The organism is Pseudoalteromonas sp. BDTF-M6 (assembly GCF_018334135.1).
Classification (GTDB): domain Bacteria; phylum Pseudomonadota; class Gammaproteobacteria; order Enterobacterales; family Alteromonadaceae; genus Pseudoalteromonas.
This window is the reverse complement of sequence record NZ_JAGXTQ010000009.1, coordinates 1-57,671: the sequence shown is the minus strand read 5'-3', so window position 1 is coordinate 57,671 and position 57,671 is coordinate 1. Positions and strand designations below refer to the sequence as shown.

53 protein-coding genes and 3 tRNA genes (1 of these 56 running past the window's edge) are annotated in these 57,671 nt (G+C 50.6%); 25 read left to right on the top strand and 31 right to left on the bottom strand.

Features of this window, described 5'->3' with window-relative positions:
- On the bottom strand, positions 1–734 hold the 5' portion of the coding sequence (locus KD147_RS16105; protein ID WP_249319402.1) for a substrate-binding periplasmic protein. 43 nt of this gene lie to the left of the window's left edge; 734 of the gene's 777 nt are visible here — the first part of the coding sequence; its start codon is at positions 732–734; the stop codon falls past the left edge of the window.
- 82 nt (positions 735–816) lie between these two features.
- Between KD147_RS16105 and chrA the strand changes: the two genes are divergently transcribed.
- Positions 817–1,971, top strand: a complete 1,155-nt coding sequence (gene chrA / locus KD147_RS16100) for a chromate efflux transporter (protein WP_212548518.1) — start codon at positions 817–819, stop codon at positions 1,969–1,971.
- Between the two features lie 77 nt (positions 1,972–2,048).
- Here chrA and KD147_RS16095 read toward each other — a convergent pair whose 3' ends face one another.
- The 4 genes from KD147_RS16095 to speA form a co-directional block, all read right to left on the bottom strand.
- Positions 2,049–3,242, bottom strand: a complete 1,194-nt coding sequence (locus tag KD147_RS16095) for a mechanosensitive ion channel family protein (RefSeq protein ID WP_105253501.1) — start codon at positions 3,240–3,242, stop codon at positions 2,049–2,051.
- A gap of 19 nt (positions 3,243–3,261) precedes the next feature.
- Complete coding sequence (gene yihG / locus KD147_RS16090) at positions 3,262–4,185, bottom strand: 1-acylglycerol-3-phosphate O-acyltransferase, YihG family (RefSeq protein WP_212548517.1); 924 nt, start codon at positions 4,183–4,185, stop codon at positions 3,262–3,264.
- Positions 4,186–4,187: 2 nt separating this feature from the next.
- The gene (yihG, locus tag KD147_RS16085) at positions 4,188–5,081 is read right to left on the bottom strand and encodes a 1-acylglycerol-3-phosphate O-acyltransferase, YihG family (RefSeq protein ID WP_234399075.1); all 894 of its coding nucleotides are present in this window, start codon (positions 5,079–5,081) and stop codon (positions 4,188–4,190) included.
- Positions 5,082–5,179: 98 nt separating this feature from the next.
- Positions 5,180–7,084, bottom strand: coding sequence for a biosynthetic arginine decarboxylase (gene speA, locus KD147_RS16080; RefSeq protein WP_212548516.1), 1,905 nt, complete (start codon positions 7,082–7,084; stop codon positions 5,180–5,182).
- Between the two features lie 160 nt (positions 7,085–7,244).
- On the opposite strand from speA, the gene speE reads away from it, so the two are divergent.
- Positions 7,245–8,108 carry a polyamine aminopropyltransferase gene (speE, locus tag KD147_RS16075; RefSeq protein WP_212548515.1) on the top strand — a complete coding sequence of 288 codons (864 nt, stop codon included), beginning with the start codon at positions 7,245–7,247 and terminating at the stop codon, positions 8,106–8,108.
- Between the two features lie 145 nt (positions 8,109–8,253).
- Positions 8,254–10,287, top strand: coding sequence for a glycoside hydrolase family 97 protein (locus KD147_RS16070; RefSeq protein ID WP_212548514.1), 2,034 nt, complete (start codon positions 8,254–8,256; stop codon positions 10,285–10,287).
- A 19-nt stretch (positions 10,288–10,306) separates the two neighbouring features.
- Here KD147_RS16070 and KD147_RS16065 read toward each other — a convergent pair whose 3' ends face one another.
- Together KD147_RS16065 and KD147_RS16060 are read right to left on the bottom strand one after the other, a co-directional pair.
- The gene (locus KD147_RS16065; protein WP_212548513.1) at positions 10,307–10,684 is read right to left on the bottom strand and encodes a DUF6768 family protein; all 378 of its coding nucleotides are present in this window, start codon (positions 10,682–10,684) and stop codon (positions 10,307–10,309) included.
- Entirely contained in the window at positions 10,662–11,213 is a 552-nt protein-coding gene (locus KD147_RS16060) for an RNA polymerase sigma factor (RefSeq protein ID WP_212548512.1), read from the bottom strand. Before KD147_RS16060 ends, KD147_RS16065 begins: the two co-directional genes overlap by 23 nt.
- A gap of 153 nt (positions 11,214–11,366) precedes the next feature.
- Here KD147_RS16060 and KD147_RS16055 point away from each other — a divergent pair, with 153 nt between their 5' ends.
- Positions 11,367–12,194, top strand: coding sequence for an alpha/beta hydrolase (locus tag KD147_RS16055; RefSeq protein ID WP_212548511.1), 828 nt, complete (start codon positions 11,367–11,369; stop codon positions 12,192–12,194).
- A 6-nt stretch (positions 12,195–12,200) separates the two neighbouring features.
- Here the strand turns inward: KD147_RS16055 and KD147_RS16050 are convergent, their stop codons facing one another.
- Complete coding sequence (locus KD147_RS16050; RefSeq protein ID WP_212548510.1) at positions 12,201–13,256, bottom strand: potassium channel family protein; 1,056 nt, start codon at positions 13,254–13,256, stop codon at positions 12,201–12,203.
- A gap of 65 nt (positions 13,257–13,321) precedes the next feature.
- Positions 13,322–15,100, bottom strand: coding sequence for a DUF885 domain-containing protein (locus KD147_RS16045; RefSeq protein ID WP_212548509.1), 1,779 nt, complete (start codon positions 15,098–15,100; stop codon positions 13,322–13,324).
- Between the two features lie 232 nt (positions 15,101–15,332).
- Here KD147_RS16045 and ubiE point away from each other — a divergent pair, with 232 nt between their 5' ends.
- The 10 genes from ubiE to KD147_RS15995 all read left to right on the top strand — a co-directional run bounded on the left by ubiE (position 15,333) and on the right by KD147_RS15995 (position 25,169).
- Positions 15,333–16,088, top strand: a complete 756-nt coding sequence (gene ubiE, locus KD147_RS16040) for a bifunctional demethylmenaquinone methyltransferase/2-methoxy-6-polyprenyl-1,4-benzoquinol methylase UbiE (protein ID WP_105189476.1) — start codon at positions 15,333–15,335, stop codon at positions 16,086–16,088.
- A 9-nt stretch (positions 16,089–16,097) separates the two neighbouring features.
- Positions 16,098–16,730 (top strand): ubiquinone biosynthesis accessory factor UbiJ, encoded by a 633-nt coding sequence (locus tag KD147_RS16035; RefSeq protein ID WP_105253511.1) that lies wholly within the window; start codon positions 16,098–16,100, stop codon positions 16,728–16,730.
- Between the two features lie 2 nt (positions 16,731–16,732).
- Positions 16,733–18,331 carry a ubiquinone biosynthesis regulatory protein kinase UbiB gene (gene ubiB / locus KD147_RS16030; RefSeq protein WP_212548508.1) on the top strand — a complete coding sequence of 533 codons (1,599 nt, stop codon included), beginning with the start codon at positions 16,733–16,735 and terminating at the stop codon, positions 18,329–18,331.
- Between the two features lie 124 nt (positions 18,332–18,455).
- On the top strand, positions 18,456–18,701 hold the full coding sequence (tatA, locus tag KD147_RS16025) for a Sec-independent protein translocase subunit TatA (protein ID WP_212548507.1): 246 nt from the start codon (positions 18,456–18,458) through the stop codon (positions 18,699–18,701).
- A 6-nt stretch (positions 18,702–18,707) separates the two neighbouring features.
- A complete protein-coding gene (gene tatB, locus KD147_RS16020; RefSeq protein WP_105189480.1) occupies positions 18,708–19,103 on the top strand; it encodes a Sec-independent protein translocase protein TatB in 396 nt (131 codons plus the stop codon).
- Complete coding sequence (tatC, locus tag KD147_RS16015) at positions 19,096–19,848, top strand: twin-arginine translocase subunit TatC (RefSeq protein WP_105189481.1); 753 nt, start codon at positions 19,096–19,098, stop codon at positions 19,846–19,848. The genes tatB and tatC overlap by 8 nt, the downstream gene beginning before the upstream one ends.
- Positions 19,845–20,438: a hypothetical protein gene (locus KD147_RS16010; protein ID WP_212548506.1), complete on the top strand. Its 594-nt coding sequence runs from the start codon at positions 19,845–19,847 to the stop codon at positions 20,436–20,438. The genes tatC and KD147_RS16010 overlap by 4 nt, the downstream gene beginning before the upstream one ends.
- A 4-nt stretch (positions 20,439–20,442) precedes the next feature.
- Complete coding sequence (locus KD147_RS16005) at positions 20,443–21,213, top strand: TatD family hydrolase (protein WP_212548505.1); 771 nt, start codon at positions 20,443–20,445, stop codon at positions 21,211–21,213.
- Between the two features lie 145 nt (positions 21,214–21,358).
- Positions 21,359–22,369, top strand: coding sequence for a porphobilinogen synthase (gene hemB, locus KD147_RS16000; protein WP_212548504.1), 1,011 nt, complete (start codon positions 21,359–21,361; stop codon positions 22,367–22,369).
- A 148-nt stretch (positions 22,370–22,517) separates the two neighbouring features.
- Positions 22,518–25,169, top strand: a complete 2,652-nt coding sequence (locus tag KD147_RS15995) for an ExeM/NucH family extracellular endonuclease (protein WP_502710238.1) — start codon at positions 22,518–22,520, stop codon at positions 25,167–25,169.
- A gap of 215 nt (positions 25,170–25,384) precedes the next feature.
- On the opposite strand, the gene KD147_RS15990 is transcribed toward KD147_RS15995, so the two are convergent.
- From KD147_RS15990 to nudE, 13 genes are all read right to left on the bottom strand, one after another.
- On the bottom strand, positions 25,385–26,107 hold the full coding sequence (locus tag KD147_RS15990; protein ID WP_212548502.1) for a sterol desaturase family protein: 723 nt from the start codon (positions 26,105–26,107) through the stop codon (positions 25,385–25,387).
- Between the two features lie 91 nt (positions 26,108–26,198).
- Entirely contained in the window at positions 26,199–26,705 is a 507-nt protein-coding gene (locus KD147_RS15985) for a hypothetical protein (RefSeq protein WP_212548501.1), read from the bottom strand.
- Positions 26,699–27,064, bottom strand: coding sequence for a hypothetical protein (locus KD147_RS15980; protein WP_212548500.1), 366 nt, complete (start codon positions 27,062–27,064; stop codon positions 26,699–26,701). The genes KD147_RS15985 and KD147_RS15980 overlap by 7 nt, the downstream gene beginning before the upstream one ends.
- Positions 27,065–27,176: 112 nt before the next feature.
- Positions 27,177–27,560: a hypothetical protein gene (locus KD147_RS15975; protein WP_212548499.1), complete on the bottom strand. Its 384-nt coding sequence runs from the start codon at positions 27,558–27,560 to the stop codon at positions 27,177–27,179.
- Between the two features lie 1,281 nt (positions 27,561–28,841).
- The gene (locus KD147_RS15970) at positions 28,842–29,579 is read right to left on the bottom strand and encodes a hypothetical protein (protein ID WP_249319400.1); all 738 of its coding nucleotides are present in this window, start codon (positions 29,577–29,579) and stop codon (positions 28,842–28,844) included.
- Positions 29,580–29,789: 210 nt separating this feature from the next.
- On the bottom strand, positions 29,790–31,577 hold the full coding sequence (locus tag KD147_RS15965; RefSeq protein ID WP_212548497.1) for an alkaline phosphatase: 1,788 nt from the start codon (positions 31,575–31,577) through the stop codon (positions 29,790–29,792).
- 12 nt (positions 31,578–31,589) lie between these two features.
- Positions 31,590–33,179 (bottom strand): alkaline phosphatase, encoded by a 1,590-nt coding sequence (locus KD147_RS15960; protein ID WP_212548496.1) that lies wholly within the window; start codon positions 33,177–33,179, stop codon positions 31,590–31,592.
- Between the two features lie 255 nt (positions 33,180–33,434).
- Complete coding sequence (gene fusA, locus KD147_RS15955) at positions 33,435–35,522, bottom strand: elongation factor G (protein ID WP_105253877.1); 2,088 nt, start codon at positions 35,520–35,522, stop codon at positions 33,435–33,437.
- Positions 35,523–36,139: 617 nt separating this feature from the next.
- Positions 36,140–36,216, bottom strand: a tRNA-Met gene (locus KD147_RS15950).
- Positions 36,217–36,381: 165 nt separating this feature from the next.
- Positions 36,382–36,458 (bottom strand) — tRNA-Met (locus KD147_RS15945).
- 49 nt (positions 36,459–36,507) lie between these two features.
- A tRNA-Met gene (locus KD147_RS15940) sits at positions 36,508–36,584 on the bottom strand.
- Between the two features lie 267 nt (positions 36,585–36,851).
- Entirely contained in the window at positions 36,852–37,655 is an 804-nt protein-coding gene (cysQ, locus tag KD147_RS15935) for a 3'(2'),5'-bisphosphate nucleotidase CysQ (protein ID WP_212548495.1), read from the bottom strand.
- 34 nt (positions 37,656–37,689) lie between these two features.
- The gene (nudE, locus tag KD147_RS15930; RefSeq protein ID WP_212548536.1) at positions 37,690–38,241 is read right to left on the bottom strand and encodes an ADP compounds hydrolase NudE; all 552 of its coding nucleotides are present in this window, start codon (positions 38,239–38,241) and stop codon (positions 37,690–37,692) included.
- Positions 38,242–38,303: 62 nt separating this feature from the next.
- On the opposite strand from nudE, the gene yrfG reads away from it, so the two are divergent.
- Positions 38,304–38,957, top strand: a complete 654-nt coding sequence (gene yrfG / locus KD147_RS15925; protein WP_212548494.1) for a GMP/IMP nucleotidase — start codon at positions 38,304–38,306, stop codon at positions 38,955–38,957.
- 6 nt (positions 38,958–38,963) lie between these two features.
- Here yrfG and KD147_RS15920 read toward each other — a convergent pair whose 3' ends face one another.
- Positions 38,964–39,584, bottom strand: a complete 621-nt coding sequence (locus tag KD147_RS15920) for a dUTP diphosphatase (protein WP_212548493.1) — start codon at positions 39,582–39,584, stop codon at positions 38,964–38,966.
- A 120-nt stretch (positions 39,585–39,704) separates the two neighbouring features.
- Here KD147_RS15920 and KD147_RS15915 point away from each other — a divergent pair, with 120 nt between their 5' ends.
- Positions 39,705–40,343, top strand: a complete 639-nt coding sequence (locus KD147_RS15915; RefSeq protein WP_212548492.1) for a peroxiredoxin-like family protein — start codon at positions 39,705–39,707, stop codon at positions 40,341–40,343.
- Positions 40,344–40,398: 55 nt separating this feature from the next.
- Here KD147_RS15915 and KD147_RS15910 read toward each other — a convergent pair whose 3' ends face one another.
- From KD147_RS15910 to KD147_RS15900, 3 genes are all read right to left on the bottom strand, one after another.
- A complete protein-coding gene (locus KD147_RS15910; RefSeq protein ID WP_105253891.1) occupies positions 40,399–40,902 on the bottom strand; it encodes a hypothetical protein in 504 nt (167 codons plus the stop codon).
- 98 nt (positions 40,903–41,000) lie between these two features.
- Complete coding sequence (locus KD147_RS15905; protein WP_212548491.1) at positions 41,001–43,331, bottom strand: fatty acid cis/trans isomerase; 2,331 nt, start codon at positions 43,329–43,331, stop codon at positions 41,001–41,003.
- Positions 43,324–43,677, bottom strand: coding sequence for a hypothetical protein (locus tag KD147_RS15900; RefSeq protein WP_212548490.1), 354 nt, complete (start codon positions 43,675–43,677; stop codon positions 43,324–43,326). Before KD147_RS15900 ends, KD147_RS15905 begins: the two co-directional genes overlap by 8 nt.
- A gap of 118 nt (positions 43,678–43,795) precedes the next feature.
- Here KD147_RS15900 and KD147_RS15895 point away from each other — a divergent pair, with 118 nt between their 5' ends.
- Together KD147_RS15895 and KD147_RS15890 are read left to right on the top strand one after the other, a co-directional pair.
- Complete coding sequence (locus KD147_RS15895) at positions 43,796–44,383, top strand: LemA family protein (protein ID WP_105200374.1); 588 nt, start codon at positions 43,796–43,798, stop codon at positions 44,381–44,383.
- A 2-nt stretch (positions 44,384–44,385) separates the two neighbouring features.
- A complete protein-coding gene (locus KD147_RS15890) occupies positions 44,386–46,254 on the top strand; it encodes a M48 family metalloprotease (protein ID WP_212548489.1) in 1,869 nt (622 codons plus the stop codon).
- Here the strand turns inward: KD147_RS15890 and KD147_RS15885 are convergent.
- The 4 genes from KD147_RS15885 to norR form a co-directional block, all read right to left on the bottom strand.
- On the bottom strand, positions 46,243–46,908 hold the full coding sequence (locus tag KD147_RS15885; protein ID WP_105258475.1) for an SDR family oxidoreductase: 666 nt from the start codon (positions 46,906–46,908) through the stop codon (positions 46,243–46,245). The two genes, KD147_RS15890 and KD147_RS15885, sit on opposite strands and share 12 nt — an antisense overlap.
- A gap of 4 nt (positions 46,909–46,912) precedes the next feature.
- Positions 46,913–47,695 (bottom strand): VOC family protein, encoded by a 783-nt coding sequence (locus KD147_RS15880; protein WP_212548488.1) that lies wholly within the window; start codon positions 47,693–47,695, stop codon positions 46,913–46,915.
- Between the two features lie 427 nt (positions 47,696–48,122).
- Entirely contained in the window at positions 48,123–49,076 is a 954-nt protein-coding gene (gene ylqF / locus KD147_RS15875) for a ribosome biogenesis GTPase YlqF (protein WP_212548487.1), read from the bottom strand.
- A gap of 172 nt (positions 49,077–49,248) precedes the next feature.
- Positions 49,249–50,850: a nitric oxide reductase transcriptional regulator NorR gene (norR, locus tag KD147_RS15870; protein WP_212548486.1), complete on the bottom strand. Its 1,602-nt coding sequence runs from the start codon at positions 50,848–50,850 to the stop codon at positions 49,249–49,251.
- 174 nt (positions 50,851–51,024) lie between these two features.
- On the opposite strand from norR, the gene KD147_RS15865 reads away from it, so the two are divergent.
- The 4 genes from KD147_RS15865 to KD147_RS15850 all read left to right on the top strand — a co-directional run bounded on the left by KD147_RS15865 (position 51,025) and on the right by KD147_RS15850 (position 54,027).
- Positions 51,025–51,297: a hypothetical protein gene (locus KD147_RS15865; RefSeq protein WP_105253884.1), complete on the top strand. Its 273-nt coding sequence runs from the start codon at positions 51,025–51,027 to the stop codon at positions 51,295–51,297.
- 232 nt (positions 51,298–51,529) lie between these two features.
- Positions 51,530–52,711, top strand: a complete 1,182-nt coding sequence (hmpA, locus tag KD147_RS15860; RefSeq protein ID WP_212548485.1) for an NO-inducible flavohemoprotein — start codon at positions 51,530–51,532, stop codon at positions 52,709–52,711.
- A gap of 107 nt (positions 52,712–52,818) precedes the next feature.
- The gene (locus tag KD147_RS15855; protein ID WP_212548484.1) at positions 52,819–53,364 is read left to right on the top strand and encodes a YaeQ family protein; all 546 of its coding nucleotides are present in this window, start codon (positions 52,819–52,821) and stop codon (positions 53,362–53,364) included.
- A 63-nt stretch (positions 53,365–53,427) separates the two neighbouring features.
- Positions 53,428–54,027: a PGAP1-like alpha/beta domain-containing protein gene (locus KD147_RS15850; RefSeq protein WP_212548483.1), complete on the top strand. Its 600-nt coding sequence runs from the start codon at positions 53,428–53,430 to the stop codon at positions 54,025–54,027.
- Here the strand turns inward: KD147_RS15850 and KD147_RS15845 are convergent.
- Positions 54,024–54,221, bottom strand: a complete 198-nt coding sequence (locus KD147_RS15845) for a hypothetical protein (protein WP_105189514.1) — start codon at positions 54,219–54,221, stop codon at positions 54,024–54,026. The two genes, KD147_RS15850 and KD147_RS15845, sit on opposite strands and share 4 nt — an antisense overlap.
- 284 nt (positions 54,222–54,505) lie before the next feature.
- Here KD147_RS15845 and KD147_RS15840 point away from each other — a divergent pair, with 284 nt between their 5' ends.
- From KD147_RS15840 to KD147_RS15830, 3 genes are all read left to right on the top strand, one after another.
- The gene (locus KD147_RS15840) at positions 54,506–54,979 is read left to right on the top strand and encodes a Dps family protein (RefSeq protein ID WP_105253880.1); all 474 of its coding nucleotides are present in this window, start codon (positions 54,506–54,508) and stop codon (positions 54,977–54,979) included.
- 72 nt (positions 54,980–55,051) lie between these two features.
- Entirely contained in the window at positions 55,052–56,437 is a 1,386-nt protein-coding gene (locus tag KD147_RS15835) for a class II fumarate hydratase (protein WP_212548482.1), read from the top strand.
- Positions 56,438–56,529: 92 nt separating this feature from the next.
- On the top strand, positions 56,530–57,045 hold the full coding sequence (locus KD147_RS15830) for a hypothetical protein (RefSeq protein ID WP_105253878.1): 516 nt from the start codon (positions 56,530–56,532) through the stop codon (positions 57,043–57,045).
- Positions 57,046–57,671 lie beyond the last annotated feature (626 nt).

The following is a 57,671-nucleotide window of genomic DNA, read 5'->3' as shown; positions in this document are numbered from 1 at the left end:
TTAACCAACTCAGTGAGCCGACCTTGTTCAGCCATAGAACGATAAAGGGAAGTTATTTGTTTCGCCCTGATGCTGCTGGCAAAGTCTCTGCTGTAGGCCATATGCCCAAAAATAGAGTCTTGAAAGTGATAGGGCTGCTTGATCAGTTGGTGCACGGGCTGCTGCAAGATACTCATGGCGTGATCGGCGGTCTCTTCAACACCGATAAATAAATCCACCCGCTTCTTCAACAACATTTGCACCGCCACCTGCTCCGAGGTCACCGGTACCTTGATGATGTCCGAATCTTTGTCGAAACGGGCAAAGTGCGCCGCCCCGCGCATCACGGCGATGCGTTTGCCATGGAGATCTTCGTAGTAGGTGATGTCGAGATCACTGGCGCGCAACGAGTAAAAGCGAAAGGACGAGTGCAGTGCCATGTAGGCGGGCGTGACAAAGGTCAACCCTTGCTCGCGCTGTTTGGTGCGAATAAGGCCGCCCATGATATCGACCTCATTTTGCTCCAGCATATGCACACAGCGTGAAAAGGGACAAGGGACCACCCGCACTTCAAGCCCAAGCTCAGCGGCGATAGGAGCCAGGATATCAAGCAGCAGACCGCGAGGCTCCGGGCCATCGGTGTCACTGTATGGGGGAGCATGATCTATGGCGACGGTAATGGTGCTCACTTGCGCACCGGCCATGGGGGTAGAAAGTAATAATATTAATGGCACCCAGAACCATGCGCGCATCATAACAACCTCAATGCTGTTGCAACCAAGTAGAACACCTCTATAGTGTCACATAATCTACATAAGCTCTAAATATAATGAAACAATGAAATTGTTATCCATCTTTTATCAGTTCCTCTTGCTAGGCTGCACCAGCTTCGGCGGCCCTGCGGCACACCTGGGCTACTTCCAACGTCACTTTGTGGAAAATAAAAAGTGGCTGACGCAACAGCAGTATGGGCATTTTATTTCCCTGAGCCAATTACTGCCCGGACCGGGCAGCTCGCAGGTGGGCTTTGCCATCGGCGTTGAACGTGCCGGATTAGCCGGGGGTATTGCCGCCTTTATCGGTTTTACCCTGCCCTCCATGTTGATCATGGTGCTCCTGGCACTGGGAGCACAACAATTACCCTGGGCCACCGGAGGCCTTATCACCGGGCTGAAACTGTTCGCCGTGGTGATCGTCGCCGATGCGGTGTTTAGCATGAGCAAGAGCTTCTGCCGCACCTGGCATACGCGAGCGCTGGCGTTACTCAGCGCCGGTGCCTTGATTCTGTTACCCAGCCTCTATACCCAACTGCTGATCTTGGTGCTGGCGGCAAGCTGGGGAGCGTGGCGGTTACAACCCTTTAGCGCCGACGCAAATGCCCAGGCACCAAAACAAGCGGGCGGCCTGAGCAAACTACCGCTGCTGCTTTTTGCCCTGCTGTTTGTCGTGAGCTTTGCCGCCAGCGGAGAACTATGGCAGTTAAGTGCCCAGTTTTATCAAGCCGGATCCCTGGTGTTTGGCGGCGGTCATGTGGTGCTGCCCTTACTCGATACCATTTTGACCGATGTCGATGCCGATAGCTTTTTAACCGGCTATGCGGCGGCGCAGGCCATTCCTGGCCCCATGTTTACCTTTGCGACTTATCTCGGTGCGGTCCTGACGCCATCCACTCCCTTATTAGGCGCCTTGATAGCCACACTGGCCATTTTTCTCCCGGGCTTTTTGTTGGTGCTGGGCTGTGCCCGCCATTGGCAAGCGCTGATGAGCAACCCAGTGCTGGCCGGCGTTAGCACCGCGATCAATGCGACCGTGGTCGGTTTTATCTTGGCGGCACTCTATAACCCCATTATTCCCGCCGGTGTAACCCAGTGGTGGTATATCGCCTTTGTTGCCTTGGGATGGTGGCTGCTACAACGCTTTAAGCCGCCGGTGCTGATGCTTATCGCCGCGTTTGCGGCACTAGGGCTGCTGTTAGAACAATTGCCGTACTGATGAGGCAGAGTTTTTGAAATGCGCAACTAAAAAGCCCGGCGAGCCGGGCTTTTTGGTTTAATGCTTAAGACAATCGCTTAGCTGGAGCCATTCATTTGTCCGCTCACACTCTGATAAGGCTTGAGTGCGAAGATGGGCAATACCGCCAACAGGTGGTCCATAATTTCCGCCTGAATATGCTCATAGGAAATCCACCGTTTGTCGGCACTAAAGCAATAAAACTCGATGGGCAGACCATGATTCAGGGGCTGTAATTCACGCACCATCAGGGTGAGGTCCTTATTGATACGGTCGTGCTGTTTCAAATAGCCCTCGGCATAGCGGCGGAATAAGCCCAGGTTAGTGACCTTATCGGGCAAGGACGAGGTATTGATATAGTCGGGCAATTGCAATGTGTCATTGATGCTTTGCTGCAACTCCTCATCGGCAATGCGGATGCTGTTCATATCAATGTTTAACGAGCGCTTGATACGACGACCACCGGACTCCTGCATGCCGCGCCAGTTTTTAAACGAGCCGGAGACCAGGGTGTAGGTGGGTAAGGTGGTGATGGTGTTATCCCAGTTGCGCACCTTCACGGTATTCAAACCCAGGTCGATCACCTCACCGTCGGCGCCATAGCTATCCACCTGGATCCAGTCACCATAGGTAACCAAGCGGTTAGCCGCTATCTGAATACTGGCCACAAAGCCCAAAATGGTGTCCTTAAACACCAACATGGTTACCGCGGCAATGGCACCGAAGCCGGAAATAATATAGGTAGGCGAGCGCTCCAGCAGCAGGGCAAAAATTAAAATGGCACAGATGATAAAGGTGATCAGCTTCACCAGCTGGATTAGACCCTGAATCGGTACCTCGCGAGAGAATTCGAATTGGTTGTAAATAGCGCCGCCAATACTCACCAGGCTGCTGACAATAAAGCCACCGTAAACAATCAGCAGAATCTTCACGCAGCTGTGCACTATGTCCAGGTAAAGCTCGGGGATTTGAACCACGGTTTGGAAGGAAGCCAAAAAGGCGACACAGCAAATAAATCCGGCCAAACGACGGTTCAATTTAATCAATAGCGGCTTCAAGGCCGAGGTGCGCTGTGGCGCTATGCGCATCATCACGCTTTGCAGCGCCGGCAGCATTAAACTACTGAGAAAGAAGTACAACAGGATAATGGCCAACAGACCAATCCCCGCCGCTGAAATCGTACTTAATAGCTCCGCACGCTCGGTGTCGGCGAATAAGGGCTTAAGCAATTTTTGTAAATGACTTTGGGTCATACCTGAGTTACACCTTAGGCTATACCTTTCCTGCGTTATCGACTACTTTGGCGCAGTCGGCCGTGGCTATGGGTGCTTGTTGCTGGGCGATAAGCGCATCCTTGGCCTGCCAAATCTCGTTTAATTGTTGTTGAAACTCCACGCGAAACGCTTTGTCTTGCTGATAGTCACCGATCAGCTGAGGAGCTATGTCGCGCACATTGACCAATAAATCTATCTGCGTCAGACGCCCCAGCATAAAATCACGACAGATATGGGTTCCCTGTGATTGATAGCATAGTGTGGCATCCAGCAAGCCGTCAAACTGCTCCCCTAAAACCTGCAAGGCAAAGGCGATACCGCCGGCCTTGGGTTTTAGCAAATACTCAAACGGACTAAGTTGGCGCTGCTTCTTACCCGGGGTAAAGCGTGAGCCCTCAACAAAATTAACGATACAGGACGGGTATTGCTTGAAATTATGACAACTGCGCTTGGTGCGCTCCACATCCATGCCTTTTAACTTGGGGTTCTTGGCGATCTGCTCCTTGCTGGCCCGTTTCATAAAGGGCATGCCCATGGCCCAGGCACCGCTGCCGATAAAGGGCACGTATTTTAGTTCGTCCTTAAGGAAAAACTTCGGCGCCGGCAGCTCGGTCACGGCGCTGAGCACAACAATATCGAGCCAGCTCAGATGATTGGCAATAAGCAGATACCAGGCCTTGGGGTCGACCTCACCATCGAAGCGCACATTAAAGCGCTCGCAGCCCAGTTGCAACGCCAGACGATTGCCTAGGCGCCAACCTGTGTAAGCCCAATGCAGCACCACAGTGGTGGCATAAAACGGCAGGATAAATTTAATCAGCCCCAGGACCGAGACGATCACTCCCCAAACCAAGGTATTGAGCAACAATAAACAGGTGGCCAGACTCCCTACTAACCATTTGGGTAATAATCGTTTCAGCATAATTAGTTCCTATTCTGCTGCACTAACTGCTTCAGGGTCGAGTCTTTTTCTTGCCAGATGGCGTTAAGATGTTGCTGAAACTCTACGCGAAATGCACTGTCGTTGCTATAGTCGCCGATCAGTTGCGTGTCCAGCGGGCGCACCTCAACATGCACCACCACCTCTTTCACCTTACCCCCGGCAAAATCCATAAAGGTAGGAATACCGCCCGGGTAATGAATGGTGACATTCACTATTTTACTGATCTGCTCACCCATGGCCTGCAACACAAAAGCGATACCACCAGCCTTGGGCTTAAGCAAATGATTGAATGGGCTGTTTTGGCGCTGATGCTTGGCGTCTGTGTAGCGAGTCCCCTCAACAAAGTTGACGATGGACACCGGCATTTCCTTAAACTTTTCACAGGCCTTGCGTGTGGTTTCTATGTCTTTGCCACGCAATTTAGGGTTTTTCTTCAACTGCGACTTGCTGGTTCGTTTCATAAAGGGAAAATCCAGCGCCCACCAGGCCAGGCCCAAAAATGGCACATACAGCAGTTCTTTTTTCAAAAAGAAGTTCAAAAATGGGATTCGGCCCCGAAAAATGCGCTGCATGACCAGGATATCGACCCAGCTTTGGTGATTGGCAACCAGCAGGTACCAGTCTTTTTTGCGTAACTGTTCAAGCCCGGTCACCGTCAGTTTATAGGGAGTGATGAGCTTTTGGTTTATGGAATTACAGGCAACCCAGAAGCTGGCCAGGGTTTTCGCTAAGGCACTCATGGCCTTTTGCCAGGGCTTAATGGGGATCAGTTTTAGCACACCACACAGAACTATGGGGAGAAACCAAAATAAGGTGTTCAGGGTATATAAGCCAATACTCAAAATTTGCCGAACTAAAGCAACCACTGCACGCAAAACAACTTTCCTATTGGGTATAAAAAACAAGCGCTAATGATAGCGCTTTTTGTCTTTAACGGAAAAGGGTTCTGTTGCCTCTTGGCAACAAACCCAGGCTAGTCTTCAAAGTAGGTATAGCCGCTTAATCCATGATTAAGCTCATCAAGATAGCTTTGCTTAAGCGCCGCGTCTATCTCCAAGGCAGCCACTCGCTGCTGATAACGTGCCGCCAATGCCTTACTATCGTAATGGACGAATTTTAATACGTCCTGAACGCTGTCACCCTTGATTTCATTGGTCAGGCGGTACTCATCACCGTGCAATTCCACATGCACCGAGTCGGTGTCACCAAAGAGGTTATGCAGGTCACCGAGGATCTCCTGATAAGCGCCAACCATAAACATAGCCAAGTGATATTGCTGACCAAACTCGTAGCGCGGAATGGGCAGGCTAGCCTCGATGCCAGCACCGTCGACATACTCACGAATTTGTCCGTCCGAATCACAGGTAATATCCTGAATAATCACGCGCTGCTCCAGCGGCTGGTCTAAATGTTCGATAGGCAGCACGGGGAACAACTGGCCGATACCCCACACATCCGGTAGCGACTGGAACAGTGAGAAGTTCACAAACAGCTTATCTGCCAGCTTTTCGTTCAGCTCGTCGATCACCTCACGATGGGCACGGGCCGACTCGCTTAAGCAGCCACGCACCTTATGCAGGGTACGGAAATACAACTGCTCTACCAAGGCCCACTGCTCTATGCCCAGCATGCCATGAACATATTGGGCATGAGCCTCGCTGAACAGATGCATGGCATCGTGGTAGCTCTCAATGGCCATTCTGGCATTGACCCCGGCGCAGGTTTGCTGCATTTCCAATACTACCTTGGGCAGCTCTGCATCGTCGGCGATCGTCACCTCGTTATTGGGCGCTTTTTCCACGTCCACCACATCGGTGATCAACACCGCATGGTGCGCCGTTAAAGCCCGGCCCGATTCGGTAATAATGGCCGGATGGGCCAGCCCATTGGCGTCACTCACCTCGGCAAAGGCGGCCACCACGTTTTTGGCATACTCTTCAACCGTGTAGTTCATCGAACAACTGCTGCGCGAGCCGGAACCTTCATAGTCGACGCCCAGGCCGCCACCCACATCCACGGTTTTCAACGGCACACCCATTTGGCACAGCTGCGCATAGTGGCGGGCACATTCGGTGAGCGCCCGTTGGATATCGCGAATATTGGCGATTTGCGAACCGATATGGAAATGCACCAGCTCCATTAAATGCAGCTTCTTGTGTTGCTTTAAGGTGTCTACGGCCTGCAGCACCTGGGAGGCGGTTAAACCAAATTTACCGCGTTCACCACCGGTATTTTGCCACTTGCCCTTACCCACTGAATTAAGGCGAATACGAATGCCGATTGGCGCTTCCAGAGCCATGGCGTCCATTTCGCGGATCAGTGCATCAAGTTCGGACAGCTTCTCGATGACAATATTGACCTTGTGACCGGTAGCCTGGCCGATCAAGGCCAGGCGCATAAACTCGCTGTCTTTGTAGCCATTACAGACTATGGTGATGTCTTTTTCGGCCAAACCGAGAATGGCCATTAGCTCGGGCTTGGAACCGGCCTCTAAGCCAACCTGGCCACTGTTGTGCGCCAACAACTTGGAGACAACCGAACGCTGCTGGTTTACTTTAATGGGGTACACACAGGTATAGTCACCCTGATAGTCCTTGGCGGTTTTGGCCTGACTAAAGGCAGAAATCAAACGCGATGCACGATGCTGCAAGATATCGGTAAAACGCACCAATACGGGCAAGGTCAGGCCTTGCTCTTTAAAACGTTCGACTAAGGCATTTAACGCCAAACCGGGTTTGCTTTTGTCACCATCGGGATAAGCAACCAGCTCGCCTTGCGCGTTAATATCAAAGTAGCCATCGCTCCAATGACTGACGTTATAAACGGACTGAGCGACCTGATAACCCTCGGGTTGATCTGCCAGGGGACCCCTTTCCATACTGTACTCTCAATATTGAACCAACAATTTGCCGCTAGTTTAATATCTCTTATTGCCACTAGCGAATAGAAAATCACATAAATGCAGCTAAAATTTGATTGAGCATTGCCCTGCGCACTGGCAAAATTGCGCTTCTCATTTATTGGTGATTATTTAACACATGACAAGTTTAGATAAAAACCACTGGTTTACCGAAATCAGTGACCGTGATGGCAGTGCTTTTTCACTGCGCATCAACAAATTACTTGAAGAAAAACAGTCTCCCTTTCAGCATGTTGCCATGTATGAAACCACCGACTTTGGCAACCTGATGATCATTGACGGCTGCACCATGGTGAGTACTCGCGAGAATTTCTTTTACCATGAAATGATCGCCCACCCAGCGCTGTTCAGCCACCCGAATCCGAAAAACGTGGTGATCATCGGCGGCGGCGACTGCGGTACCCTGCGCGAAGTACTTAAGCACGACAGTGTAGAGTCGGTCACGCAAATCGATATCGATGAAGTGGTCACCGAGATGTCGCTGAAGTATTTCCCTGAACTGTGCAGCTCGAACCAGGACCCACGCGCCACCCTGTTATTTGATGACGGCATCAAGTACATGCGCGAAGCCGCGCCCGAGTCTATCGATGTGGTCATTGTTGACGGCACGGATCCGGTCGGCCCGGGTGAAGGCCTGTTCAACCACGCCTTCTACCAAAGCTGTTTGAAAGCCTTGCGCCCCGGCGGTGTGCTGGTACAGCAAAGCGAGAGCCCGCTGATGCATATGCCATTGCTGTTAGAAATGCGCGGTGCGATGAAGGAAGTCGGCTTTGGTGCCTTGCAGACCTTGCCATTCCCGCAGCCTATTTACCCGTCGGGTTTGTGGTCGGTAACCCTTGCTCGCAAAGGCATGGGTTTCGACGGCTTCCGCGCCTGTGATCCACAAGCACTACAAACCGAATACTACACCCCGGGTATCCATCAGGGCGCCCTAAGCGAGCCGCCATTTATGGCCAAAGCCTTCGCAGGCGAAGCGAAATAAAAGAAAAAGGCGAGCTCGACTCGCCTTTTTTAATGTCATCCTAGGCGCCCGCCTTTGAATACGTATGCAACTTCTATGTGATCGCCCCCCGTTCACCTTACTCTAAGATTTCTCTTTAGGCGTTATGTATTACCAGGACAAGTCAATGCGAGTAATTCTCCCTTTGCTTTTGGCATCGCCATTAGCGCTGGCAAAAACCGTGAGCGTCAGCTCTCCCGACGGCCAGATCCAAATTTCTTTAAGCGATGAAGGTGCCCCAAGTTATCAGGTCACCTTTGCCGGTAAGCCGGTGATTAACTCATCCAAGCTGGGTTTTTACTTTAAGGACGCAGCGCCGCTGCGCGACGACCTAGTGATCAGCGACACGCAAACCCAAAGCGTCGACCAAAGCTGGCAACAGCCCTGGGGCGAGCAACGCCTTATTCGCGATAATCACAATGAACTGGCGGTCACCTTTAGCGATGAAAACGATGCCAGCCGCAGCTATACGGTGCGTGTACGTGCCTTTAACACCGGCCTGGGCTTTCGTTATGAATTAGAGGGCAAAGATCGTCCCGACTACCAGATCACCGATGAACTTACCGAATTTGCCCTGGCCGGACAAAATAACGAAGCGCTGTGGATCCCGGCCCGTGGCTGGAACCGTTACGAGTACGTCTATAAACGCACCGACGCCAGCGAGGCGGCCCATGTGCATACGCCCTTTACCCTGAAAATGGGCAATGGCGTCCATATCAGTATTCATGAGGCTGCCCTGGTCGATTATGCCGGCATGACCCTAAATCAGCGTCGTCCGGGTATTTTTAAAGCCGACTTAACGCCCTGGTCAGACGGCATTGCGGTGAAAACCGAAAACGGTTTCACCACCCCCTGGCGTACCATTCAAATTGCCGAGCAGGCCACCGGGCTACTCAACTCGCACCTGATCCTCAACCTCAATGAACCGAATAAACTCGGCGATGTATCCTGGGTTAAGCCGGGTAAATACGTGGGTATCTGGTGGGGCATGCATATCAATGAAAACACCTGGGGCAGCGGTGAAAAACACGGCGCCACCACAGAAAACACCATTGAATACCTGGACTTTGCCGCCAAATATGGCTTCGATGGCGTGCTCGTTGAAGGCTGGAACGAAGGCTGGGACGGCGACTGGTTCTTTAATGGCGATGTCTTTAGCTTTACCAAAAGCTATGATGATTTCGACCTGGCCGCCATTGCCAAACACGGTAAAAAGGTCGGTGCCAAACTGATCGGTCATCACGAAACCTCGGGCAATGTCAGCAACTATCGTAACCAGATGGAAGACGCCTTTAAGCTCTATCAGAAACATGGCGTAAGCCAGATCAAAACCGGTTATGTTGCCGACGGCGGCAATATCAAACGCATCGATGAGCAGGGTATCGCCCGCTACGAGTGGCACGACGGCCAGTTTATGGCCAACGAGTACCTCTATAACATCGAGCTGGCGGCCAAGTATCAGCTCAGCATCAATACCCATGAGCCGATTAAAGACACCGGCCTGCGTCGCACCTACCCGAACTGGATCACCCGTGAAGGGTCACGCGGTCAGGAATTCAACGCCTGGGGCACGCCACCCAATCCACCGGCGCATACGCCCATGCTGGCCTATACCCGCATGCTGGCGGGGCCAATGGACTTCACGCCGGGGATCTTCGATATGGGCTTTAACGGCTTAGGTGCCGATACCAACCGCCCGCAAACCACCCTGGCGAAACAACTGGCCCTGTATGTGGTGCTCTACAGCCCGGTGCAAATGGCAGCGGATTTACCCCGTAACTATCTGGCTAAGCCGGATGCCTTCCAGTTTATTCAGGATGTGCCCACCGATTGGGAGCAAAGCCAGGCCATTGCCGGTGAAATGGGCGAATACGTAGTTTTTGCCCGCAAGGAGCGCAAACGCGATCACTACAGTGGTAAGGACTGGTACCTGGGGGCCATAACCGATGGCGAGGCCCGCAAAGTCGATATTAAGCTTGACTTCTTAGAGCCGGGTAAACGCTTTGAGGCACAGATCTATGCCGATGGTGAGGATGCCGAATGGGTGAATAACCCCTACAGCATGGCTATCAGCAAGCAGGTGGTCACCCGCAAGGACCAGCTTACCTTGAAACTGGCACCCAGCGGCGGTACGGCGATTCGCTTTAAGGCCCTTGACTAACAACGAACGAAAAAGCCACCTACTCGGTGGCTTTTTTATGGCTGCGCTCAAGCAATAAATACTCGGTGCGTTTAATCTCGCGAATAATAGAGTTGCGGTTCATTTCCATAAAGATCCACAACTTCACCGCAATCTGCACCATAAGACCGACGATAAACCACACCGCCCAAAAAATCTGGGCGCTGACCTCGGTGGCGATGTAAAAGCGATAGCCACAATAGATAAAGGCCACCGTAGCAATAAAGGCCAGTAAGGTTGAAAGCCATACCCAACGGCGCATGGAACCCTGGTAGGTTTGCCCCAAGCGGGCAAATAAGCCCTCATCCCGACTTAAAATACCATCTAATTGCTGGCGCTCCTGCGCCAGCTCCGATTTAATTTGCTGCTCTAGATTCATGCTCGTTTCCTCTTTCATCTCGGGCCCACTGGCTTAATTTCTGTCTGGCACTGTGTAAGCGCGATTTAATTGTGCCTATAGGCGTATCGAGTACCGTGGCGATATCCGCTATGGGCAACTCTTCTAAATAAAACAAATACACACTATGGCGCTCCACGTCTGGCAGTTGGGCGATCAGGGCGAGTAAGTCTAAATGCCGCTCTACCTTGGCCGTATCCCCGCATTGTTGCGGCGGTGGCTCGGCCATCAGCAGCTCTTTTTGCCGACGTCGCGTTAGGTCGATAAAACGTCGATACACGGCGCGAAACAACCAGGCTTTAAAGGCACTGGGTTCAAGCAAAACGCGAATATCTTTGGCCACCTTGCTCCACACATCCTGAGTGATATCCGCCGCCTCCTGCTCACATTGGCTGAGCTTAAAGGCAAAGCGATAACTGCCCTGATAGTGGCGCTCACACAAGGCCGAGAAGGCGCTCGCATCCCCTTTTTGTGCGGCCAGAACCAATAAGGCGGTGGTTGTTTCTGTCATAGTGAAAATCAAATCTTTATTACAAGACGCAGTAGCAAGCAGAAAGGTTGGCAGCCAAGGTAATTAATTTATGGTTGCCGTCAAAGTATAGCTGCTAGATAGCTGCTAGTATGGTGCAAAATTGAAGCAAATTAATTGATTTTAGGTGTGTTTATGCGGTTATTCTCGCTGATATTATTACTCTTTTGCGAACTTGCCTATGGCCAACAAGGCGCGTATTCCATCCCCCGCAGCCAGGTCATCGAATTAATGGATCGCCATAGCGGGCACACCTACCCCCTGTATATTAAGCTGCCAGCTTCCTATGCTAAACACCCTAGTAAACACTACCCGGTTATTTACCTCACCGACGGCCATTACAGTTTTCAACTGGTCTCCGGGGCCACTCGCTTCCCGATGAATTCAGGGGCCATGCCCGAGGCCATTTTAGTTGCCATTGGTTACGCTCAAGGCGACAAGGGCCAGAGCAGCCGCGTTCGTGATTACACCCCAACCAAAGAATCGAGCTGGAAGCTGACCACCGGCGAAGCAGCGAAACATGCGCGCTTTATTCGCGAACAGGTATTTACCCATATACAAAAAAATTACCGCGCTCTGGCAACGCAGCGCACCTATATGGGAAATTCTTTAGGTGGACTGTTCGGCGCCTTTTTACTGCTGCAAGAACCGGATATGTTCAGCAACTATATTCTGGGCAGTCCATCGGTGTGGTTTGATAACCAGTCTATTCTGACTTTTGAGCTAAAGCCCAGTAAGGCAGCGCCCAAGATCTATATAGGTGTCGGTAGTTTAGAAACCCCAGCGCATGGCGAGGGGCAAGATATGGTGGCAGGCGCACAGGCCCTGTTTGATAAGCTGCGTAGCCTGCCGGCGAGTCACAGCCAAATCAAGCTTAGGATCATAGAGGAGGCTCGTCATGCCACCGCCTTCCCAAGCACCTCAATCCAAGGGTTGGATTGGCTGCTCAGGGAAGGTGGGTAATACCAATTACGGCCACTTTACCTCGGCGGCAAGAACGCGCTCCGGGGCAATATAGTGAATAATATCACCACCTTGGATGGCGTAATCAAGCGGTGGATTAAGATCCATATCCAGGGCGCTGCGATTATGGGCAATGCCTAAGATGGTGGCATCGTATTGGCGCTTAAAGAGCTCAAAAATATCGCCATAGGTGAAGCGGCTGACTTCGTTAGGGATCACCATGGAGAAATGAGTGTCGCCGTGCAGGCTCGACATAATTTCCTGCTGCACTCGGCTGGCACCCGGATCTTCCATGGAACGCACCAGCACCTCGGCGGTGCGGTTAGAGCTGCATTCAACGTTGGCGCAGTGTTCGCTAAGCATTTGCGCCTTACTTTCATCATCGAAGTAGGCGCAGATATGGGCGTTTTCCTTCACCAACTTGCTGATCTTCAGTGCCGTGGTAAAGCTTTGGTTATCGTCGGCCCCTTCCACTATGATGCGATCGGCGGTACCGATACCGACACGATTAAGCTGCTCTTCATCGGTATAGCTGCTCAGTTTTACAAAGCTGACATGAGGCTCGGAAAAGAACGGATGCTCAATATCATCGGTCACCGCCAGCACTATCTCTCTGCGAACCCGTTTGTCATCGGCAAGAATGTAGCGCACCATTTTGCGGGTGCGCACTGGGTGCCAACCAAAGATAATAATGTGATTGGCAAAATGCGTTACGTCTTTTTCACCTGTCATAGCACGCCTTATTATATGTGTAATGGTTTGCCCGGCCTTACCCAGCAACATGCCAAATAACGCCAAACCGAAAGGAATTTGAACCAGGGCCACCAGCAGACGGCCAAGATCGGAGGTGGGACTTAAATCGCCATACCCCACCGTTGAGGTGGTGACCACGTAATAGTAAAAAAACGTGTTCGGCGCCAGCAAGGCGTGTTCACCGGCGGCGGCCAGTAGCAACCAGGTTAACCCCATGTGCACTAAAATTGCGATCACCACCGCCTGCCAACTGAGTTGGTCGATATGATTGCGAATGGTGAGCAAGATGCGCTTAATCAATATCGGCATAATTCGCCTTATCCCTAACTATTTGGGCGCCGTAGGCGCCCAATTTTTATAATTATTTCAGCATTCTAACTCTTCTTGGTCGCTAATGCCTCAGCAATATATTGGTCGATTTGCTGTTCTAGTACATTAAGTGGAATAGAACCATGACGCAAGACCTGATAGTGGAACTCACGCACATCAAAATCATGACCCAGGGCTTTTTCCGCCTTGGCGCGCAAACGCTTAATGGTGAGCTCGCCGATTTTGTACGACAGTGCCTGAGCCGGCCAGGAGATATAACGATCCGTTTCTGTTTTCACATTATGCAGTGATAACGCTGTGTTTTCGCTCATAAAGTCAAGCGCCTGCTGGCGTGACCAACCGAACATATGCATACCGGTATCCACCACTAAACGGGCCGCACGCCACATTTCATAGGTGAGACGACCAAAATCGCTGTAGGGGTCTTGATAGAAGCCTGCTTCAATGCCCAGGTATTCACTGTACAAACCCCAGCCTTCGCCAAAGGCCGACAAATACGCATTGCGACGGTAGCTTGGCAGGTAATCCAACTCGGCATTAAGGGAGATCTGCAGGTGATGACCCGGTACCGCTTCATGCAGGGTCAGCGCTTCCAACACATACAAGGGACGCTTATCCAGGGCATAGGTGTTGACCCAGTAGAAGCCTGCTTCGTCGTCGCGACTGGCGCCGGAATAACGACCCGTGGTGTATTTAGGGGCAATGTTAGCGGGAACCGGCGCAACGCCATAAGGCTTACGCGGCAACTCCTTAAAGAGTTTGGGCAACTGAGCGTCCATCTTTTTGGCAATAAAAGACGCTTCCTTCAGCAGTTCTTCCGGGGTGGTGGCGTAGAACTGTGGATCGGTTCGCAAAAACTCAACAAAGTCGGCAAAACTGCCTTCAAAGCCAAGCTCATCAATGATCGCCTGCATCTCGCCGCGAATACGCTTCACTTCCTGCAAACCCAGCTCATGGATTTCTTTTGGTGTCATCTGCGTAGTGGTGTAATGCTTGGCACGGTTGGCATAAAAGGCCTCGCCGTTAGGCACGTTAGAGATACCTATGGTATCGCGGGCGCCGGGGCGGTAGGTGTTAACGAAAAAGTCGTAATACCCCTGATACGCCGGTAGCACTTGGGTACCGATCACTTCCTTGGCCTGACTTTGTAGTTGGGCAAACTCTTCGTCACTGATACCGGCGGTATTGCGCTTAAACGGCGCGTAAAACTCGGACTCGGTGACATCATCCACCAAAAAGGCGCTGATGGACTCTTCATACCCGGCAAGCACGGCCTTAGGCTGGGTTAAGCCGGTTTCCAGGCCCTTGTTCATCCAATAGATATTCTGTTCAAAGAAGCGCGGTACCTGACTTAAACGCTTAAGGTAGGTTTCAAAGCCTGCTTTTGAGCTGTAATCGCCACGGACAACCATAAACGACAGCGAGGAGTGAAAACCATATTCCGAGGTCAGCGGCATATAGTGGGTATTGAAGCGATACTCATCCAGCTTGTTTTGCACCTGGGCGCGGATGATCTGTAAATTGATCTTGTTTTCATCACTGAGCGCTTCAGCATCGATGGCATCCAGCTGAGCCAGTAATGCTTGGCGCTGCTCGTATTGCGTCTTGAGGTACTCGGGGCTCAGGTTCGCAAGCAGGTAGCCATCGACTGCTTGCTTGTATGGGTTCACGCTTTCGCGGTACTTGACGATTTGCTCGGCGACCTGGGTGAAGGTTTCATCGGCGCTAAGCGCCGATGTCTTGCTTGGGGCTGCACAGGCGCTGACGCCCAATGCCAGCACGGTGGCCAAGGCCAGGGTTTTCAATTTTATGGTTGGCTGCATATTTCTATTCTCGTTATTGCAAGGCACTATGATGCCCTACTCTAGCCCAGCGGCTATTTGTGTCAAAGTCGATGCGACCAAATCCCCCTTCTTTTATTCACCCCACTGCGATTGCACGGCTATTAGGTCACACTGGCGAAAATCATGGCGGGCGTAAAAATGGCTTAATCCTTGAGCTGTTACGGGCCCTCAAGTACACTATGGCCAACGTCCCCTCTAGGCTTGAATTACCATGAAAGAAGCTGAGCAAAAAACCACGCATTTTGGTTATAAAACGGTCGCGGCAAATGAAAAAGCAGCCCATGTTGCCGATGTGTTCCACTCGGTCGCAGCGAAGTACGATTTAATGAATGATTTGCTCTCTTTTGGCATTCATCGTCTATGGAAACGCGTGACCATCGCCAGCTCCGGCGCCCGCAAGGGCCAGACTATTCTCGATTTAGCCGGCGGTACCGGCGACCTGACCGCTAAATTCAGCCAGCTGGTTGGCGATACCGGCCGAGTGATCTTAGGTGATATCAACGACTCCATGCTCAAGGTAGGTCGTGACAAGCTGCGTGACCGTGGCCTGGTCAGCAACATCGAATACGTGCAAATGAACGCCGAAGAGCTGCCGTTCCCGGATAACAGCATAGACGTGATCACCATCGCCTTTGGTCTGCGTAACGTCACCGACCAAAGCAAGGCCCTGGCATCCATGTATCGCGTGCTTAAGCCAGGCGGTCGCCTGCTGGTGTTGGAGTTTTCCAAGCCTGAGCATGAAGTGCTGACCAAGCTGTATGACCTCTATTCCTTCAATATCCTGCCCAAAGTAGGCCAAGTAGTGCTAAACGACAGCGAGTCTTACAAATACCTTGCCGAGTCTATTCGCATGCACCCGGATCAAGAGACCCTGGAAGGCATGATGAAAGAAGTCGGCTTTGAGCAGACCAGCTATCAGAATATGAGCGGCGGTATCGTTGCCCTGCATCGCGGCTTTAAGTTTTAAGGAGCGGCCATGCTCGGGCATTTTGCTATCGCCGCCATAGAAACACTCGCCAACAGGCTACTCTCCCTCGACCCACAGGTGCAGGCCCGTCTTGCCAAGGTCCAGGGCCAAAGCCTGGTGGTGCATGTGCGCGACTGGCAGCAATTTATCAGCGTCGTCTATGCCAGCGAAGGCCTGATGCTGCAAGTGCATGACACTCAACCTGAGCACAGCGACTGCTTTATCAGTGCCGATACCGACACCCTGATGAAGCTCAAAGACCCGTCGCGCCTGACCCAGCTGATCCGCCAGCATAAACTCGATATCGACGGCGATATTCATCTTGCCCAGGCCTTTAGTCAGGCCTTTAGCGAGCTGGACATAGACTGGCCGGAGCATTGGTCGCAATATATCGGCGATGCCCCGGCACAGCTGCTGTGGCAAGCTGTCAGCAAGGGCAAGGCCCAGGCTTTAGAGGCCCAAGGCAAGCTTGACCATATCCTGCTGACGCTGTTACAAGACGAACTCAAAGTGAGCATTCACCCGCTGGAACTGACGCAATTCACCCGTCAAAATCGCCAACTAAAAAGCGATGTCCAACAGCTGGAACAACGCCTAGATAAACTATTGGCGCACATGCCAATGCAGCAAACAAGAGGTTAATTGTGGCCGTAGCGCGACTGTATTTCATCACCAAAACCTTATTGCAATACGGCATTGATGAGCTACTGCCTCGGCATAAACTGCCCTGGTTTGCCAAACTGGCCAGAAGCAGCGCCTTTTGGTTGCGCAACCGCCATCGCGACAAACCCGCAGGCATGCGCCTACGCCTGGCCCTGCAAACCCTAGGGCCGGTGTGGATTAAATTTGGACAAATGCTGTCTACCCGCCGCGACCTCTTGCCTCCTGAGATAGCCAACGAACTGGCGCTGCTGCAAGACCAGGTGCCGCCGTTTAGCGGCGACCTGGCGCAGAAAATTATCGAACAGGCGTTAGAAATCGACGATATTAGCGTCATATTCAGCGAATTCGACACCACCCCTTTGGCCTCGGCTTCCATTGCCCAGGTGCACACCGCCAAGCTGGCCGATGGCAGCGGCGAGCACCAGGAAGTGGTGGTGAAGGTCATTCGCCCCGATATCAAAAAGCAGATCGATGCCGACCTCACCCTGATGCAACAATGCGCCAAGGTGGTGGCCAAATTACTGCGCGAGGGCCGTCGTTTACGCCCCGTTGAGGTGGTCAAAGAGTATAAGAAAACTCTGCTCGATGAGCTGGATTTAATGCGTGAGGGCGCCAATGCCATTGTGCTCAGACGCAACTTTGAAGGTTCTGAATCCCTCTACATTCCCTATGTGTACAGCGATTACAGCCGCAGCAATGTGCTGGTGATGGAGCGCATTTACGGTATTCCTGTCTCCGACACCGATGCCCTGCTTAAGCAAGGTACCAATATGAAGTTGCTGGCCGAGCGTGGCGTTGAGGTGTTCTTTACTCAGGTGTTCCGCGACAGCTTCTTCCATGCCGATATGCACCCGGGAAATATTTTTGTCTCTCACGAGAACCCACACAACCCGCAATACATAGGCATAGACTGCGGCATTGTCGGCACCTTGAACAAGGACGATAAACGCTATCTGGCTGAGAACTTTATCGCCTTTTTTAACCGTGATTACCGCAAGGTGGCAGAACTGCATGTGGACTCGGGCTGGGTGCCTGCCGATACCAGCATAGAAGAATTCGAGTTTGCCATTCGCACCGTGTGCGAGCCGATTTTTAATAAGCCGCTGGCCGAAATCTCCTTCGGCCATGTGCTCGTTAACCTGTTCAATACGGCACGACGTTTTAACATGGAAGTGCAGCCGCAACTGGTGTTGCTGCAAAAAACCCTGTTGTATGTTGAAGGCCTGGGTCGCCAGCTCTACCCGCAGCTGGACCTGTGGCAAACGGCGAAACCTTTCTTGGAAGATTGGGTCAAACAACAAGTAGGGCCTTGGGCCGTGGCCAAGCAAATGTATGCTAATTTGCCGTTTTGGGCGGAAAAAATGCCCGAAATCCCAGATTTGCTCTATCACGCGCTAAAGCGTCAACATCTGCAAGCGCCACCGCCGGCCAATAACCTCAAGCCCTTGCTGCTCACCGTAATAGGTTGCAGTGGCTTGATTGTGAGTAGTATTTTAGTCATCAACCACTGGTATACTGCCGCCGCGATCGGCGCCACCTTGGGAGCAGGCCTTTGTTGGCTGGGCTGGCGAAAGGGTTAGGAGCTGGTTAGCTGTGCAAAGCAGTTCAGCTCGCCAGACCCCTCGCTTAACGATTTATACTATTAGCTCGACGTAGTACAAGGTATACTCGTCGAACAATTATCCGCATATCTGGAGTACATATATGAGCATCGGTAACGTCGGCTGGGTACAGCTACTGATTGTTTTAGCAATTATCGTATTGTTATTCGGCACTAAAAAACTACGTAACATTGGCAGCGATTTAGGCAGCGCCGTGAAGGGCTTCAAGAAAGCCGTAAAAGACGAAGATAAAAACGAAACGACCACGCAAGAAAAGATCAGCGAGCAAGACAAGGCGACTAATTCGGCCGCCGATAAAACTGCCTCGCAAGATAAAGACAAGGTATAAACGCCGATGGGCATGTGGGAATTGTTGGTCGTGGCCATCGTTGGCCTGATCGTATTGGGCCCCGAGCGTTTGCCGGTGGCCATCCGTACCGTCAGCACCTGGGTGCGCAAAATTAAGACCATGGCTAACCATATTTCCGCCGAAGTCAGTGAAGAGCTGCGCGTTCATGAGCTACACCAAAACCTCAAAAAGGCCGAGCAGCAAAACATGAGCGATATTTCACCTGAGCTGCAAGAGTCGGTCGCACAACTGCAACGCGCCGCGCAATCGGTTACCCGCAGCTATGAGCAAAGCAGCGACAGCACGCCAAGTACCGAGAGCAAAGAGCCGCAAGGCATCACCGCCGAGCCAACCACAGACGTTAGCAACGACCAGCACAGCACGAAGAAAAACCATGACTGAACCTGCGCAAACCGGCTTTATTTCGCACTTACTTGAACTGCGTAACACCTTGCTGCGCTCCATTGTCGCGGTACTGGTGATCTTTGTGGGTCTGGCCTATTTCGCCAACGACATCTACACCTTTGTCGCCGATCCCCTGGTGGCCAATTTGCCGGAAAACAGCCAGATGATCGCCACCGACGTCACCGCCCCGCTGTTTACGCCCTTTAAACTGACCATGTTTGTCGCGCTCTTTGGCGCCATTCCCTTTATTTTGCATCAAATCTGGTCCTTTATAGCGCCCGGCCTATACGCCCATGAAAAGCGTATGCTGATCCCCGTACTGCTGTCGAGCATAGTGCTGTTTTATGGCGGTATCGCCTTTTGTTATTTTGTTGTGCTGCCGATTATTCTCAGCTTTTTCACCGGCATTGGCCCCGAGGTCATGACCTTAACGCCGGATATCAGCAGTTACTTAGGCTTTGTGCTCAAGCTGTTTTTGGCCTTTGGCATCGCCTTTGAAATCCCCGTCGCCATCATGTTGCTATGCTGGAGCGGCGTTACTTCAACCGCCAGCCTTAAAGAAAAGCGCCCCTATATTGTGGTCGGCGCCTTTGTGGTGGCGATGTTTCTAACTCCACCGGATGTGCTATCACAAACCTTGCTCGCCCTGCCCATGCTGTTATTATTTGAGCTTGGCCTTATTTTGGCTGCATTTTATAGCGCGAAACCATCATCGGAAGAATCACAGGAAGAAAAGCAATGAAAAAATACCTCGTGCCCGCCTCGCTAGCATTACTAGCCACCCTAAGCACAACGGCCCAGGCCGATAATGGTGTGAATATCCAGGCCTTAAAAGCCTGTAGCTATATCGAAAACGATTTCCGCCGCCTTTTGTGTTACGACAACATTATGGCCGGCAAGCCCATCGACAGTATGCCTGCCAACGTGCCCGCCGAAGTACCTGCGCAATCACAGAAAGGAAAAGGCAAGGGACCTAGCGCCAATGCTGCAGGTGCGGCTGCAGGTGCGACTGCAGGTGCTGGTGCGGCGGCAAGTGCTGCCAGCAACAAAGGCAACAACAGCAAACGCGAGTTTGGCCTAGAGCATAAGCAAAAAGACGATAACGACGGTAACCCAGATGAACTTGTGGCCAAGGTTAGCCAAGTAAAAGAAGCCCCTTATGGCGAGCTGATCATTACCCTGGATAACGGCCAGCGCTGGCGCCAGATCGGCACCGATTCATTCCGTATCAGTAAAAACGATACCGTAGTGATCAGTCGCGCCATGTTCAATTCCTTCTTGTTGAAAAAACAAGGCAGCAACAAAAGCATCCGTGTAAAACGCACCGACTAAGCTCATGATCGACGCCGGCGTTAACCTTAGTAGTAGTCAATTTCGCCATGATCTTGATGCCGTGGTTACCCGCGCCCGCGAGGCCGGCGTCCAATCCATGATGGTGATCGGCTGTGATGAAGCGGATAGCCAGCAAGCGCTGGAACTGGCGCAGCAATTTGACCTCTATAGCTGCGCCGGCATTCATCCCCATAATGCCAAGGATGCCACGGACGATTTCGCTGCCAATCTCACCGCTATGGCACAGGCCAAAGAAGTCATCGCCATCGGTGAATGCGGCCTCGACTATAATCGTGACTTTTCTCCCCGTCCGCAGCAAAGAGAAGTTTTTGCCCGTCAGTTAGCACTTGCTAACGAATTAGATATGCCGGTGTATTTACACGAACGCGACGCCCATGATGATATGCTTGCCATGCTACGTGAGTATCAGCCTCGCGGAGTATTGCACTGCTTTACCGGCAACCGCCAGCAGGCGCAAAACTATTTAGACCTGGGCCTGTATCTGGGCATTACCGGCTGGGTGTGCGACGAGCGCCGCGGTAGCGACCTCAACGATGCCCTAAATGTGCTGCCCATGAACAGGCTGCTAATCGAAACCGACGCGCCCTACTTACTGCCGCGCACCATTCGGCCCAAACCCAAGTCTCGCCGTTGCGAGCCGGCGCACTTATCCTGTGTGGTGGCGCATCTAAGCCAGCACTACCAGGTATCCCCAGCGCAATTAAGTGCCACCAGCGTCGCTAACTTCCATTCCCTGTTTGCCCTTGAGCGCTAAGGGAAAATCGCGCTATCGATAACTATGCGCGACATCAATAAATTATCTCATTGCCAGAGCATCGCCTTGGATTAGCTGGTAAAATGCTCGCATATATCCCGTGGCACTCGCCTTGGGGCTGACACATATTGTACAGGAGAGCACCATGCCTCAATCAGGACTCGATTTATTTCCTTACACACGTATGCGCCGTTTGCGCAAAAACGATTTTTCACGCCGGTTGACTCAAGAGCATGAGCTTAGCGTCAATGATTTGATCTACCCCGTTTTTGTGTTGGAAGGAAAAAACCGTCGTGAAGCGGTGGAGTCGATGCCGGGTGTGGAGCGCCTGTCTATCGATTTGCTGGTTGAAGAAGCCAAAGAGCTGGCTACCCTGGGCATTCCTGCTATTGCCCTGTTTCCGGTCACCCCAGGTGATAAAAAATCACTGCATGCGGAAGAAGCCTATAACCCGGAAGGCCTGGCCCAGCGGACCGTGCGCGCCCTAAAAGAAGCGGTACCCGAGCTTGGGGTGATCACCGATGTGGCCCTTGACCCCTTCACCGTGCATGGTCAGGACGGCATCATTGATGACAACGGCTATGTGATCAACGACGTCACCACGGAAATCCTGGTAAAGCAGGCGCTATCGCACGCCGAAGCCGGTGCCGACGTGGTTGCGCCATCGGATATGATGGACGGTCGCATCGCCGCCATTCGCGAAGCCCTGGAAGAGCATGGCTTTATTCACACGCAAATCATGGCCTACTCAGCCAAGTATGCCTCAAGCTACTATGGTCCGTTCCGCGATGCGGTAGGTTCCGCGGGCAACCTCAAAGGTGCCGATAAGAAAACCTATCAAATGAATCCGGCCAATTCGGACGAGGCACTGCGCGAAGTGGCCTTGGATCTGCAAGAAGGCGCCGACATGGTGATGGTGAAGCCGGGCATGCCGTATCTGGATATCGTGCGCCGCGTAAAAGACGAATTTGCCGTGCCCACCTTTGCCTACCAGGTGAGCGGTGAATACGCCATGCATATGGCCGCCATCAACAACGGCTGGTTGAGCGAACGCGACACCATCATGGAATCACTCTTGGCCTTTAAACGTGCCGGTGCCGACGGTATTCTGACCTACTTCGCGAAAAAAGCCGCTATCTGGCTCAATGAAAAGTAACCTTTTCCCGGACGATAACGCCACGTTATCGTCCTTTTTTCTTAAAATCATCACAATCACGTTAATTTCCTGACACTATTGTGTAATCTCTCCCCCGTACACTATGTACCCCTTTAAGGGTTAATCTAACTAGAAACACGGGATTTATATCATGAAGAACACCTTTACACCGGTCGCCCTGGCGGTTGCCAGTGCCTTTGTGTCACTCTCGGCACAGGCGGATATGGTCATTTCCGAATATGTTGAAGGCAGCAGCAATAACAAAGCCATCGAGCTGTACAATCCAACCGACAGCGAAATTGACTTAAGTCAGTACCAATTAGCCTTTTATTTTAACGGCAGCAGCAGCGCCGGTTTAACTCTAACGCTCAGCGGTACCCTGGCACCAGAGGGTGTGTATGTTGCCGCGCATAGCTCGGCGGCAGCAGACATTCTCGCGACCGCTTCTTTAACGAACGGCAGCGGCTGGTTTAACGGTGATGATGCCATAGTGCTGAGTAAGCAAGGCGTGGTTGTCGACAGCATGGGCCAGGTGAGTATGGACCCGGGTTCAAGCTGGGGGGAAGGCACAAGCAGCACCCAGAATAATACCCTGCGTCGCATAGACGGCGCCCCGGCGCGCACGGATATCACCTCGCCCTATGATCCAAGCGCTTACTTTAGCGGTGCCGGCAATGATAACTTTAGCGATCTTGGTCAATACCTGGGCACGAACCCGCCGGTTGATCCCGAGCCGGAGCCAGAGCCTGAACCAGAACCGGATCTCAGCCTCACTTGTGCCGATACGGCCACCGCCATTCACAGCATTCAGGGTAATGGCGCGGTAAGCCCCCTGGTTGGCGAGCAGGTAGTGGTTGAAGCCGTGGTCAGTGCCGACTTCCAAAACAGCAATCAGCTAAGCGGCTTCTTCCTATCCTCCTTGCAGGGTGATAACGACCCGAGCACCTCGGAAGGTGTCTTCGTCTATCACCGCGGTGATGACGTCAATGTGGGTGAGCGCGTACGCTTAATTGGCACGGTCGCCGAATACTATGGCGCTACCCAGCTTAAAGATGTGACCGCCCTGGTCGATTGCGGCACCGCCGCGGTTAACGCCACGCCACTGACCTTGCCCCTGGCGGATGTGCATGACCTGGAAGCCTATGAGGGCATGCTGGTCAGTGTCGCCCAGCCACTGTACGTAATTGATAACTATAACCTGGCGCGCTACGGCGAAGTGGGTCTGGCGACCGAACGCCTTTATCAGGGCACCCAGGTTGCCCTGCCCGGCGATGCCGCAAATGCGGTGGAAGCCGATAATCTGTTAAAGCAGCTGCTGCTTGATGACGGTTCAACCCGCCAAAACCTTGAGCCCATTGCCTACCCGGCCCCTGGCCTGGATGCCTACAACACCCTGCGCCTGGGCGACACGGTCAGCGGCCTGACCGGGGTGCTGGGTTATGGCTTCGATCGCTACCGTCTGCACCCAAGCACAACGCCACAGTTTGTTGCCGCCAATCCACGTACGGATGCGCCTCAGCTTTTGGCCGAGGGCGATATCAAGGTAGCCAGCTTTAACGTCTTAAACTACTTCAATGGCGATGGTCAGCAAGGTGGCTTCCCCACCGCTCGCGGTGCCGACAGCCTGGAAGAATTTATTCGCCAAGAGCAGAAGCTGGTCAGCGCCATCACCGCCTTGGACGCCGATATTATCGGCCTAATGGAAATCGAGAATGATGGTTTTGGTGAATTCAGCGCCCTCAGCTCCTTGGTTAACGCCCTGAATGCGGCCACCAGCGAGGGCGAATATGCCTTTGTCGATTTTGCTGCAGAGCAGGTCGGCAGCGATGCCATCACCACGGCGCTGATCTATCGCAAGGACAAGGTAGAGGAAAATGGCTTGGCCGCCATTAACGCTCAGGGAGCCTTTGCCTATGGCAACCGCGCCGCCATAGCGCAAACATTTAAGCACCTTGCCACCGACGAAGTGCTCACCGTGGCCGTCGCCCACCTGAAATCCAAAGGGGGTTGTGGCAGCGCCCAAGGCCTTGATGCGGACCAAAATGACGGCCAAGCCTGTTATAACGCCACCCGCGTTGCCGGTGCCAACGAATTCGCCAGCTGGCTTGCCAGCCACCCGACCGGCGTCAATGATGAGGACATTATTATCGTCGGCGATATGAACGCCTATGCCATGGAAGATCCCATCCAGGCTTTTGCCAGCGCAGGTTTTGCCAACGTTCTGCCGACGCTTAACGGTAATAACCTAGGCTACTCCTATAATTTCCAGGGCCGTTTAGGGAGCCTGGATCACGCGTTGGCATCACCCAGCCTAATGGCCAAGGTGGTCGCGGCAACGGATTGGCATATCAATGCCGATGAGCCGCGCGTGCTGGATTACAATCTGGAATTTAAAACACAAGAGCAACAAGCCAGCTGGTACGCTGACCATGCGTATCGCGCTTCGGATCACGACCCTGTGATTGTCGCCATTAAGGCAAAGCCAAAGCCAAGCGAAGAGCTCAGTGGCGAATTCACCGCCATCAGCGGCTCGTTCCAACCGAAAAACTTTACCATAGAGCTACCCATGGATTTCGATTATCTGGATATCGAGCTGGTAGGCGGCTGGGGTGAAGCCGATCTCTTTGTCAGCAAGCAACGCCGCGGCACGAAGAAACATGCCGATTGCGCCTCGCGCAACAGCGGCTCAGAGGAGCTTTGCCAGTTCACTAACCCGAAAGCGGGCAAGTGGAAGGTGCGTGTTCAAGGCAGCCAGCCTTACGGTGAAGTAACCCTGCGTTACCGCGCCACCAAGTACTAATTGCACTAAAGCGCTTATGACTAAAAAGGGCAGATAGTGTATCTGCCCTTTTTGTTGAGGATGCTTAATAAAAAAGCCTGCCGTGGCGCTTGTTGTAAGTTTAATAGCTGTCTGCTTTGAATTAACGCCCGCATCACAGGCCGGAGGTATTTGGCGCATTTTCTTGCGGAACGCAAGAAAAGTGACAAATGCCGGAGGTCATGTGCATGCGCTTGTTATACCTTTTTGTGTACATCTTGATAACCAAGCATATCTATAAGACGCTCCTCCCGTTCGGGAGTAAAACCACATCGGCTATTCCATTCTTTTGGATTTTCGTAGGTTCCAAAAAGCATGTCCCACCAGACTATATCGCCATAATTATTACGGTGCTTACCGAACTCATGGTGAATTCTGTGCATTTCTGGACGTTGAAAAATATAGCCAACCCATTGTGGTGTTTTTACGTTTGTGTGATAAAAGAACTCGCCTATGGCTGTACAGAATGTATAAATAGCACCTGCTTCCAAAGATAACCCGAGCAATGTGTATACCAGCAAACTACCAATGATTGAATTGACGATCATTTCTCCGGGGTGCTTGTAGAATGAAGTTATTACCTCTAACCGCTGTGGACTGTGATGAATTTGATGGAAACCAATCCATAAAATATCAAATTCGTGACGCCAGCGGTGCCACCAATAGAACACGAAGGTTGCAATAAAATAAGCGATCAACCCACCGAAGGCAGGTGAAACATAGCTCGACAACTTAAAAATAGACCAAGATGAAAGCCAAATTTCCCACGTCACACCTGCAAGAAGCACCACGCAAAGCTGTACAGCATTTACAAGCAATACTCTGAGAGGCCAGGTTTTAACTTTTGGTAATTTCCATCCAGGTATTAGTCTTTCAAGAATGAAACAACCACAAAAAATTACAATGATGGTTGATAGCATCCGTACTCTCCTTAGGTATAACGCCGTGCTAAGGGGCAGACAAAGCGGAGCTTTGGCTGTCCCGTGGAGGGCCGTAGGCCCGGAACATACTTTAGCACCTTGTTATACCTGCGATTAAACCGAAAGCTAACGATACCAAAAAACCAAAACCTGCACCCCATGCAATAGAAATTAGAGAAAAGCCGCCTGAAGATTGTAAGAGTGCAGAAAGCCCAAAAAGACTTAGGCCAAAAACAAGAACACCTAAGACAGAGCCAGAAAAAACAAGGTTTTTAAGGTTAAGTAGATTTTTACGGTTTAAGTAAATTGTGACAGGGATGCCAAACAAAAAAGTGGCAAGGTAACTAATAAATACACAAAGAAAGATGATTAGAAGATTCCATTGCGGACTATCAGACAAAGGCCACATGAAGAATAAGAAAGGTAGGGCAGCAACCAATGGTGCAAGGAGTGCTGCTGTTAAAAACCGATTTCTAATCATAGTAGGTATAACGCCCCAAGCAGGGGCAACTTTTAAGCTGGCTAAAATTAGGAGAGAAGCGACGGGAGCCAGCTTAAAATTGTCCCGTTGACTTGGCTTGTTATGTGTAATTACCACTCACGCCATTCTGACGCAATACCATCTCCTGCACCAAATTTACTAGGGTCTAAGCCTGCTAATTTAGCCACTTCATCATATAAATAGCATAAGGATTCTCTTTCACCTGTTTCTATAAAGCCTGGGATTAACTTGTTCAAATTATTCATTGCTTCAACAGATGTTTTAAAGGCTAGTATTTTAATTTCTTCTTCGCCGTTTATCCCTAGCTTCTCAAGTGCATTCAGTAGATTAAGAAAGATTGACTCGCCTTTATTACAGTTCTCTTTACTGTATTGGGTCATCCCAAACTCTTCACCTGACTCATACCAAAATAAAAATGTTGAGTGGATTTCTTGTAGAATTTCCTTATTGAACACCTGTTCTCTCCATTACACATAACGCCCGCCTAACACGCAATGTGTTGGCATGGCTTTTTGCGTTGTTTGCCAAAACCATGACAACTTTACATTGTCTGAGTTTAGGCGTTTGTTAGGTGTCATCTCTACCGTGGTAAAAATAGAACCCAACTCCGATAAAAATTAATAAACACGTTACGAATAAACCTGGCTCTTCTTTGTAATGTATTAAGCCGTTTCGCGAAGGAAGTTTACCGTAATAAATAGAAAAAATAACAGTTGCAGGCCAGATCGCTAAAACTAATCCTCTTGCTGATTTCTTCCCTTTTTTAACCTCAGATTCAAGGGGCTTACTTGCAACTAGATCTGAAAGCTCTTTAGGCGGAACTCCACTTTGTCTCAGTTCAATTTCTTTTTTAATTTTTTCGACTCTATCTGGAAAAGCAGCTTTATCTATGTGCCGCAAAGCATCTTCTAGCTCTTCTTTTGAATACGTCGAAAACACAGGTTCATCCATATCCTTTGACACCTAACAGTGTATTAGTGCGAATTCCCGGTTAAGGAAGTTATCCACAACCTAGGTTTTTCACGCTAACTAAAATTTTATTTAATAATACCAAAAAGTTACCAGCCATTTTGATTGCAAACAATAACAGGTGTGCAATTTAAACCGAGCCATCACTTAATCGAGCCATGTAGGGCTCGTTATGTAATTTATTATGTGCCCTATTTTCATATAGTTATTGCTTTATCCTAGATAGTCGAGCCGTTTTATTACATTACATAACGAGACCAAAGATCACTGCCTTTGAATTCCAAACCGCACTCACAGGGATCGCCACTTCCCGTTTAGATTCGCGCTGGAGAAATCGGCTTTTGTTGTGGAGTGTGCTTGAAACAACGAGATAGGCTGAAAGCGGAAACAAGCGAGTGAACAGTTTCACTCGCGCCGCTTGAAGGTGACGAGCTCTGCGAGGAGGGGGGCTGCGTAGTTAGGTTTACCGAGTCAGGACGACTCGTTAAACTGTGTTGAAAGCTAAGCGGAACGTTTAACAAAAACCTGAGTTCGGAGGCATTAGCGAATCACGGGTTCGCGGAGTTTCCAAAGAGGGAGTCGAATCACTCCCTCTTTGGTTGTCGTCGCCAACGCGACATGAACTAACCTCTGTGCAAGAAATTCATCATGAAGCTTGATTGCCGTCCCCGGCCTTTCGCTGGCTCAAGGCGTTCGCTTGCTAAAAATAGTTCACCGGACTATTTTCTTAACGCGCTCACCCAACGCGACAAAATCTATCAACCCACACCAGGTTGTCAGGCTAAAGCCTGACCTACAGGTATCGCCGAGTTTCGCTGTGTGCGTTGGCCGCACATCAGGCGCAAGCATCAGCAAATGTGGGGGTGTCCTAGGAGTTGTTAGAGGGCGATGAGCGACCGAAGCAAAGCTTCGCAGCGCTCAGAGGTGGAGGCATGGACGCCGACAGGAGAGGTGCTTCATGGATGAATTGCTAGCATCATAGTTAATAGCATTTCCTCTGACCCGGCGTCGGCGGCCCGACAAGATATTAATTTTAAAGGCATTGCTAGCAATTCATCCATAAAGCTTGATTGCCGTCCCCGGCCTTTCGCTAGCTCAAGGCGTTCGCTTGCTAAAAATAGTTCACCGGACTATTTTCTTAACGCGCTCACCCAACGCGACAAAATCTATCAGTAACTTCCTTTGTCGGCGCAAAGCACCGACCTACATGACCGCGATAGTCAGCGCAGTACAAGACCGCCCTTGTCGGCGGCCCGACAAAAACTAATGATGATGACCACCCCTTAGCGCCTGACCATCACTGCTATAAAAGCCCGAAGCGCCATGCTCGATAAAGCCCTGGTTAATCATTTTCGCCAGAAAGGGATCTTGCTCGTTATCGCCGACATCCGCATAGTCGGTACTTTGATAACTGTCCCACAAGGCAAACTGACGCTCAACCTGTTGTTTGTTTAGCTGATAGCCCTGCAATTCCAGGCTGTTCACTTGTTGCCATTGGCCTTGGTCATCCTGCTTGCTTAGGGTCATGCTTTTCACCAGCTTAAGTTCGGGTAGCCAGGTAATGGCCAGCTTTTGCTGCTCATTGCCGTGCTCAAAAAGCTCTTCACGCTCGCAGCCCTGCCCCTGCGTACGCACTGGCTGCTCCAGCAAGGCATTACTCACTAACTGATATTTTTGAGACCAATCAATTTCCAGCCCTTGGCCTTTAAGCTCACCGGGCTGATATTCAATGCCCCGTTGGTATTGCTCAAAATAGCGCACCGGGCGAACCTGGCCGCTGCGCAAGTGCTGCCATTTTTCAACAAGCCCCTGAGCCAGAGCCTGATGGGCGACTTCCTGATGCAAACGCCACAGGCTAAAACCCTTGGCATTCTGCTTGCCCTGTTGCTGCAGATAGTCGGCCTTTAATACCTCGGCATTGGCGTCACATTGCTCTGCTTGAGCCGCATTGGCCATACCGCCTATGGCACAACACAGTGCCGCAAGGGAAAAATACTTCATTTTCATTCCTTTAATACCAATTCTGTTAGGTATGTGAGCAAATATAGCGCTGGATAAATGATGTGATAACAAGGCGGAGTTTTTCTTATGTAGTTATTCTACATAGAAAAATTCTAACGCAGTTAGCACGATATTTAGCCCGCTAGAATGATTAGCTATTTAAGTGAATTGGTATAAGCAGGGCCGAGCATCGGCTCGGCCCATGGCTTATTACTTAGCTAGCTTGGCTTCGGCTTTCTCTACCAGATCCGCAGCATAGTTCATCACGTGGAAGATGTAACTTTGCTCGTTGGTACCCGTTACCAGGTGCGCACCCGGGCCCTGAGCATAGACACCCACATCCTCACCGGCGTGCGTTTCTGAGCCCATAGGCACCAAGGCTTCTTGGTGGAAACCAGGAGCGGTCGTATCCACACCGCTCAAGTCAACGCGACCGGTCACTATGTCACCGTTATAACCGGCGTCGGCATCGGTTTCTGCGCCCAGATCTTTAAAGCCATTACCATTGGTGTAACCCAAGGTCGTATACGGCATACCGTCGGCGGCCAGGGTTGGCTTGCTGCTGCCTACGCCCACAACCTTGCCCAGGATTGGGTTACCACGCTTAGGATAACCGGCAATGGTAAATACGTGGCTGTGGTCGGCGGTGACGATGATCAGGGTTTCTTCGCTGTTGGTATTGTCGATAGCCGCTTGCACCGCGTCGGCAAAGGCCACGGTATCATGCAAAGCGTTATAGGCATTACCGGCATGGTGAGCATGGTCGATACGACCCGCTTCCACGGTCAGGAAGAAGCCTTCGTTGTTATTATCAAGCACGTCGATGGCCTTAGCGGTCATCTCGGCTAGCGAAGGCTCACCGGCTACGTCATTGGCACGGTCTTGCTCGTACTGCATGTGAGACTCGTTAAATAAGCCGAATACGCGCTCCGTGTTCGCCGCATCAATGGCATCGAAGCCGGCCTGATCCATCACATAGGTGCCATTTGGATAGGCTTGCTGCCATTTTGCCGTGAGATCGATACCATCGGTACGATCGCCCTCGGTGCTGCTAACCGCGTCGGCACTGTTAAAGGCCGGGTCTTTCGGTAGGAAGTGACGACGACCGCCGCCCATCACTACCTCGATACCATCGACATCAACATCAAAGCGCGCTTCAAGGTTCTGCTCGAAGTCGACCAATTGCATGGCGATATCCTGACAGCCACCGGCAACCGCATCGGCCGGCATATCGGATACGTCTTCCCAGTTACGGTCTGCCGACTTGGCATAGGTTGCCGCCGGGGTGGCGTGCGTGATACGCGCCGTTGAGATAACACCGGTCGACTTGCCAGCGATTTCCGCCAGCTCTAATGCCGTTACCAGTTCATTACCCTCTACCGAGGCACAGTTGCCGCGCTCTACCGCTTCAGCCACACCAATCACACCCACATCGGTTTTCACACCCGAGGCCATGGCGGTCATGGTACCGGCAGAATCCGGTGTTTGCGCATCAACGTTATAAGTCTTTGAGAAGCCAGAATAAGGCATGGCTTCGAAGCTAAGCTGGTGTTCTTCACCTAGCTTATCTTGGAGCTGACCGGCAAGGATACGCGCCGCTGTTACGGTCGATACGCCCATGCCGTCACCAACAAACAGGATCACGTTTTTAGCTTTCGCAGGAGTTGTTGCCAGAGCATCGGTACGCTCCTGAGCCTGACCTACTTTTTGCTGCGCATCGGCAAACCAAGGGTTGCTGGTTAAACTCGCAAGTTCGGACTCGTCCAATGTGGTTTTAACCGGGTTACACACGGTCTTACTACCATCTACTTCGCCCTGATCTAGCTGGCCGTTGCCATTATCGTCGGCACCCACCTGAGTCAGGGTACCGCCATTGATACATTGGCTGTCACCAACAGGAATTGCGGTGTCTAGGCTCAAGGTTTTTGGCGCATCATCATCCGAGCAACCAGCTAACGCAGCCAGTACTGCGAGAGAAAGAAAACTTAACTTTTTCATTATATTCATTCCTTATTGCTTGGTTAGCTCAAGCGCCGAATCGATGATGTGGAAAACCACGCTCTGCTCAACAACACCCTGCGCCAAATGTGCGCTTGGGCCCATGGCATGCAGGGAAATATCTTCACCGGCATGGGTTTCTGAACTAAGTGGGATGGTTGCTTCTTGGTGGAAACCCGCAGCCGTTGTGTCCAGGCCACTGATGTTTTGGCGACCCGCCATTGGCGCATCGTTGTAGCTGGCATCGGCATTGGTTTCGGCGCCCAGGTTACGGAAACCAAGGCCATTGGCGTAACCCACTGTGGTATACGGCTGGCCATCGGCGGCCATGGTCGGTGTCGTGCTGCCTACGGCAACAACCTGACCCAGGATTGGGTTACCGCGCTTCGGATAACCGGCAATGGTGAATACATGGCTGTGGTCGGCCGTAACCAGGATAAGCGTTTCTTCCGGGTTGGTAGTTTCAACCGCCAGTTGCACTGCTTTAGCGAGTTCAATGGTGTCATGCAGGGCATTGTAGGCATTACCGGCGTGGTGGGCATGATCGATACGACCGGACTCCACGGTTAGGAAGAAGCCCTTGTCGTTGTTATCAAGGATATCAATGGCCTTTTCGGTCATTTCCGACAACGAAGGCTCGCCAGCAATATCGCTGCCGCGGTCCGCTTCATACTGCATATGTGATTCGTTGAACAGTGCGAACACCCGCTCGGCATCCGCGTCAATGGCGTCAAAGCCAGCACGATCCCAAACATAAACGCCGTTTTCGTATTGCTCTTGCCATTGTGCAGTTAAATCCAGGCCATCGGTGCGATCCCCTTCAACCGTACTGCGGGCATCGTCGCTGTTAAAGGCTTCGTCTTTCGGTAAGAAGTGACGGCGACCGCCACCCATGACCACTTCGATACCATCGACATCGGTGCCCAAGAAGCGCGCTTCTAAATTCTTTTCAAAGTTAACCAACTGCGAAGCGATATCCTGACAACCTGCCGCGATGGCTTCTTCTGGCATGTCTGACACATCTTCCCAGTTGCGGTCGGCCGACTTGGCATAGGTCGCTGCCGGCGTTGCGTGAGTAATACGCGCCGTTGAGATAACACCCGTGCTTAGACCGCGGATTTCCGCCAATTCCAGTGCTGTGACCAGTTCATTGCCGGCAACCGTTTCACAGTTACCGCGCTCCACGTCTTCATCCACACCGATCACACCCACATCGGTTTTTACACCCGATACCATGGCGGTCATGGTGCCGGCAGAATCCGGGGTCTGGGCATCAACGTTATAGGTTTTCACTTGCGCCGAATAGGGGAATTGCTCGAAGCTGAGGTAACCTTCTTCACCCAGCTTGCCATTGTTTTGGCCTTGCAGAATACGCGCTGCGGTCAGGGTAGAAATACCCATGCCGTCACCGACAAAGAGGATAACGTTTTTAGCTTTGGTTTTTTTCTCTAAGGTGGCCTGCTGTTGCTTGGCGTTCAGCTTATCTTGGTCGGCTTGATACCACTGGCTATTGACTTGCGCCGCAGGCATGACACCCGCAAAAGCTTGGCTTGATAGGGCCAAAGCCACTGATGTAGCAAGGGCTAACTTTGTCACTTTCATGATTTGTTCCCGAGTATTGGTTAAGTAGCGCTGGATAGAGACGCGGCTCTGCGGCGCTGATGCTTGAGAGCAAGGGGCTTCCTTACTGCTGCCAATACTGTAGAGAACGAATGTTGCCAAAAAATAACTGTTTGTTGACTCTGAAGTGATAGAAATATGACACTAATAAGTCAGTCAATGGCACCCTGGGGTAAACCGCGGCCATAAAAAAACCCAAGCATTAAGCTTGGGTTTTTCGGTAAAAAAGATGACTAATTACTTAGCTTCTTTTTTCGCTTTTTCAGCTGCGATTACTTCTTCCGCTACGTTTTGCGGACAAGGTGCGTAGTGTGAGAACTCCATAGAGAACTGACCACGACCAGAAGTAATAGTACGTAGGTGGCCGATATAACCGAACATCTCAGATAGTGGTACTTCACCCTTGATGCGAACGCCCATAGCGCCAGCTTCTTGGTCTTTGATCATACCACGACGACGGTTAAGGTCACCGATTACATCACCCACGTTGTCTTCCGGAGTGAACACGTCAACTTTCATGATTGGCTCAAGAAGCTGAGGGCCCGCTTTAGGGATAGACTGACGGAATGCGCCTTTAGCAGCGATTTCGAACGCGATTGCTGATGAGTCAACTGCGTGGAAACCACCGTCGAATAGCTCAACTTCAACGTCTAGTACTGGGAAGCCTGCAAGTACACCTTCCTGCATCATTGACGCGAAACCTTTCTCAACTGCTGGCCAGAATTCCTTAGGAACGTTACCACCAACAACTGATGAAGTGAAAGTGAAGCCTGAGTTTTGCTCACCTGGCTTGATGCGGTAGTCGATCTTACCGAACTGACCAGAACCACCAGACTGCTTCTTGTGCGTGTAGCTATCTTCAACTTCTTGAGTGATAGTTTCACGGTAAGCAACCTGAGGCTGACCAACAACTAGGTCTACACCGTAAGTACGCTTAAGGATGTCTACCTTGATGTCTAGGTGTAGTTCACCCATACCTTTAAGGATGGTTTCACCTGAATCTTCGTCGGTCTCAACTTGGAAAGAAGGATCTTCTGCAACCATTTTACCGATAGCAACACCCATCTTCTCGTTACCGCCTTTGTCCTTAGGAGCAACAGCGATTGAGATTACTGGATCAGGGAAGATCATCGCTTCAAGTGTACATTCGTGCTTAGGATCACAAAGAGTGTGACCAGTTTGCACGTTCTTCATACCTACCACAGCGATGATGTCACCGGCTTGTGCTTCGGTAAGTTCAGTACGCTCGTCCGCTTGCATCTCAACCATACGGCCGATACGCTCAGTTTTACCAGTAGCAGAGTTAAGGATGGTGTCACCCTTCTTCATGCGGCCTGAGTAAATACGGATAAAGGTAAGTGCACCGAAACGGTCGTCCATGATTTTGAACGCAAGCGCTTTTAGTGGCTCGTCTGCAGAAACAGTTGCTACTTCACCAGTAGGCTCACCAGTTTCAGGATCAGTTAGAGGCTGAGGATCAACTTCAGTCGGAGCTGGTAGGTAATCAACAACAGCATCTAGTACTAGTTGCATACCTTTGTTCTTGAACGCAGAACCACAGAAAGTCGGGAAGAAAGCTAGATCACGAGTACCTTTACGGATACAGGCTTTGATCTGCTCGATAGAAGGCATTTCACCTTCCATGTAGGCTTCCATTAGGTCATCGTCTTGCTCAACAGCAGTCTCGATTAGCATCTCATGGTATTCTTCAACTTTGTCTACCATGTCAGCTGGAACGTCTTGTACTTCGTAGTTCTCAGGAAGACCTGTGTCATCCCAAACGTACGCTTTCTTCTCTAGTACGTCTACAACACCACAGAACTGATCTTCGATACCGATAGGTAGAGTCATAACTAGTGGGTTAGCACCAAGTACTTTTTCTACTTGACCAACTACGCGATAGAAGTCAGCACCCATACGGTCTAGTTTGTTTACGAAGATAACACGTGCTACTTCTGATTCGTTCGCATAACGCCAGTTGGTTTCTGATTGTGGCTCAACACCACCAGAACCACAGAATACACCGATACCACCGTCTAGTACTTTCAATGAACGGTATACTTCAACTGTGAAGTCAACGTGTCCAGGAGTGTCGATTACGTTTAGGCGGTGACCTTTCCACTCACATGTTACGGCTGCTGACTGGATTGTGATACCACGCTCTGCTTCCTGCTCCATGAAGTCGGTAGTTGATTCACCGTCATGTACTTCACCGGTTTTGTGGATTTTACCGGTGAGCTTAAGAATACGCTCAGTGGTGGTAGTTTTACCCGCATCAACGTGCGCGAAAATACCAATGTTTCTGTATTTGGATAAATCTGCCATTTCTATACTCTGATTGGTCGAAAAATTATTCGGCGGGAGTATATCACCTCTTGTGGCGAACATCATCATTGAAACCGCTTAAAATGCAATCAAATTTAGAAAAACTGGGCGAGTCGAGTGTTTGCGGATGATTAAAACGTCGCCAGCTAGTTCACCATGTTAGAAAATAGGAGCAAAACCTTATAAAGCCGGAATTTTAGCAAAACCAAGGGAACAAACAGCAAGGAAGTTATGATATATCAAGCAGTCATTTACGAGCGCTGTGAACGTTGAAAGCGAACTGACGACCGGAGGTCGATAATTATAGATTCAAGGGAGAATAATAAGAAAATCTACCAAGGAATTGGTTGCGGGAGCCGGATGTGAACGCGACACGCCGTGGCGACGACCGTAGGTCGACAACAATAAATCTGATAAATTTAGTGAGAAAGCACTAAGAGTTGGTTGCGGGAGCTGCGAACGTTGAAAGCGAACCGACGACCTTTTATGGTCTGTGTATAGACCAATTCGGCGAAGAATTGGTTGCGGGAGCCGGATGTGAACGCGACACGCCGTGGCGACGACCGTAGGTCGAACAACAATAAATCTGATAAATTTAGTGAGAAAGCACCAAGAAGTGGTTGCGGGAGCCGGATTTGAACCGACGACCTTCGGGTTATGAGCCCGACGAGCTACCAGGCTGCTCCATCCCGCGCCTGTAAGTGTCTTAGCTGAGTTTCGTCGGGAACCGACGACCTTCGGCCTTTTCTGGTTTAGCGAGTCCGACGGATGATTTATCATCCTGCTCCATCCCGCGCCAGTAGACTTGAAAGTTGTTTTGCTTCTGCTTTCGAAAGAAGTGGCGTATCCAATTAAGAATTGGTTGCGGGAGCCGGATTTGAACCGACGACCTTCGGGTTATGAGCCCGACGAGCTACCAGGCTGCTCCATCCCGCGCCAGTAGACTGAAGGTTTATTTTTGACTTCTAACCGAACAAAAAGAAGTTGGTTGCGGGAGCCGGATTTGAACCGACGACCTTCGGGTTATGAGCCCGACGAGCTACCAGGCTGCTCCATCCCGCGCCAGTAGACTTTAAAGCTTCATTATCGTCGGAAACCGACGACCTTCGGCTTTTAGGCTTAGCAGTCCGGCGAATGATTTATCATTCTGCTCCATCCCGCGCCTGTAAATTTCGAAACTCAACCCTGTCAAACACAGACCGATTTAGCTTCTATCGCTGGTATTTAGGAGTGTCCCCTAGCCAGCGAGAGCGCCATAATATAGCAAAAGAGTAAAAATGCAAGTTTAAATGCCAAGATCGCAACTAGATGCTGATTTTTCCACCAGAACTAGTTGTGATGCGAGCGTTGGTGCGGGCTTATCATCTTTTGCCATTCCCAATCGGGGTGACCCATGACAATAAAGTCGGGGTTTTCGGTCGACTCCCTTTGATTATAGGTCAGTGGATTGAATTCGGCATCGGTAATACTGCCGCCGGCCTCCTCCACTATCACCTGCGAGGCGCCGGTATCCCACTCACCCGTCGGACCAATGCGCATAAAGCAATCGGCCTTGCCTTCGGCGACGATACAGGCCTTTAAGGAGCAGGAGCCTAAGGGAACGGTATCAAATGTGGTATTGAGATATTGGCTGACCGCTTCGAGTTTTTGTCTGCGACTCACTGCCAGAGTTAACCCGTCGGGCTGAGCGACGCTAATTCGCTCTATGCCTTTTGCACTCTTTTTAAATGCACCATGTTGGGAGGCGGCGTAATAAGTGATGTTTTTCGCCGGCCAATGGATCACCCCCAAAACCGGGCGGTTATTTTCAACCAAGGCAATATTGACGGCGAAGTCACCGCTTTCAAGAATAAACTCACCGGTGCCATCCATGGGATCCAATAGCCAATAGCGAGGCCAATGCTTTCTATCCGACAAGGGGGGAATAGGGGTTTCTTCCGACATAATCGGGATGTCGCTTGCTAATTCTTGCAAACCGGCAACCAATACCGCGTTTGCCGCGAGATCGGCCTTAGTGACCGGTGTATCATCGGCTTTTACTTGCTTACCAATATCCGGCTGACGATAAATCGCCATAATTGCCAAACCTGCTTGTTCAGCCAACTCAATGCATGGCTCTAAGAATTGTTGCAACCTTACCCCCTTTGTCTACTCACCCCAAGACCGGCTAAGACGCCTTCACTAATAATAGCAAAGCAGCGACGCTTCGCGCTTCGGTAAAATCTGGTTCCGCCAAAAGCTGTTGCCATTGGGATGTTGGCCAGTAAACCACCTCTAAGGGCTCAGGTTCATCACCGGGCAAACGCTCTGGATAGAGATCGGTGGCGGCAATAATATGCATGTGCGCATTAAAATAGCTGGGCGCTAGTGACACCTGCTTCAAGGCCTTCAAGCTGTGTGCGCCAAATCCCACTTCCTCTTTCAGCTCACGAACGGCCGCCTGCTCCGGACTCTCGCCGGGATCGATCAAACCTTTGGGGAAGCCTAACTGATAGTCATTGGTGCCGGCACAATACTCGCGCACCAGGATCAATTCATCGTTTTCGGTGACTGGCACAATTAACACGGCTCCTCTGCCGCCACCACGAATGCGTTCATACTGACGCTGCTCACCGTTGGAAAATCGTAAATCTAAGGTCTCGACGGTAAACAAGCGGCTTTGAGCGACCACTTGTGTGTCGAGAATTTGTGGAGGAGTAGGATGCTTTTTCTGTGTCATGGCCGCGACTTTGTTATTATCACCTTTAATGCTCATCATAATTGTTTTAATAGGAAAAGCCTATGCCAAATTGGGCCAATATCGACACCGTGCTACTGGATATGGATGGCACTTTACTGGATCTGCATTTTGATAATCATTTTTGGCTGGAGCTGATCCCCCAGGCCTATGCCAAGCGCCATCAAATAAGTCTCGCCGAGGCCCACGATATCATGACCCATCGCTATGAAGAGGTACAGGGGCAGTTGCAGTGGTATTGCCTGGATTATTGGCAACAAGAGTTGCAGTTGCCGATCATGGAGCTAAAGCGCGAGATACAACACCTTATTTCCATTCGTGATGACGCTATTGTGTTTCTCAAGGCCTTAAAAGCGGCGGGTAAGGAATTGATTTTGCTCACCAACGCTCATCGCGACAGTTTAAGCTTGAAGGTGGAGATGACCGAGCTGGATCAGTATCTGGATCTGCTAATTTCCACTCATGACTATGGTGTCAGCAAGGAAGAGCAGAGTTTATGGCAACAGGTGCAAGAGGATTTAAGATTCGATAAGGAGCGCACCTTGTTTGTGGACGACAGTGCGGCTGTGCTGGCGTCGGCCAAACGCTTTGGTATTGGCCACCTGCTGGCGGTGGCCAACCCGGATAGCAAGCAACCGAGTCGCCAGCTAGCCGGGTATGAAAATATCACCGACTATCGGGATATTTTACCCATCTAGGGTTACTTACGCCGGGTAGCGTTGTTTTAGGCCCTGATAAACCAAGTGGGCAAAGTCTGGGTTTTCGGTATCCAGGCTTTTTACCACTTCGACCAGGTGCTCGTTGTCTTCCTGACCATGCCACACCTTGATATAGGTGCCATCCTTATAACCATGATCCTGGCGGAAAAAGTTAAGGGTGTTTTTACCCACATAACCACGGTAAAGGTCATCGATATTCATACCAATTTGCTGCATACAGCCGGCAAATGCCGCGGCATTAAAGGCTTTGTCATTCACCGCACTGGCGGCCAAGACTTCTAAAGTGGCTTTAAAATCGGCTTCGCTATGCACCTTGGCCATTTCCTGCTCGAGCGCGGCGGCCAAATCGGTGAAAGAGGTTTCACCATCAATACGCAGGCTTAGGCCAAAGTGAAAAATATCCACCAGCTCTAAAATCACTTGTTCGGTGTCGGGCGTTTGCTTTTTCCACCACTTCCAACCGTAATGATCGAGCATTTCCGCACACTCAACCCAGATTGCTCGATACCATTCGAAACCTTGGTCAAACCATTGTTCATGCACCTTGGTATTCATGGCATGTTGCATTTCCAACATAACGGCTATTTTTTTTGCAGCACTCGACATTTTATCTCTCACATTCGCGGTTAATAAACCTATCATACCGTTAACTGCAAAGAGAGTGAAAGAGATTAGCCAATTCCCCGTTCTAATGGATTATCACTAATCTGATTCGCACGAGATACCATGTTAAAAAACACCCTACTGACTCTTTCCCTCACCCTGGCCGTGGCGCTCGGGGGCAATCTGGCGCAAGGCGCTACCATCACCAATATCAGTGACTCCCCGGCCAACGTCAGCCCCATCCTACCCGGATTGGTTCTGCCCCAAGTGTCGCTTAAAAGTGCCGATAACAAGGAAGTCAGCCTGCACACCCTGCTAGAGCAAAAGCCGACGATATTAGTTGTGTATCGTGGCGGCTGGTGCCCTTACTGCTCGCAGCAGCTGGCCAATATAAAAAAGATTGAGCAAGAGCTTATCGACAAGGGCTTTCAAATTATCGCCGTGTCTCCGGATAGCCCAGAGAAACTGCAACAAAGCACGATAAGTTCGGCAAATTATCAACTCCTCTCTGACGACCAACTGAAACTGACGCAAGCACTGGGCCTGGCTTTTTATCTCGATGATGAGGTGGCCAAGGCGTATCGCAATAAACTTGGCGTGAACTTTGTGACTCTGGACGGGGAGCAAAAAGTGGCGTTGCCTGTGCCGGCGGTTTTTGTACTCGATACCGACGCGCGAGTGCACTTTCAATATGCCAACCCTAACTACAAAATGCGCCTAAGCGAGCAACTCTTGTTAGCCGCGGCGGATGCTGTGCAGTAATACCAATTTAAGTGAATTGGTATAAAAAAAGGAGCCTGGGCTCCTTTTTCTGCTGCTATCTTAAGCGGTAGTCACAGACCCCTTGGGTCACGTAACGGGACGCAAAAGGGGCACCGCTGGTAAATTCAAAGCGCATATCCTGAAGATTGAAAATAGGATGAGGATGCTCTGTAATCCATTGCTGAGTGGCCTGGCAGATGCCTTCAAGTTTGTGCAAACGGTAGGTATCAACCACTACCACGGCATTACCCTGCTCTAAATAACTGCGGTGAATGTTCTCAACCCAGTCTGTATGGGCAAAGTTAGTACGCAAATAAAAAGCCAGATCAGTTTCATCCGCTTCTTTAGGGCCTACGTCCGGTGCGTTACGCGCTTTTTGCGCGAACTGCATCAGCGACATCTGCTCACGCATCACCTGGGTGCGATATCCCGCCGGACAACGCTCCGTGGTATAGGTCACCTTACCCGCGGGGCTAATACACTTGTTCAACTTCTTTTCATTCGCCTGGGCGGTAAATGCCGTGGCGACAATAAGTAAAAATATAGACCAATAGTGCATTGTTATTCTCTTTCTAATAGGCACGAGCCGTGTAATTTTGCCAAAACGGACACAAGTAAACAAGTGTTGTTAAATTGTTACAGTTTTATGTCACTCGCTTAGCGGTTTTCCAGACGGTTATAATCGAACAAACCATATTCGATACCGCGATAGCGCTTTGCAACCCGATGGAGCAGATCGCTATAACGCCAAAAATCTGGATCGCTGCGACGCACCGCAAACCGGCTTTTCAGGGCTCGGTACTGTTGCTCGGTGCGCACCTGCTCTAAACCTTGCACAAAGTCCGGCAACTGAGTTTCGCTGAGCACCCACAGAGCTTCCGGATAGTCACCAATAAAGCCCGGAACCACCAGAGCTTTATCCTCGTTATAGGCGCGTTGCGCCTCTTCGCGCAACAGGCTGCTGATATTGTAATGGGCATTATGATGCACCAGGGTATAAGCCTGATAATCAGACGCCTGATCGCCCACCAAAATATAGCTGACCTGAGGCAACAGATTCACCGCTTTACTATCGAGGTCATTAAGGCGCTGCAACAGCTCCGGTGCCTGACGGTAGTCATAACGCTTGCTCATCACGGGCTCAAGCTTGGCCGCAAGCTTGTTATAGAGCTCCTGCTGCAGGTCATCGCTGTGGTAGCTTATCCCGGTCGGTTGGGTAAAACGAATATCCGGGTCTTTAAGGAACTCAACCAGGTTTTTCGGGGAGCGACGATACCAGTGAGCACGCAACTTAGCGCGTTCCTCTGCGGGCAGCAAGGACAGGAAGTTGTCTTCCCCCTCCATGCGCAAAAAGTCCATATAAAGGCGGGTGAGCAACTGATGACCGACATTGCCGTAGACATCAAACCCGGCCACCAGCAGGTAATGAATCCGCTCAAATAAAGAATAATCGAGGACCCAGGCCGTTTTCGGCGCCTCCCCCACCCAACCTTTAACCACGGTGGCGCTGTTAAAGTGACGGAAAATGGTCAATGCGGCATTTTCATTATGGCCTTCACCCTGCCAGAGAATATCGGCGGTTAAATGCTGACCGTCGGCAAACACCTCGTTTGCCAATGCCGCCTTGGCTTCTAGAAACTCGCTTTGTTTGGCCGCATATTTTACCCAGCTCGAGATTGGCAGCGCATTACTTTGCTCCTGCGCCGGCATATCCAGGGCATCCTCGTGGCGCATTAAAAATTGCTCGAATTGCTCGGCGCCGATAAATTGCGGGTCGACGAAGGCCACCCAAAACTGGTCATTGATCACGTTAAGTGCGATTTGGCCGCGGCACACAGGACCTTGAATAAAGCCGCGAATAATCAACTCAGCCTCATCCAGCATAAACTGGTAACGAGAGCGCACCGGTATAGCGGCAAAGGCCTTAAAGGGGTTAGAGGCCACCTCTATGCTGTAACCGGGCAAGCGAGTTACCTGGTAATCGGTGTCGATAAACTGCTGTTGCAGGCGCGCTAATTTGTCATCGTTCAGCGGCAGCGGAATATTGGTTTTAGCCAGTACCGTGGCGTGTGACGGGCGCAGACGATAGTAAACACGCTCAACTTGGGGATCTTCATAGGGGCGGCGAGTGGCAATCACCTTGATAGCTGCTCCCGGCGGTGTGCTGGAGCGGACCAGCTTAAAGAATTGCCCGCGCTCCAAATCGGCAAAAAAGATATTGGCCAGATACCAGTGCTCATAAATATAACGGGCACTCAAACGATGTTTGAGGTCGTCCTGATTAAGAAACTTCTCCCATTTATCAACCTCGGCCTGCAACTCAGTACTCAGTGGCGCTTCTTCGGCTAAGGGAGCACCTTGCTGCAACCAGCTCGTTAAGGTTGTCATCTCCGCGTTACTTAATGCCGGTAAGCCATAAGGCATACCCGCCAGCGGGTTATCCTTGGCATAGTCTTCAAATTCTTCGATGGTTGGACAGCTCTGCTCCCTGTCCAGGCTAAAGTCAAACTGTTCGCCAAGAATGGCATCCTGCGGCAAAGGATGTTGTTGCTTCAAAGCCAGAGAGCGATACATCACGCTGGCCATCAAGTTGGCATGGGGATTTTGCTGACGTTCATTGAGCACCGGGTTAAAACCCTTTTCGCGCCACTGTGCCGTGGTGTGTGCATCGATAAATAAGCGACTTGGCTCGGATGCCAATAACCGGGTGCCATCGTACACCAAGTCTTTTGAGGTGCCGCGCTCTATGCCCTCGGGCGAGGATAACTTAAGCTGACAGGGCGCATCATAACAGCCGTGACACACCACACAGCGGTTATCGAGCACGGGTTTTACCTCTTGCGCGAAGAAGTCCTGTTGCTCGATGGAGGCGGGATGCTGACGGTTTTCTACCTGCTGTTGACCGTAGAGGCTATCGTACTTCTGAGCGCCAAATACGGCGCAACCGGTACAAAAAACCAGGAACAACATCCACGCCAATTTATTCATCGTCATCACCGAGATCAAAGGTCGGCATCATTTCCAACTGCGGCGACACATAACTTTGCCCATCGCTGCACTCCAATACCGCCGCCAATAACGGCCCTCGGCTCAGGATCAACATGGCCTGATGCTCGCAAGACAACAAGGGCTGCGCCTGGGGACGTAGCTCGTAGGTGCTGAGCTGCAGGCTCACCGATTGCTCCGCACTGGGATTTTGGCATAAATGCGCCAGTAGCTCTTCGTCCAGCGTCACTTCTAACAGTAAGTCGGGCTCATTCATATCACGAGCATAAAGAGAGTCATTGAGTAAAAACAAAGGGAGGCTAAGCACAGCGCCTTGCGATAATTCCACGGAAAACCCCGAAAAAAGTCGATAATCAGCCCTCATAATAGCAAAAAAAGTCTTTGCTTTGGCTGCTTTTGTAACCAGATAGGGTATATTAACCAAGTAATTAGGGAGGAGAACGCACATGACAGTACTTTTAATCATACTGGTTGTTGTCGCCATAGCCGTGGTAATAATCTTCAACAATCTAGTACAGTATAAGAACGAATTTCAAAATGCCTTTGCACAGATAGACGTGCAATTACACCGCCGCCATGACCTGGTGCCTAACCTGGTTGCTACCGCGCAGGCGTATCTGGATCATGAAAACACCACCCTAAAAGCGGTTATCGCCGCCCGTAACCAGGCGGTAAGCGCCCTGCAAGCACTGCATCAAGGCAATATCGATGCCACCAAATTGGCACAGCTGGCCGCCAGCGAAGGCGCACTAAGCAGTGCCCTCGGTGCCTTGCAAATTAGTGTCGAGGATTACCCCGACCTTAAAGCCGACAGCACCATGGCCAACCTAAGCGAAGAGCTTACCAGCACAGAAAACCGTATCGCTTTTGCCCGCCAGGCCTATAACGACGCGGTGATGCAGTACAACAGCTTTAAGCAAAGCTTCCCTCCTGTACTGGTTGCGAAAATGACGGGTCATGGTATCGATGCGCCACTATTGCAGTTGGAAGACCCACAAGTACAACGTCAGGCACCGAAAGTTTCCTTTAACTAGCCGTGCACAACTTCTTCAAACACCAGCGCCAGGCTAGGCGCAAAACCTGGCTGCTGGTTACCTTGTTTGTGCTGGCGGTCACCCTGCTGATCGCCCTCGCCCATTGGCCAATATTGTGGCTGATGCGCGTCTTGGACAGTGATCTCTATATACTCTTTAATTATGGCCTGCAGCCACTAGGTGAAGGCAGCCGCATTCATCTTGGCGTCACTTTCACTATCGGCACGATAATAATGTCGGCCGTTCTCTATAAGTACCTGCAATTACGTCGTGGCGGCCATGTTATTGCTCAGCAACTCGGTGGCGAACAGGTGCAAAGCAACTGTTATGATCCATTACACCGCCTGTTGCTCAATGTGGTTGAAGAAGTTGCCATCGCCGCACGAATGCCGGTTCCTGGTGTCTATGTGCTCAAAAATCAGCCCAGTATCAATGCCTTTGCCGCCGGTTACCATAGACAGGACAGTGTGATAGCCGTTACTCAGGGAGCATTACGCCTACTAAGTCGCGAGCAATTACAGGCGGTGGTAGCTCATGAGTTCAGTCATATTCGCCACGGCGATGTGCGCCTTAATGTGCGTATGACGGCCTTACTCTTTGGCATCACCTTTATCGGCCAAGCCGGGGAAAACCTTATCCACGGCGCTATGTATGCATCCAGAGGACAAAATCAAAGAGGCGATGGCGCTGGCCTCCCAGCTATAGTGGGCCTTATACTCACTCTATTTGGCTGGCTTGGAACTCAACTCGGCGACGCCATTAAGGCCCTCGTCTGTCGCCAGCGGGAATACCTCGCCGATGCCGGTGCGGCAGAGCTCACCCGCGCACCCTACGATCTGGCGCAGGCCTTATTGGTAATAGCCGAAAGCCCACGCAAAAACACCCTGAGGCAAAGCAATGCGCATTTATATAGTCATTTGTTTTTTTCCGATGCGCTCAGTCCCTGGCTGTCCTGGTTAAGCACCCACCCGCCTCTAAGCAAGCGTATCCGGGCACTCGACCCCAGCTGGGATGGCATGCTTACCGAACGCCCAAGAGGCCATGCCCATGCGACGGTGCATGGCGCCATGATGGCGGCGCATGAGCAAAGCCTGTTGCAGGTGGCGCGACACCAGCGCAATAGCGAAAACCAAATAAAACTTGAAGGCATTGATGCTAACCTGGGCTACCTGGCCCATGAGCCAGTGGATGCCCAGTGGCTGGTAATGATGCTCTGCCTGCATCAAGACTGGCAACAACGGCAAACGCAACTGCGTCAGATTGTCGCCTTGCCCTATGTCGATGCCTTTAAATTCGACCAGGCGGAAGCCTCTTTGGCAGGGCTTGGCATGAGTAAGAAGCTGATGCTGTTGGAAGTTGCCATAGGAGCACTGCGTTGTTTGCCACTACATGGCCAGCGAGAATTTTTAGCCAAGCTAAAAAATATTGTCGTCGTAGATGGCAATTTGGATCTTCATGCCTGGTCCTTCTATGAGCTGAGTGTCCATGCCTTGAGCGGAGCCAATAGCGGCACCATTGGGCAATTTAACAGAAAGATCATAGCTAAGGCCTGCGAACAATTGCTTAACGCCCTTGCCAGCTTTGGACACAGTGATGAGCAGCAACAAGCAACAGCCCTTAATGCTGCTTCCGAGGCCTTGCAGCTACCCATGCGCTATTATGGTGATGCCCAATGTCAGGTCACCCGATTACAACGCGCCTTAAGCATAGTGAAAACCTTGCCGCAGGCGAAAAAGCAGGTGCTGATCCAAGCCTGCCAACTCTGCATTAGTCACGATGGCGAAATTAATGAGGCGGAGCAGGTGATCCTATACACACTTGCCGCCTGCTTAAATGTAGATAGTGAAGTAGTGAGCCGCTTACCAGGGTAAGCGCTCACCATTGGCATGCCAAAAGCCGCCGGTATTGGCCAAGTCCAGCTCGGCGATCCGCTGCTTTATGCGCTGCGCTGCGACCTCGGGGCTGACGTCACCGGCAAAACCCACCATACGCGTTTGCACAAAACCGGGATGAAATAAACCGACTGCAACGGCACGCGGCTTAAGTTCGTGGGCCAGGCTCACGGCGGCAGCGTTCAGGGCCGCTTTAGACATGCGATAACCTATATAGCCCCCAGAACCATTGTCGGCAATAGAGCCCATACGTGAGGTGATCATCGCCACCTTGGCACCGGCGGGCAATAAATGCCCCAAGGCATGGGTAACGCGCAAAGGTGCCAGGGCGTTGACGGCAAACTGCTGCTCTATTGCCGCAAAGTCCATATCGGCCAAGGTTTCATTGTGTAATAGCCCGGCGTTGTTAATCAAAATATCTATGGGCTTATTATCAAGTTTGGTTGCCAGATCACGTACCTGATCGGGTTCGCAAACATCGATACCAGAGATCACCTGAACACCTAAAGCATCAAGTTCATCGCTGCTTTGGCGCACCAAGGCGCTTACTTCGGCACCGGCATTCACGTACTGCTTAGCCAATTCCAGGCCTATGCCACGATTGGCACCGGTAATCACCACATGTTGAGTCATTGCCTTATCCTTGAAGTTGAATAACCGAAAATACCGCGCCTTGGGGGTCATTAATCACGCTAAAGCGGCCGACATCAGGGATATCTATGGGCTGAACGCAGATCTCAGCGCCGAGAGTTTTCGCCTGCTCAACCTGTTCATCGCAATTATCGACTTGAAAATACACCATCCAGTGAGACGGAATGTCGTCCGGCCATTGTTCGTTCATCGCCAACATGCCACCTATTTCCTCGCCATCGATACTAAGAACCGTGTATTCCATGCCGTCCATTGGCCGCAACTCGGTATGCCAGCCGACCAGTTGCTGATAAAACTCGGCGCTGGCACGCATATCTCGGGTGGCCAGTTCAAACCAACACGGGGTGTTGGTTTCATTCTTGCGTTGCGAGCCCTTATGGCCTTTGCCCTGCCAGAGCGCGACCATGGCACCGCCAGGATCGCACAGCAACACCATTTTTCCGGCACCGGGCACTTCGTGAGGACCATGCACTATGCTGGCCCCTAATTCTTTGGCGGCGGCGGTCTTGCTGTCGACATCGTCCACGGCAATATAACTTAACCAGTAACTGGGCACCCCCTGCGCCTGCTGATCGGCGGGCATCTGATACATGGCGGCAATATCCTCTTGCTGCTTTTGCAGCATGGTGTAGTACACGCCTTCTCCTATGGGTTGATCGACTGCCGACCAAGAGAAAAAGTCACTGTAAAAGGCTTTGCCTTTTTGCCAATCGGTGGAGCACAGTTCCACCCAGCAAAAGTGTCCTTGAGGATAGTTATCACGACTCATACTAGTTCATCCCGTTTATTGTTTTTATAACCATAGCGCAATCGGCCAAGGCATGGAGCAATAATTCTAATTCCCGACTGTTACACACTAACCTTAAACCAGTTAAACATAAACAGACTATGAAACTCAATTGAGAATTATTTGCATTAGATGTTGACTAACACGCAAATCTAATTGATAATCAATCTCAACAAGGAGGGGCAAATTCAAACCCGCTTGTTACTGAAAATTTGTTTCACGACCCTGAAACACGTTTAGCGCCCGTAAGGCACAGGTTGATGGCAGCCAATTCAACGCCCCTTGATAAGGCGATTCCATCAACCGCACTACATTTTACTTGCTACATTGCTCATATCGGTGACGGTAGATATGAAAACAAAAAAGCCCTTGCGGGCTTTTTTTATGTCTGTAATTTAATACCCGCAGATTAACGGCGGTTTCTACGGGCCCGGGCGCGACGCTGGCGTTTTTCTTCTTCCTTGGCCGCCTTCTTGGCCTCGGCGGCGGCGCGTAATTCGGCCACCATCAGCTCTTCGCGCTCACGCATCTCGGGCGTTTCCATGCTCACTCGGCCAAGCACTGCATCGCGCAGCTCGTTAATCAAGATTTCTGAAAACTTATGCAGGTCTACTTGGTTACCACCACGAATACAGCCCCGGTTTTTACCCGCCGCCAGCATAAAGTCATAATCATGCTCGGGTAAGGGGTCAACCTTGTAGCGATCAATCAGCAGTTGCGGGTAGGCTTGCAGCAAATACTCGGCGGTGTAGCTGGCCACTTCTTCATAGTCGATGGCGGTATCACGAATGGCACCCGTGGCCGCTAAACGATAGCCGGAGTTTTCATTCTCAACCTTAGGCCAAAGCATTCCCGGGGTATCATAAAGCATGATGCCCTCATCAATTTTGATCCGCTGCTGCGCCTTGGTCACCGCCGGTTCATTACCGGTTTTAGCGACGATGCGCCCCGCCAGGGTATTAATCAAGGTCGACTTACCAACATTAGGAATGCCCATGATCATGGCTTTAATTTGTTTGTCGGCACCCACCTTATGAGGCACCAGCTTTTTGCAAAGCTCAACAATTTTGCCCACCTGCGCGGCCTTGTCATGCTCCAAGGGCAGCGCCTTCACGCCACTTTCCTGCTCGAGATAATTAAGCCATTGCGTGGTCATCTGCGGGTCGGCCAGGTCTGCCTTATTGAGGATCTTGATCACCGGTTTATCGCCGCGCAGCGCGCCTACCATAGGGTTTTCGCTGCTATAGGGAATACGCGCGTCCAGCACTTCAATAATCACATCCATCTGCGGCATGATTTCTTTTATTTCATTGCGCGCCTTGTTCATATGGCCCGGAAACCATTGAATTCCTGCTCTACTCATTTGATAAATATAACCTTTTAATCTTTATGCTTGCTTTTAGCCAGGGCCTTGCGGCGTTGCAAACTAAAACTCGCTTTCTTACTAGCAACTATACCACAGACTCCCGCTTTCATTTCCTCTCCTTACGCGAATTACCCTTGTTACACTGCGTCGCTAGTCGTCACTGAATGCTTTACCACACCACCTTTTCAAGGCGTATGCCCAAACGCTTAGATAAGCGCACCAAATTAGCGCGATCCACACCAAGGTGTTTCGCCGCCTGACTCCAGTTTCCTTGATACTGATGCAATGTCTGCTTGATCAAGGCCTTTTGATAATCGTCTACCGCAGCCCTTAAGTTTAGCGGCGGGATTGCCCCACTCTGCTCTTCTGGCACCTGCTGCTGTGGCACTATTTGGCTTTCGTCTGCATCCTCTGTATTCGGGGTTAATTCATCACAATCGGAAACAGTCAGAGTCACAATTTGGCGATGACGCTCTTGGATAGAGAATTTTGCGCATGCTTTGAGTGCGGCTCTGCTGAGCAAATGTTCCAACTCGCGCACATTGCCGGGCCAAGTGTAATGCTCAAGTCTCTCCATTAACTGGGCTGCAACCTTTAATTGATTTACACCCAGCTTACGTTTGATACGCTCAATAAAGAATCCCGCTAGGAGTTCTATATCTCCCTCTCTGTCCCGGAGCGGCGGAACAGTTAATGGATACACATTTAATCTGTGGTAAAGATCGGCGCGAAAGTGACCCTGTTCGACTTCCGCTTTTAAGTCCCTGTTAGTTGCGGCAATCACACGAACATCTACCTGAACGGTGCTATCATAGCCCAAGGGCTGAATTTCATTGCTTTGCAGCACCCGCAGCAATTTGCTTTGCACCGCCAATGGCAACTCACCCACTTCATCCAAAAATATGGTGCCTCCATTAGCAATAAGAAACTTGCCGGCACGTTTTTGTGCCGCTCCGGTAAACGCTCCCTTGGCATGACCAAACAATTCACTTTCTATTAGATTTTCCGGCAACGCCGCACAATTCACGTGAATAATGGCTTCATCACACCGACTTGAATGTTGATGAATGCTGTGTGCCACCAGCTCCTTGCCCGTGCCACTTTCCCCTTGTATCAAAATCGAATAATTTGATGGCGCAACTAGGGCAATCTCGTTCTTAAGTTTTTCCATCGCGGCGCTTTGGCCGACCAAGCAAGATTGCTGGCCCAAATCACTGGGTTCATTTAGCGCTCGCATCACTTCTTTCGAATGCTTAACATTGGCCTCCAATAAATCCAGAGTCAGGGCCGTATGAAGACTGATCGATGCCATTGAAGCAATCAACGACAGCGTCCTCTGTGACAAGGATTCAAACACCTCAGGCGTTAAACTATCTAATGTCAGCACACCGATAAGCTGTTGCTCAAAATACAGGGGCACCCCCATGCAGGCATGAATGGGCAAGTCCCCATCCGTGGCTAATACCAACCCATCATAAGGATCGGGTAGCTCTGAGTTGGCCGCAAAACGCACTGCTTTTGTGGATTGGCACACGGCCAAAAACCTGGGGTGCTCGGCGATAATAAATTGCCGCCCCATGGTATCTCGGCTTAACCCCTGCAAGGCTAGAGGCTGTAAGTATTCCCCTTTCAAAACCAGTAACACAATGGCATCACAGGTAATGAATTTGCGGATCGCCGTTAGTAGTCCATCAAAGCGTAAGTTGCTCGACACGCTTTGCGCTAGCTCCAGCGACAGCTCAAGTAACTGGTTATCGGTCGGGTTATTCATACTTCACCAAATCATAAAGACAATATCGAGTCATAAAGACATATTACCACTTAAGTCATTATGACACACACCTGTTGTTTTATAAGTAACTTATCCTTTAATTTCAATTGATTAAAAAATGGCATGAGTTTTGTCTATATAACCATGCCTACTTGTTCATAGTGTGGAGTTGAGATGTATTCAAATTTTTTACTCACCGGCGCTCAGCAGCTGGATAATCAACAGCGTGGTTTCCAATGGTGTGTTATTGGCGGTAATTGGGCCATGGTGATGTCATTTATGACAACCGCTTTGTGTTTACTGATCACCTATAAATTTAATCATTACTTTTCTATCCCAGCACAGGTAAGTGCTCATATCGCAACCATAGTCTTCGCAGCCTTTTTTAAGGTGGGTTATGTCGTGCGTTGCGTTGGTTTGCACGGACTCGGTTACAGCGTTAAGTAACTGCTCGCATATGAATTAAAAGGATCAAAAGCCCTGCTATGAGTATAGCCAAATGCCCTTGTAGAGACAGTGGCAAAGCGCCAGGTTGCGTTTCGGCTATGCCAGGCATCTAGGTAATAACTAAAGGTATCGCTGCCTGGGCCTGCCCACAGGGCTGCGTACTTTATATTCTGTGTATTTACATTCCTGGTCAGCACATTTAGCGGCCACAGCCATAACTTCTGGAGTTAAGATGTTATCGATTCAAGACATTAAAACAGTGCAATCAACCATCCCATTAATTGAACAGGCGGGCACTGCGGTTACCGACCATTTTTACACTCGCATGTTTTCCCACAACCCCGAACTTAAAGATATTTTTAACCTAAGCAATCAACATACAGGACGTCAAAGGGTGGCGCTGTTTGAAGCCATCGTAGCGTATGCCAAGAATCTAGATAATCCAGCGGTACTCGCTAACGCCATTGAGCGTATCGCTAATAAGCATGTTAGTTTTAATATTAAAGCCGATGATTATAATATTGTCGGTCATCACCTTATTGAAACTATGCGCGAGTTACTCAGCCACCACTTTACCCAAGGCGTCGAGCAGGCCTGGGGCAAGGCATACGGCATCCTAGCCAATATCTTTATCTCTAGAGAAGAGCAGTTATATTCACAAAGAGAATCGTCGGTCGGCGGCTGGCGAGGCAAGCGAGCATTTCAACTGACTGAAAAGACCGAGGAGTCTGAGTTGGTGACCAGTTTCACCTTCAAGCCAGTAGACTGCCTGCCCGTCATGGATTACCGTCCCGGTCAGTACGTTGCCATTGAATTGCAACCCGATACCTCTGAACACACCGAAATCCGACAATATTCGCTTTCGACTAAAGCAAACGGGCAAGACTATCGCATCTCAGTGAAGCGCGAAGAAAACGTCAAGCTGGGAATTGTTTCCAACTATTTGCATAACACACTCAAGGTTGGCGACCTGGTTGACTTGCACGCACCGACCGGTGACTTCTTTTTTATTGATAAGCAGCGGCCTGTCGTTCTGATTTCTGCCGGTGTGGGCATTACCCCCATGCAGGCCATGCTCGACACCTTGGCACAGAACCAGTATGAGCACTCGGTTACCTATATTCACGCCTGTGAAAACAGGGCCCAACACTCTTTTGCAGAGCATACCGCCCACCTATGTGAGCAACATGGTTGGCATCACTATACTTGGTACAATCAAGAGCAAGGAGATAGCCAGTGCACCTTTGGTGGGCTTATCGACTTTACCCAAGTTGAACTACCTCTTGCTGAGGGAGACTATTATTTATGCGGCCCCATCGCCTTTATGCAATTTGCCAAAGAAAAATTACTGCGACTGGGTGTGCGTGACGACCGCATTCATTACGAGGTATTTGGTCCTCACGCCACTCTATAACTCGTTTTTGGTTGCCGGGTAAGCGCCTGGCAGCCCCCACATGGGCAGAGCAAATCACCACGCGAACGTGTATACTGCCCGCTTTGCTCGCCCAGGAAGTAGTTGTTATGGCATTAAAGGCCACCATAATTAAAGCGCGTCTGAATATCAGTGATATGAATCGCCACCATTATCAAGAATACCCTTTAACCGTTGCCCAACATCCCTCGGAAACCGAGCAACGACTTATGATCCGTCTGTTGGCCTTTGCTTTACACGCCAATGAAGAGCTGCAGTTTACCAAGGGCCTGTGCGCTGAAGACGAGCCGGAATTATGGCAACGAGAGATGGATGACAGCATTAGCCTGTGGATCGATCTTGGTCTACCGGATGAAAAGCGTCTGAAAAAGGCCTGCACCCGTGCCAAAGAGGTGGTGCTTTATGCCTATGGGGAAAACAACCAAGACATTTGGTGGCAGAAGAACCAGCAGAAGTTAAGCCAGTTTAAAAACCTCCGCGTTGTCAGCTTAAACTATGACGAAACGCAACAGCTAGCAGCTATGGCCTCACGCAGCATCGACCTGACCATTAGCATTGAAGACGCCGAGGTATGGGTTAGCAACCAGGAGCAAACACTGCAAATTACCTTGACCTGGCTGCAGGGTCAGGGCTAAATTGCCAAAAACTGGGACAAGACCTTCGTCATCGTCTAGGTCGAGACGTGGGTAAGGATTTGTATGATCACTAAGGTAGTAGTTTTACATGGCTTGTATATGTCGGGTTTTGTTATGCGACCGCTGTGCGCGCGACTGAAAAAACACGGCTATGAGATACTCAACCTGTCTTACAACACCTTAGATCCAAATACCGACGAGATCTTCGCCCGTATCAACGACTTTATGGGCGAGCAAGATTGCGCCTTTGTCTGCCATTCTATGGGAGGCCTGATCGCCCGACGTTATCTCAGCCAGGATTTCCCCCAAGTACGGCAGGTAAAAAAAGTATTCACCTTAGGTACACCCCATAAGGGTGCCAAGATAGTCCATCATATGCAGCAAAAGGGCATGCAGGCACTGTTAAAAAACAGCCTGGAATATCTGGCCAGTGAAAACCAAGACTGGCCCTTTAACGCCAAGCTTTATAGCATTGCCGGCGATCTCCCTCTCGGCCTGTTACCCTTGTTCGAACAAGGACACCCCTGCGATGGCACGGTCAAGGTGGATGAAACCAAGCTCAATGGGATGGCGCAGCACAAGGTATTTCACCTTAGCCACACCAGCTTGATTTACTCCCGTAAGGTTGTTGCCTATATTCTCGAGCAACTGCGAGAAGATTAATTCTCGGCTGCTGCGGCAATCTTATACGCAATTACAGCGATAATTCCCACCACTAGCGGGATCGGTGCGGCAATCATGCCAAAGGCATCGGAATTTGCGTAGCTGGCTCCGGCAAGGTGACCCACTAAACCAATTACAAAGGTGAGTACGGCAATAACACAAACGGTGATTTCTGCTTTTTTCGATTTATTCATAACCACATCTCCTATGTCGATGCCCAGATTATGACCCCCCAGTGCATACAAATGTTGCGCTAAATCAATTTTCACTGCGGCTTTTTTAAGCACCGAAATCGCTTTTGCGATAGATCAATATTTCACCATTGCGACCTTGTTTTTGGCACAAATCATGCCCATGTCATTAGCTACAAGCGCATGCAAATCATTTTATGTGATTGCTTAAATCGATTTTATCCGCTTGTTATTAAGAGGCTTTACGCCATACTGAAGTACAACTTCTAAACGCAAAGGAGACAGCTATGTCGCAAGTAAATGCTATTGGATTGGATACTCAAGAAACAGAAACTATCATCGATGAGCTCAACCGTTTACTCAGCTGCTATCAAATCCAATACATGAACGCCCGAGGCTTTCATTGGAATATAAAAGGCCGCGACTTTTTCGAACTGCACGTCAAATTTGAAGAAATCTACAACCTATTATTAGAGAAGGTCGATGAAATCGCCGAGCGCATTCTTACCCTTGGTGGTGAGCCACTGCATGCGTTTACAGATTATATCGAGCTGAGCCAGATCAACGAGGCTAAAAACATCAGTGACGGTGGCCAAGCGGTGCAAAACTTACTGGATGGCTACACCACCCTGATCAAGATGCAGCGTAACATTCTTGTCGATGCCAGCGATAATGAAGATGAAGGCACGGCGGCATTAATGAGCGATTACATCAAAGAACAGGAAAAGCTGGTGTGGATGCTTAAAGCCTATCTTGATTAATATCCTTCTACGCTAGGCGGCACGCCGCCTAGCTTTCTTCCACAGCCCCTTACCAGCCTCCAGGAGCAGAGCATGGACCTCACTTACCGCAGCGAACACGATAGCATGGGTGAACTCAAAGTCCCCGCCGACGCACTGTATCAAGCACAAACACAGCGCGCCGTGAATAATTTTAAGATCAGCTCGCTGACTATGCCGAGCCGCTTTATCACCGCGCTAGCACATATCAAGCGTGCCGCGGCCAAGGTTAATCATCAGCTCGGTTATTTGGATGCCAAAACCAGCTCGGCCATTGCTAAGGCCTGCAGCGAAATCATCGCGGGTGAGCACCTGGAGCACTTTCCCGTGGATGTATTCCAGACCGGCTCGGGCACCAGCACCAATATGAATGCCAATGAGGTGATTGCCACCCGTGCTACAGCCCTGCTCGGTACCAAGGTGCACCCCAATGATCATGTGAATATGGGGCAAAGCTCAAACGATGTGATCCCAACGGCCATCCACGTCAGCAGTGCCATCGCCATCGAGCAAGAGCTTCTGCCAGCGTTGGCTCACTTGGAAGCTGTGATTGCGGCCAAGGTAGAACAAGTCGGTGAACAGGTTAAAACCGGACGCACCCATCTTATGGATGCCATGCCCGTCACCTTTGCACAAAGCATGTCTGCCTGGCACGCGCAAATTGTCGCCGCCAGAGCCCATATAGGTGAAAGTGCTGCCGCACTGTTACAGCTTGCTCAAGGAGGCACGGCTGTCGGCACAGGTATTAACGCCGATCCCGACTTCGCGGCACACTTTGCTAAAGAAATGACCAAACAAACCGGGGTGAGCTTCAAAGCTGGAGAGAATCCCTTCTTCCATATTGCTACCCAAGACAGCGTGGTGGCCGTTTCCGGGCAACTGAAAACCGCCGCCGTGGCACTGATGAAGATTGCCAATGACTTACGTTGGATGAACTCGGGTCCGCTCGGGGGTCTTGCTGAAATAGAACTCGAAGCCTTACAACCGGGCTCATCGATTATGCCCGGCAAGGTTAACCCTGTGATCCCGGAGGCCACCACCATGGCCGCGGCTCAGGTGATAGGTAATGACACTACCATCACGGTGGCAGGTCAATCCGGTAACTTCGAGCTCAATGTGATGCTACCGGTAATAGCCTATAACGTCTTGCAGAGTATCGAACTGCTTAGCAATAGCAGCATAGCGCTTGCCGATAAGGCCATCGCCAGCTTTAAAGTGAATGAAGAGAACCTCGAGCGCTCATTGGCTAAAAATCCCATTTTGGTGACCGTCCTCAACCCACTTATCGGCTATGAGAAGGCAGCGCAAATCGCTAAAAAGGCGTATGCAGAAAAGCGCGCCATACTCGATGTTGCCGCAGCAGAAACGGATATTCCCTATGAAGATTTGATCACCTTGCTGGATCCTCGAAAGCTCACCCAGGGTGGTATTCAAAACTAAAAAGCCAGTTTAGGAACGAAAATAGCGGCATTTGCGTGCCGCTGAAATGTCAGTATTATGGTAATCATCATCAACCGTAAAATAAGAACATTATGCGATTAACATTGATAGCCGCCGCAGTGTTGGCGTTAAGTGCCTGCAATAGCAATAGCCAACAGGAAACACAGGCCGTTGCTGCGAGTGAGACAACACAGGCACAACAGCCGAAAACTCAGCTCAAGCCGACGCCTAAACAGCTGGTCGTCGCCGATCAAGGCGTACGTGTAGAAAACCCGAATATCACCGCCACCAATGAATCCATTGCTCAAGGTTACAGACGGATCCATGAGCTTACCGCAGATAAAACATGTGATACGAGTCAACAATGCCAAGTGGTTGCGGTTGGCAGCAGGGCTTGCGGTGGTGCAAATGAATATGTGGTGTTCTCAACCAAAACCGCCGATGCAGAGCAGGTCAAAGCCTTGGCAGAGGAAATCACGGTGCAAGAGCGTCAGTTTAACCTAAAGACAGGCGCGGTCAGCATATGTGAACACCTAATGCGCCCATCAACCCAATGCCAACAATCCCAGTGCGTTAGAATTCAGGGCTCATCTTCCTCGGTGTACTAACTGCGATCAGTATCCGAATAAGCTGAGCAGCAAAGACAGTACAATAATCGCCAAGAGACAAAGTAAGGCTCTGATAATATATCGGGGCCGCATTTCTTGGTGACGCCACTGAAAGTAAAGAAACTTAGCAAAATAAGTGGCAGCCACCCCAAATAGTGCAAACACCAACAAATATACACCTAGTGCTATCACAACAACCTCGACACTATTCTCTAATCATCCCTAATAGCCTAACAAGTTCACTCCCTTAATACCAAGAAAAGCCAGCCTAATCCAAGCGGTTTTTTTATATCTTGATTTTGCAAGGCTAAAGCCTCGCCTAGAGATAGCTGTGGGAGTTTTTTAAGTCGGAGTTTGCCGCAAAGGAGGACGGTAGTAGAGCCATGCAGGGGCATATTGACGATAAGGCCGACCTACAAACACAGAAAAGCCGCTGCATTATGGCGACCAATTCTATTAGAATAAAAAACGTAAACGCCAGAAAGCAAAAAACCCGCTGCATTGCTGCAACGGGTTTCTTTAATTAGGCGAAGTAAGACCGAAGCACAGCTTCGCAGCTTACTGAGGTGAGGTCATGGACGACCGAGGTAACCAAGCTACAGGGACGTATAGTTGAAACCACTCTT

Coding starts and splice junctions, on each gene's coding strand:
- chrA (WP_212548518.1), top strand. CDS start 817: ATGAAATTGTTATCCATCTTTTATCAGTTCCTCTTGCTAGGCTGCACC.
- KD147_RS16095 (WP_105253501.1), bottom strand. CDS start 3,242: ATGACCCAAAGTCATTTACAAAAATTGCTTAAGCCCTTATTCGCCGAC.
- yihG (WP_212548517.1), bottom strand. CDS start 4,185: ATGCTGAAACGATTATTACCCAAATGGTTAGTAGGGAGTCTGGCCACC.
- speA (WP_212548516.1), bottom strand. CDS start 7,084: ATGGAAAGGGGTCCCCTGGCAGATCAACCCGAGGGTTATCAGGTCGCT.
- speE (WP_212548515.1), top strand. CDS start 7,245: ATGACAAGTTTAGATAAAAACCACTGGTTTACCGAAATCAGTGACCGT.
- KD147_RS16070 (WP_212548514.1), top strand. CDS start 8,254: ATGCGAGTAATTCTCCCTTTGCTTTTGGCATCGCCATTAGCGCTGGCA.
- KD147_RS16065 (WP_212548513.1), bottom strand. CDS start 10,684: ATGAATCTAGAGCAGCAAATTAAATCGGAGCTGGCGCAGGAGCGCCAG.
- KD147_RS16060 (WP_212548512.1), bottom strand. CDS start 11,213: ATGACAGAAACAACCACCGCCTTATTGGTTCTGGCCGCACAAAAAGGG.
- KD147_RS16055 (WP_212548511.1), top strand. CDS start 11,367: ATGCGGTTATTCTCGCTGATATTATTACTCTTTTGCGAACTTGCCTAT.
- KD147_RS16050 (WP_212548510.1), bottom strand. CDS start 13,256: ATGCCGATATTGATTAAGCGCATCTTGCTCACCATTCGCAATCATATC.
- KD147_RS16045 (WP_212548509.1), bottom strand. CDS start 15,100: ATGCAGCCAACCATAAAATTGAAAACCCTGGCCTTGGCCACCGTGCTG.
- ubiE (WP_105189476.1), top strand. CDS start 15,333: ATGAAAGAAGCTGAGCAAAAAACCACGCATTTTGGTTATAAAACGGTC.
- KD147_RS16035 (WP_105253511.1), top strand. CDS start 16,098: ATGCTCGGGCATTTTGCTATCGCCGCCATAGAAACACTCGCCAACAGG.
- tatA (WP_212548507.1), top strand. CDS start 18,456: ATGAGCATCGGTAACGTCGGCTGGGTACAGCTACTGATTGTTTTAGCA.
- tatB (WP_105189480.1), top strand. CDS start 18,708: ATGGGCATGTGGGAATTGTTGGTCGTGGCCATCGTTGGCCTGATCGTA.
- tatC (WP_105189481.1), top strand. CDS start 19,096: ATGACTGAACCTGCGCAAACCGGCTTTATTTCGCACTTACTTGAACTG.
- KD147_RS16010 (WP_212548506.1), top strand. CDS start 19,845: ATGAAAAAATACCTCGTGCCCGCCTCGCTAGCATTACTAGCCACCCTA.
- KD147_RS16005 (WP_212548505.1), top strand. CDS start 20,443: ATGATCGACGCCGGCGTTAACCTTAGTAGTAGTCAATTTCGCCATGAT.
- hemB (WP_212548504.1), top strand. CDS start 21,359: ATGCCTCAATCAGGACTCGATTTATTTCCTTACACACGTATGCGCCGT.
- KD147_RS15990 (WP_212548502.1), bottom strand. CDS start 26,107: ATGCTATCAACCATCATTGTAATTTTTTGTGGTTGTTTCATTCTTGAA.
- KD147_RS15975 (WP_212548499.1), bottom strand. CDS start 27,560: ATGGATGAACCTGTGTTTTCGACGTATTCAAAAGAAGAGCTAGAAGAT.
- KD147_RS15970 (WP_249319400.1), bottom strand. CDS start 29,579: ATGAAGTATTTTTCCCTTGCGGCACTGTGTTGTGCCATAGGCGGTATG.
- KD147_RS15965 (WP_212548497.1), bottom strand. CDS start 31,577: ATGAAAAAGTTAAGTTTTCTTTCTCTCGCAGTACTGGCTGCGTTAGCT.
- KD147_RS15960 (WP_212548496.1), bottom strand. CDS start 33,179: ATGAAAGTGACAAAGTTAGCCCTTGCTACATCAGTGGCTTTGGCCCTA.
- fusA (WP_105253877.1), bottom strand. CDS start 35,522: ATGGCAGATTTATCCAAATACAGAAACATTGGTATTTTCGCGCACGTT.
- nudE (WP_212548536.1), bottom strand. CDS start 38,241: ATGACACAGAAAAAGCATCCTACTCCTCCACAAATTCTCGACACACAA.
- yrfG (WP_212548494.1), top strand. CDS start 38,304: ATGCCAAATTGGGCCAATATCGACACCGTGCTACTGGATATGGATGGC.
- KD147_RS15920 (WP_212548493.1), bottom strand. CDS start 39,584: ATGTCGAGTGCTGCAAAAAAAATAGCCGTTATGTTGGAAATGCAACAT.
- KD147_RS15915 (WP_212548492.1), top strand. CDS start 39,705: ATGTTAAAAAACACCCTACTGACTCTTTCCCTCACCCTGGCCGTGGCG.
- KD147_RS15910 (WP_105253891.1), bottom strand. CDS start 40,902: ATGCACTATTGGTCTATATTTTTACTTATTGTCGCCACGGCATTTACC.
- KD147_RS15905 (WP_212548491.1), bottom strand. CDS start 43,331: ATGAATAAATTGGCGTGGATGTTGTTCCTGGTTTTTTGTACCGGTTGC.
- KD147_RS15895 (WP_105200374.1), top strand. CDS start 43,796: ATGACAGTACTTTTAATCATACTGGTTGTTGTCGCCATAGCCGTGGTA.
- KD147_RS15885 (WP_105258475.1), bottom strand. CDS start 46,908: ATGACTCAACATGTGGTGATTACCGGTGCCAATCGTGGCATAGGCCTG.
- KD147_RS15880 (WP_212548488.1), bottom strand. CDS start 47,695: ATGAGTCGTGATAACTATCCTCAAGGACACTTTTGCTGGGTGGAACTG.
- ylqF (WP_212548487.1), bottom strand. CDS start 49,076: ATGAGTAGAGCAGGAATTCAATGGTTTCCGGGCCATATGAACAAGGCG.
- norR (WP_212548486.1), bottom strand. CDS start 50,850: ATGAATAACCCGACCGATAACCAGTTACTTGAGCTGTCGCTGGAGCTA.
- KD147_RS15865 (WP_105253884.1), top strand. CDS start 51,025: ATGTATTCAAATTTTTTACTCACCGGCGCTCAGCAGCTGGATAATCAA.
- hmpA (WP_212548485.1), top strand. CDS start 51,530: ATGTTATCGATTCAAGACATTAAAACAGTGCAATCAACCATCCCATTA.
- KD147_RS15855 (WP_212548484.1), top strand. CDS start 52,819: ATGGCATTAAAGGCCACCATAATTAAAGCGCGTCTGAATATCAGTGAT.
- KD147_RS15850 (WP_212548483.1), top strand. CDS start 53,428: ATGATCACTAAGGTAGTAGTTTTACATGGCTTGTATATGTCGGGTTTT.
- KD147_RS15845 (WP_105189514.1), bottom strand. CDS start 54,221: ATGAATAAATCGAAAAAAGCAGAAATCACCGTTTGTGTTATTGCCGTA.
- KD147_RS15840 (WP_105253880.1), top strand. CDS start 54,506: ATGTCGCAAGTAAATGCTATTGGATTGGATACTCAAGAAACAGAAACT.
- KD147_RS15835 (WP_212548482.1), top strand. CDS start 55,052: ATGGACCTCACTTACCGCAGCGAACACGATAGCATGGGTGAACTCAAA.
- KD147_RS15830 (WP_105253878.1), top strand. CDS start 56,530: ATGCGATTAACATTGATAGCCGCCGCAGTGTTGGCGTTAAGTGCCTGC.